Annotated in this window: 54 protein-coding genes and 1 pseudogene (1 of these 55 running past the window's edge); 21 read left to right on the top strand and 34 right to left on the bottom strand. The window is 71.9% G+C overall.

Going from position 1 to position 55,850, the window contains the following annotated elements; all coding sequences use genetic code 11:
- The 4 genes from JKV81_RS23595 to JKV81_RS23580 form a co-directional block, all read right to left on the bottom strand.
- Positions 1 to 321 carry the 5' portion of an electron transfer flavoprotein subunit alpha/FixB family protein gene (locus tag JKV81_RS23595; protein WP_202077657.1) on the bottom strand. Its footprint begins 642 nt before the window's first position, so 321 of the gene's 963 nt are visible here — the first part of the coding sequence; it begins with the start codon at positions 319 to 321; its stop codon lies off the left edge, out of view.
- A 57-nt stretch (positions 322 to 378) separates the two neighbouring features.
- Positions 379 to 1,164 carry an electron transfer flavoprotein subunit beta/FixA family protein gene (locus tag JKV81_RS23590; RefSeq protein WP_147962656.1) on the bottom strand — a complete coding sequence of 262 codons (786 nt, stop codon included), beginning with the start codon at positions 1,162 to 1,164 and terminating at the stop codon, positions 379 to 381.
- A gap of 201 nt (positions 1,165 to 1,365) precedes the next feature.
- Complete coding sequence (locus JKV81_RS23585) at positions 1,366 to 1,872, bottom strand: flavin reductase family protein (protein ID WP_099171890.1); 507 nt, start codon at positions 1,870 to 1,872, stop codon at positions 1,366 to 1,368.
- A gap of 196 nt (positions 1,873 to 2,068) precedes the next feature.
- On the bottom strand, positions 2,069 to 2,395 hold the full coding sequence (locus JKV81_RS23580; RefSeq protein ID WP_099171891.1) for a TlpA family protein disulfide reductase: 327 nt from the start codon (positions 2,393 to 2,395) through the stop codon (positions 2,069 to 2,071).
- A 219-nt stretch (positions 2,396 to 2,614) separates the two neighbouring features.
- Between JKV81_RS23580 and JKV81_RS23575 the strand changes: the two genes are divergently transcribed.
- A complete protein-coding gene (locus JKV81_RS23575) occupies positions 2,615 to 3,337 on the top strand; it encodes a lysophospholipid acyltransferase family protein (RefSeq protein ID WP_099171892.1) in 723 nt (240 codons plus the stop codon).
- 34 nt (positions 3,338 to 3,371) lie between these two features.
- On the opposite strand, the gene JKV81_RS23570 is transcribed toward JKV81_RS23575, so the two are convergent.
- The 5 genes from JKV81_RS23570 to JKV81_RS23555 all read right to left on the bottom strand — a co-directional run bounded on the left by JKV81_RS23570 (position 3,372) and on the right by JKV81_RS23555 (position 7,645).
- Positions 3,372 to 4,064: a B3/B4 domain-containing protein gene (locus JKV81_RS23570; RefSeq protein WP_129260820.1), complete on the bottom strand. Its 693-nt coding sequence runs from the start codon at positions 4,062 to 4,064 to the stop codon at positions 3,372 to 3,374.
- Positions 4,065 to 4,195: 131 nt separating this feature from the next.
- Entirely contained in the window at positions 4,196 to 4,324 is a 129-nt protein-coding gene (locus JKV81_RS36580) for a hypothetical protein (RefSeq protein ID WP_268980790.1), read from the bottom strand.
- A 71-nt stretch (positions 4,325 to 4,395) separates the two neighbouring features.
- Positions 4,396 to 5,478, bottom strand: a complete 1,083-nt coding sequence (locus JKV81_RS23565; RefSeq protein WP_202077655.1) for a threonine aldolase family protein — start codon at positions 5,476 to 5,478, stop codon at positions 4,396 to 4,398.
- Positions 5,457 to 6,221: an SDR family NAD(P)-dependent oxidoreductase gene (locus JKV81_RS23560; RefSeq protein ID WP_129260822.1), complete on the bottom strand. Its 765-nt coding sequence runs from the start codon at positions 6,219 to 6,221 to the stop codon at positions 5,457 to 5,459. Before JKV81_RS23560 ends, JKV81_RS23565 begins: the two co-directional genes overlap by 22 nt.
- Positions 6,222 to 6,247: 26 nt before the next feature.
- Positions 6,248 to 7,645: a DUF6421 family protein gene (locus JKV81_RS23555; RefSeq protein WP_202077653.1), complete on the bottom strand. Its 1,398-nt coding sequence runs from the start codon at positions 7,643 to 7,645 to the stop codon at positions 6,248 to 6,250.
- Between the two features lie 249 nt (positions 7,646 to 7,894).
- Between JKV81_RS23555 and JKV81_RS23550 the strand changes: the two genes are divergently transcribed.
- On the top strand, positions 7,895 to 8,578 hold the full coding sequence (locus JKV81_RS23550) for a glycerophosphodiester phosphodiesterase (protein ID WP_202077651.1): 684 nt from the start codon (positions 7,895 to 7,897) through the stop codon (positions 8,576 to 8,578).
- 30 nt (positions 8,579 to 8,608) lie between these two features.
- Here the strand turns inward: JKV81_RS23550 and JKV81_RS23545 are convergent, their stop codons facing one another.
- The gene (locus JKV81_RS23545) at positions 8,609 to 9,157 is read right to left on the bottom strand and encodes a GNAT family N-acetyltransferase (RefSeq protein ID WP_124278482.1); all 549 of its coding nucleotides are present in this window, start codon (positions 9,155 to 9,157) and stop codon (positions 8,609 to 8,611) included.
- Positions 9,158 to 9,339: 182 nt separating this feature from the next.
- Here JKV81_RS23545 and JKV81_RS23540 point away from each other — a divergent pair, with 182 nt between their 5' ends.
- From JKV81_RS23540 to JKV81_RS23520, 5 genes are all read left to right on the top strand, one after another.
- Positions 9,340 to 9,942, top strand: a complete 603-nt coding sequence (locus JKV81_RS23540; protein WP_202077649.1) for a DUF5134 domain-containing protein — start codon at positions 9,340 to 9,342, stop codon at positions 9,940 to 9,942.
- A gap of 84 nt (positions 9,943 to 10,026) precedes the next feature.
- Positions 10,027 to 10,962, top strand: coding sequence for a M56 family metallopeptidase (locus JKV81_RS23535; RefSeq protein ID WP_202077647.1), 936 nt, complete (start codon positions 10,027 to 10,029; stop codon positions 10,960 to 10,962).
- A 33-nt stretch (positions 10,963 to 10,995) separates the two neighbouring features.
- Positions 10,996 to 11,682: a phosphatase PAP2 family protein gene (locus tag JKV81_RS23530; RefSeq protein ID WP_202077645.1), complete on the top strand. Its 687-nt coding sequence runs from the start codon at positions 10,996 to 10,998 to the stop codon at positions 11,680 to 11,682.
- Positions 11,683 to 11,712: 30 nt separating this feature from the next.
- Positions 11,713 to 12,438, top strand: a complete 726-nt coding sequence (locus tag JKV81_RS23525) for an HAD family hydrolase (RefSeq protein WP_202077643.1) — start codon at positions 11,713 to 11,715, stop codon at positions 12,436 to 12,438.
- Positions 12,439 to 12,518: 80 nt separating this feature from the next.
- Positions 12,519 to 12,698, top strand: a complete 180-nt coding sequence (locus tag JKV81_RS23520; protein ID WP_099172224.1) for a hypothetical protein — start codon at positions 12,519 to 12,521, stop codon at positions 12,696 to 12,698.
- A 164-nt stretch (positions 12,699 to 12,862) separates the two neighbouring features.
- Here the strand turns inward: JKV81_RS23520 and JKV81_RS23515 are convergent, their stop codons facing one another.
- Positions 12,863 to 14,353 (bottom strand): LVIVD repeat-containing protein, encoded by a 1,491-nt coding sequence (locus JKV81_RS23515; RefSeq protein ID WP_099171903.1) that lies wholly within the window; start codon positions 14,351 to 14,353, stop codon positions 12,863 to 12,865.
- A 181-nt stretch (positions 14,354 to 14,534) separates the two neighbouring features.
- On the opposite strand from JKV81_RS23515, the gene JKV81_RS23510 reads away from it, so the two are divergent.
- Together JKV81_RS23510 and JKV81_RS23505 are read left to right on the top strand one after the other, a co-directional pair.
- Positions 14,535 to 15,194, top strand: a complete 660-nt coding sequence (locus JKV81_RS23510; RefSeq protein ID WP_236057517.1) for a DUF305 domain-containing protein — start codon at positions 14,535 to 14,537, stop codon at positions 15,192 to 15,194.
- A gap of 149 nt (positions 15,195 to 15,343) precedes the next feature.
- On the top strand, positions 15,344 to 16,717 hold the full coding sequence (locus JKV81_RS23505; protein WP_202077639.1) for an FAD-dependent oxidoreductase: 1,374 nt from the start codon (positions 15,344 to 15,346) through the stop codon (positions 16,715 to 16,717).
- Here the strand turns inward: JKV81_RS23505 and JKV81_RS23500 are convergent.
- From JKV81_RS23500 to JKV81_RS23450, 11 genes are all read right to left on the bottom strand, one after another.
- A complete protein-coding gene (locus JKV81_RS23500) occupies positions 16,714 to 17,124 on the bottom strand; it encodes an ArsR/SmtB family transcription factor (protein ID WP_202077637.1) in 411 nt (136 codons plus the stop codon). The genes JKV81_RS23505 and JKV81_RS23500 overlap by 4 nt on opposite strands.
- A 21-nt stretch (positions 17,125 to 17,145) precedes the next feature.
- Entirely contained in the window at positions 17,146 to 17,874 is a 729-nt protein-coding gene (locus JKV81_RS23495) for a class I SAM-dependent methyltransferase (RefSeq protein WP_147985827.1), read from the bottom strand.
- 61 nt (positions 17,875 to 17,935) lie between these two features.
- The gene (locus JKV81_RS23490; RefSeq protein WP_202077635.1) at positions 17,936 to 19,018 is read right to left on the bottom strand and encodes an NADH:flavin oxidoreductase/NADH oxidase; all 1,083 of its coding nucleotides are present in this window, start codon (positions 19,016 to 19,018) and stop codon (positions 17,936 to 17,938) included.
- 146 nt (positions 19,019 to 19,164) lie between these two features.
- On the bottom strand, positions 19,165 to 19,560 hold the full coding sequence (locus tag JKV81_RS23485) for a hypothetical protein (protein ID WP_202077633.1): 396 nt from the start codon (positions 19,558 to 19,560) through the stop codon (positions 19,165 to 19,167).
- Between the two features lie 27 nt (positions 19,561 to 19,587).
- Positions 19,588 to 22,803, bottom strand: a complete 3,216-nt coding sequence (locus tag JKV81_RS23480) for a glycosyl hydrolase 115 family protein (protein ID WP_236057505.1) — start codon at positions 22,801 to 22,803, stop codon at positions 19,588 to 19,590.
- Positions 22,804 to 22,874: 71 nt separating this feature from the next.
- On the bottom strand, positions 22,875 to 24,410 hold the full coding sequence (locus tag JKV81_RS23475) for a sodium:solute symporter family protein (RefSeq protein WP_129260833.1): 1,536 nt from the start codon (positions 24,408 to 24,410) through the stop codon (positions 22,875 to 22,877).
- 29 nt (positions 24,411 to 24,439) lie between these two features.
- A complete protein-coding gene (locus JKV81_RS23470; protein WP_202077631.1) occupies positions 24,440 to 25,543 on the bottom strand; it encodes an endo-1,4-beta-xylanase in 1,104 nt (367 codons plus the stop codon).
- A 141-nt stretch (positions 25,544 to 25,684) separates the two neighbouring features.
- On the bottom strand, positions 25,685 to 28,087 hold the full coding sequence (locus JKV81_RS23465; RefSeq protein WP_202077629.1) for a beta-xylosidase/alpha-l-arabinosidase: 2,403 nt from the start codon (positions 28,085 to 28,087) through the stop codon (positions 25,685 to 25,687).
- A 51-nt stretch (positions 28,088 to 28,138) separates the two neighbouring features.
- A complete protein-coding gene (locus JKV81_RS23460; RefSeq protein WP_202077627.1) occupies positions 28,139 to 29,038 on the bottom strand; it encodes a carbohydrate ABC transporter permease in 900 nt (299 codons plus the stop codon).
- 4 nt (positions 29,039 to 29,042) lie between these two features.
- Positions 29,043 to 29,972, bottom strand: a complete 930-nt coding sequence (locus JKV81_RS23455; RefSeq protein WP_099171914.1) for a carbohydrate ABC transporter permease — start codon at positions 29,970 to 29,972, stop codon at positions 29,043 to 29,045.
- Between the two features lie 2 nt (positions 29,973 to 29,974).
- A complete protein-coding gene (locus JKV81_RS23450; RefSeq protein WP_202077696.1) occupies positions 29,975 to 31,222 on the bottom strand; it encodes an extracellular solute-binding protein in 1,248 nt (415 codons plus the stop codon).
- 215 nt (positions 31,223 to 31,437) lie between these two features.
- Here JKV81_RS23450 and JKV81_RS23445 point away from each other — a divergent pair, with 215 nt between their 5' ends.
- The 3 genes from JKV81_RS23445 (at position 31,438) to JKV81_RS23435 (ending at position 34,239) form a co-directional block, all read left to right on the top strand.
- The gene (locus JKV81_RS23445; protein WP_164992656.1) at positions 31,438 to 32,496 is read left to right on the top strand and encodes a LacI family DNA-binding transcriptional regulator; all 1,059 of its coding nucleotides are present in this window, start codon (positions 31,438 to 31,440) and stop codon (positions 32,494 to 32,496) included.
- A gap of 10 nt (positions 32,497 to 32,506) precedes the next feature.
- Entirely contained in the window at positions 32,507 to 33,031 is a 525-nt protein-coding gene (locus JKV81_RS23440) for a GNAT family N-acetyltransferase (protein ID WP_202077625.1), read from the top strand.
- A 122-nt stretch (positions 33,032 to 33,153) separates the two neighbouring features.
- Positions 33,154 to 34,239, top strand: coding sequence for a WD40/YVTN/BNR-like repeat-containing protein (locus JKV81_RS23435; RefSeq protein WP_202077623.1), 1,086 nt, complete (start codon positions 33,154 to 33,156; stop codon positions 34,237 to 34,239).
- Positions 34,240 to 34,281: 42 nt separating this feature from the next.
- Here the strand turns inward: JKV81_RS23435 and JKV81_RS23430 are convergent, their stop codons facing one another.
- The 4 genes from JKV81_RS23430 to JKV81_RS23415 all read right to left on the bottom strand — a co-directional run bounded on the left by JKV81_RS23430 (position 34,282) and on the right by JKV81_RS23415 (position 38,365).
- Entirely contained in the window at positions 34,282 to 34,698 is a 417-nt protein-coding gene (locus tag JKV81_RS23430) for a universal stress protein (RefSeq protein WP_124278464.1), read from the bottom strand.
- 1 nt (position 34,699) lies between these two features.
- Positions 34,700 to 36,193 carry an APC family permease gene (locus JKV81_RS23425; RefSeq protein ID WP_202077621.1) on the bottom strand — a complete coding sequence of 498 codons (1,494 nt, stop codon included), beginning with the start codon at positions 36,191 to 36,193 and terminating at the stop codon, positions 34,700 to 34,702.
- A 119-nt stretch (positions 36,194 to 36,312) separates the two neighbouring features.
- Positions 36,313 to 37,533: a saccharopine dehydrogenase family protein gene (locus JKV81_RS23420; protein WP_129260840.1), complete on the bottom strand. Its 1,221-nt coding sequence runs from the start codon at positions 37,531 to 37,533 to the stop codon at positions 36,313 to 36,315.
- Between the two features lie 154 nt (positions 37,534 to 37,687).
- Entirely contained in the window at positions 37,688 to 38,365 is a 678-nt protein-coding gene (locus JKV81_RS23415) for a uracil-DNA glycosylase (protein ID WP_129260841.1), read from the bottom strand.
- A 219-nt stretch (positions 38,366 to 38,584) separates the two neighbouring features.
- Between JKV81_RS23415 and JKV81_RS23410 the strand changes: the two genes are divergently transcribed.
- Complete coding sequence (locus JKV81_RS23410) at positions 38,585 to 39,577, top strand: N-acetylglucosamine kinase (RefSeq protein WP_202077694.1); 993 nt, start codon at positions 38,585 to 38,587, stop codon at positions 39,575 to 39,577.
- Between the two features lie 138 nt (positions 39,578 to 39,715).
- Entirely contained in the window at positions 39,716 to 40,639 is a 924-nt protein-coding gene (locus JKV81_RS23405) for a sirohydrochlorin chelatase (protein WP_202077618.1), read from the top strand.
- Between the two features lie 114 nt (positions 40,640 to 40,753).
- Here JKV81_RS23405 and JKV81_RS23400 read toward each other — a convergent pair whose 3' ends face one another.
- The 3 genes and pseudogenes from JKV81_RS23400 to JKV81_RS23390 form a co-directional block, all read right to left on the bottom strand.
- On the bottom strand, positions 40,754 to 41,824 hold the full coding sequence (locus JKV81_RS23400; protein WP_129260842.1) for a lactonase family protein: 1,071 nt from the start codon (positions 41,822 to 41,824) through the stop codon (positions 40,754 to 40,756).
- 91 nt (positions 41,825 to 41,915) lie between these two features.
- A complete protein-coding gene (locus JKV81_RS23395) occupies positions 41,916 to 43,427 on the bottom strand; it encodes an FUSC family protein (protein WP_202077616.1) in 1,512 nt (503 codons plus the stop codon).
- A gap of 228 nt (positions 43,428 to 43,655) precedes the next feature.
- A pseudogene (locus tag JKV81_RS23390) lies at positions 43,656 to 44,018 on the bottom strand (MmyB family transcriptional regulator); the annotation flags it as partial.
- Positions 44,019 to 44,116: 98 nt separating this feature from the next.
- Here JKV81_RS23390 and JKV81_RS23385 point away from each other — a divergent pair.
- Complete coding sequence (locus JKV81_RS23385; protein ID WP_129260844.1) at positions 44,117 to 44,467, top strand: hypothetical protein; 351 nt, start codon at positions 44,117 to 44,119, stop codon at positions 44,465 to 44,467.
- Positions 44,468 to 44,560: 93 nt separating this feature from the next.
- Here the strand turns inward: JKV81_RS23385 and JKV81_RS23380 are convergent, their stop codons facing one another.
- Both JKV81_RS23380 and JKV81_RS23375 read right to left on the bottom strand, forming a co-directional pair.
- On the bottom strand, positions 44,561 to 45,013 hold the full coding sequence (locus JKV81_RS23380) for a hypothetical protein (RefSeq protein ID WP_236057504.1): 453 nt from the start codon (positions 45,011 to 45,013) through the stop codon (positions 44,561 to 44,563).
- Positions 45,014 to 45,165: 152 nt separating this feature from the next.
- Positions 45,166 to 45,891 carry an acyl-CoA-like ligand-binding transcription factor gene (locus JKV81_RS23375; RefSeq protein WP_202077614.1) on the bottom strand — a complete coding sequence of 242 codons (726 nt, stop codon included), beginning with the start codon at positions 45,889 to 45,891 and terminating at the stop codon, positions 45,166 to 45,168.
- A gap of 96 nt (positions 45,892 to 45,987) precedes the next feature.
- Here JKV81_RS23375 and JKV81_RS23370 point away from each other — a divergent pair, with 96 nt between their 5' ends.
- The 3 genes from JKV81_RS23370 to JKV81_RS23360 all read left to right on the top strand — a co-directional run bounded on the left by JKV81_RS23370 (position 45,988) and on the right by JKV81_RS23360 (position 50,489).
- On the top strand, positions 45,988 to 46,755 hold the full coding sequence (locus tag JKV81_RS23370; RefSeq protein ID WP_202077612.1) for an SDR family NAD(P)-dependent oxidoreductase: 768 nt from the start codon (positions 45,988 to 45,990) through the stop codon (positions 46,753 to 46,755).
- 246 nt (positions 46,756 to 47,001) lie between these two features.
- Positions 47,002 to 48,825: a flavin-containing monooxygenase gene (locus tag JKV81_RS23365; protein ID WP_202077610.1), complete on the top strand. Its 1,824-nt coding sequence runs from the start codon at positions 47,002 to 47,004 to the stop codon at positions 48,823 to 48,825.
- A gap of 5 nt (positions 48,826 to 48,830) precedes the next feature.
- Complete coding sequence (locus JKV81_RS23360; protein WP_202077608.1) at positions 48,831 to 50,489, top strand: NHL repeat-containing protein; 1,659 nt, start codon at positions 48,831 to 48,833, stop codon at positions 50,487 to 50,489.
- Positions 50,490 to 50,551: 62 nt separating this feature from the next.
- On the opposite strand, the gene JKV81_RS23355 is transcribed toward JKV81_RS23360, so the two are convergent.
- On the bottom strand, positions 50,552 to 51,637 hold the full coding sequence (locus JKV81_RS23355; protein ID WP_129260849.1) for an amidinotransferase: 1,086 nt from the start codon (positions 51,635 to 51,637) through the stop codon (positions 50,552 to 50,554).
- A 178-nt stretch (positions 51,638 to 51,815) separates the two neighbouring features.
- On the opposite strand from JKV81_RS23355, the gene JKV81_RS23350 reads away from it, so the two are divergent.
- From JKV81_RS23350 to JKV81_RS23340, 3 genes are all read left to right on the top strand, one after another.
- A complete protein-coding gene (locus tag JKV81_RS23350) occupies positions 51,816 to 52,295 on the top strand; it encodes an Lrp/AsnC family transcriptional regulator (protein WP_129260850.1) in 480 nt (159 codons plus the stop codon).
- A 24-nt stretch (positions 52,296 to 52,319) separates the two neighbouring features.
- On the top strand, positions 52,320 to 53,009 hold the full coding sequence (locus JKV81_RS23345) for an HAD family hydrolase (RefSeq protein ID WP_129260851.1): 690 nt from the start codon (positions 52,320 to 52,322) through the stop codon (positions 53,007 to 53,009).
- Between the two features lie 190 nt (positions 53,010 to 53,199).
- On the top strand, positions 53,200 to 54,435 hold the full coding sequence (locus JKV81_RS23340; protein WP_202077606.1) for a serine/threonine-protein kinase: 1,236 nt from the start codon (positions 53,200 to 53,202) through the stop codon (positions 54,433 to 54,435).
- 9 nt (positions 54,436 to 54,444) lie between these two features.
- Here the strand turns inward: JKV81_RS23340 and JKV81_RS23335 are convergent, their stop codons facing one another.
- The gene (locus tag JKV81_RS23335; RefSeq protein ID WP_202077604.1) at positions 54,445 to 55,437 is read right to left on the bottom strand and encodes an aldo/keto reductase; all 993 of its coding nucleotides are present in this window, start codon (positions 55,435 to 55,437) and stop codon (positions 54,445 to 54,447) included.
- A gap of 54 nt (positions 55,438 to 55,491) precedes the next feature.
- Positions 55,492 to 55,850: glycoside hydrolase family 16 protein (locus tag JKV81_RS23330; RefSeq protein ID WP_202077602.1), on the bottom strand; the 359-nt coding region annotated here is incomplete at its 5' end.

The raw sequence follows: 55,850 nt of genomic DNA, 5'->3' as shown, positions 1-55,850 counted from the left end.
GATGCGGAGCGCGAGGCGGGCCGCGATCTCCTTGGCCTCGGCCGAGGAGGGCAGCAGCACGGCGGCCGGCGACACGGCGTCGTACGCGGCCTGGAGCGCGTCCACCTTCGGTACGACGAGGTAGTCGGCGAACTCCGGCGCGTCGGCGGTGAGCACCTTGACCGCGCCGTGCTCGGCGAGCGCGGCGGCGGTGTCGGCGGCACCGTTGCCGAGGGCGACGGCGACCGGCTCGCCGACGCGGCGGGCGAGCGTCAGCAGCTCCAGGGTGGGCTTGCGGACGGCACCGTCCACGTGGTCGACATAGACGAGAACTTCAGCCATGGGACTTCAATCTCCTGCGTGCGAGGGAGGGCGGGGCGATGGAGGGAACGGCGGGGCTCAGATGAACTTCTGGCCCGCAAGGAACTCGGCCAGCTGCTTGCCGCCCTCGCCCTCGTCCTTGACGATCGTGCCCGCCGTACGGGCGGGACGCTCGGCCGCGGAGTCCACCGCGGTCCAGGAGCCGCCCAGGCCGACCTCGTCCGCCTCGATCTCCAGGTCCTCCAGGTCCAGGGACTCGACCGGCTTCTTCTTCGCCGCCATGATCCCCTTGAAGGACGGGTAGCGGGCCTCGCCCGACTGGTCGGTCACCGAGACCACGGCCGGCAGGGACGCCTCGAGCTGCTCGCTCGCGGAGTCGCCGTCACGGCGGCCCTTGACCGTGCCGCCCTCGACCGAGACCTCGGAGAGCAGCGTGACCTGCGGGACGCCGAGGCGCTCCGCGAGCAGCGCCGGGAGGACACCCATGGTGCCGTCCGTCGACGCCATGCCGCAGATGACCAGGTCGTAACCGGTCTTCTCCACGGCCTTCGCCAGCACCAGGGAGGTGCCGATGACGTCGGTGCCGTGCAGGTCGTCGTCCTCGACGTGGACAGCCTTGTCCGCACCCATCGACAGCGCCTTGCGCAGCGCGTCCTTGGCGTCCTCGGGACCCACCGTGAGCACGGTGATCTCCGCGTCGTCCGCCTCGTCGGCGATCTGCAGCGCCTGCTCGACCGCGTACTCGTCGAGCTCCGACAGCAGACCGTCGACGTCGTCACGGTCCAGGGTCAGGTCATCGGCGAAGTGCCGGTCGCCGGTGGCGTCGGGCACGTACTTCACACAGACAACGATCCTCAAGCTCACGCCGGCTCTCCTACTGCATCGTCATTTCTGGGCTGCCTTGTTGCACGCAGCATAGGCGCCTTATCGGGCGGTTTCCGGTCGGGGCGACCCGGCTCCCGGTCGAATATTACTCGCCAGTACACCCAGTACGTTACCCATAAGCAAGCGCTTGGAACTGTGACGTAGCCAACGGACTCCGCACCAGCAGCACCCTGCTCGCCCTCAGTCTCGCAGAGCGGTGAAACGCCCTTGGTGGTAGACCAGCGGCCGGCCGCCCCGCGCCGGGTCCCCGGCCACGACCTCGCCGATCACGATGCGGTGGTCCCCCGCCGGGATCCGGGCCACCACACGGCAGACCAGCCAGGCCACCACTCCCCCGAGCAGCGGCACCCCCTCGGGTCCCGTGCGCCAGTCGGTGGACGGGCCGAACCGGTCGGCGCCGCTGCGGGCGAAGGTCGCGGCGAGCTCGTGCTGGTCCTCGCCGAGTATGTGCACGCCCACGTGGTCCGCCTCGGCGACCGTGGGCCAGCTGGAGGACGAGGTGCCCACCCCGAAGGAGATGAGCGGTGGCTCGGCGGCGACGGAGTTGAGCGAGGTCGCGGTGAAGCCGACCGGACCGGCACCGGCGGCCGTGATCACGGCGACGCCGGCCGCGTGCTGCCGGAAGACGGAGCGGAGGAGTTCGGGGGAAGCCGTCCGGGAGGTGCCGAGGTCGGGCGAGGCCGTCATGGGAAAGATCCTTCTGCGAGGGGGCGTTCGGGTCCGTGGGTTCTCAGGCACCCGGACAGCGCGCGCTCGCGTGGCGCACGAGGTCGACATGGACCCGGCCGAAGAGAAGGGGTTCTGGCGGCATAGCGTCAGAGTGACGATGCGTGGTGTGCACAGTCAAGTGCGTCCCGTCATGTGGGAGAAGCGTCACGGCCCGTCACATCGCCTCTCCCAGCGCGGCGACGACGTCCACCGTGCGCGGAAGCCCCGCCGCGCGGCGGACGATGCGGCCGGCCGCGTCGAGGACGAGGACCGTGGGGGTCCGGCTGATGCCGAGGCTGCGTACCAGCGTGAGATGCGCCTCGGCGTCGATCTCGACGTGGGCGACCCCCTCGACCATGCCCGCCACCTCCGCGAGGGTGCGCCTGGTGGCCCGGCACGGCTGGCAGAACGCGGTCGAGAACTGCACCAGCGTGGCCCGATCCCCCAGTTCCGCGCCGAGTTGGGCCGCGTCCAGCGTGCCTGCCGTCGTCCGCCCGTCCATCCCGGCCTCCCTCTCAGAGCTCTGCGCAAAGGGTCAGCACCCCACGGTCTCATTACATTCCCGGAGGATTCACGTGACGAGAATCTCTCGCGCCGGGCCCTTTGGGGCTGGCCACGGCGTCGCACATGGGGCACGATCGCCCCAATGCCGAAAACCTACGGCTGCGTAACTTCCGCCGGGAGAACCCTCCCCAGGCATTGAAGAAGGGTCTTCATCCAGATGGCAGAACTCGTCTATCGGCCGGTCATCGGCGCCGCTCGCACGCTGTTCAAGGCGCTCGACCTGAAGATCGACACCCAGGGTTCGGAGCACATCCCGAAGACCGGTGGCGCGGTTCTGGTCAGCAACCACATCAGCTATCTGGACTTCATCTTCACCGGCCTGGGCGCCCTGCCCCAGAAGCGGCTCGTCCGCTTCATGGCGAAGGAGTCCGTGTTCCGGCACAAGGTGTCCGGTCCGCTGATGCGCGGGATGAAGCACATCCCCGTCGACCGCAACCAGGGCGAGGACGCCTACGCGCACGCGCTCGCGTCCCTGCGCGCGGGCGAGATCGTCGGCGTGTTCCCCGAGGCGACGATCTCCCAGTCGTTCACGCTGAAGAGCTTCAAGTCGGGCGCCGCACGGCTCGCGCAGGAAGCCGGCGTACCGCTGATCCCGATGGCGCTCTGGGGGACCCAGCGGCTGTGGACGAAGGGCCGGCCGCGCAACTTCCGCCGCAGCCACACCCCGATCACCATCCGCGTGGGCGAGGCCGTGGAGGCCCCCACCGACCAGTACGCGGGCGCGATCACCCGCCGGCTGCGCGAGCGCGTCCAGGAGCTCCTGGAGGCCGCCCAGCGCGCCTACCCGGTGCGCCCCAAGGACGCGGCCGACACCTGGTGGGTCCCGGCCCACCTCGGCGGTACGGCTCCGACGCCCGCGGAGGCGCGCGAGCTCGGCTGATCCGTCGCACGCGCCACGGGCACCGGAGGACGCGTCACGCCGGGTCGTGGAGGGTGATCCGTGCTCCGGGGCTGATCTTCTCCAGCGACTCGGCGAGCTCGGTGGCCGCGGCGCCGAGCTCCGCCGCGGTCGCCGGAGTCAGTCCCTCCAGGAGGAAGACGGCGTTGACCGACTCCTCGGTGAGGCGGGTGCGCGTGCCCTGGCGCCAGTTCCAGCGCCTGCACGTGACGGCCTCGTCGTCCCGCCAGACGACCTCCCCCGGCTCGGGGTGCTCCACCGCCTCCTCGCCGCCCGCGACCGTGGGGAAGGGTTCCTGGCCGGTGGAGCGCACGAGCCGCATGGCACCCCGGATGTGGTCGGTGTCCTCGCCGCCGACCGGGATCAGATGCGCGACGCTGATCGCGTTGTAGAGGTCGACCAGGCGGTTGATGCGCGGCAGTCCGGCATCGGTGAGCGCGCGCCGGGCGAGGGCCTCGGCGGAGTTGCGGGTGCGGGAGGGCTTGGCCCCGAATGCCGTGTACACCTCGCGCCATGCGGCGACATGCGGGTCCTCGTGCGGGGCCCGGCCGCCGAGCCGCTCCGTGAGCCGCCGGACCGCGTCGTCCAGCAGCGCCGAACTGTCCTCGTCGCTGGGGCCGTTGACGAGGCCGTGCGCCTCGACGGCGAGATGGGTGAAGCCGGGGGCGAGGGTGCGGACCTCGTCGGAGACCGCGATCGTCAGGGTCATGGGTGCATTGCTCCGGAGGGCGGTTCGGGGGCGGGGTGCTCAGAGCGACGCCGGAAGGTTCCGGGCCGGCTCCTCACCGTCACGTGAGCTCTGCAGCGCGTGCAGGGCCTCTGGGTGCGGTACGCCATAGACTACCGGATAGTCCATTTCATTGAACCCCGGTCGCGGCGCGCAGCCGGCCGCTCCTCGCCGAAGGAGAACCGGGCGTCGATGCCCCCGGCCCGCAGCAGGGCGGCCAGGGCGTGCTGGATCAGCCCCATGCCCGTGGAGCGTAACGATGCGGCCGACCGGAAGCAATGCATTTCCGGTCGACCGCATCTTTATGCACTCGCTACTGCCGGGCCATTTCCTCCTTGAGCGCCAGCACGAAGGCGTCGACGTCGTCCTCACGGGTGTCGAACGCGCACATCCAGCGGACGTCCCCGGCCTTCTCGTCCCAGAAGTAGAACCGGAACCGCTTCTGCAGCCGCTCGGTCACCTCGTGCGGCAGTCGCGCGAACACGGCGTTGGCCTGGACGGGGTGGAGGATCTCCACGCCGTCCACGGTCCGGACCCCGTCCGCGAGCCGCTGGGCCATGGCGTTGGCGTGGCGCGCGTTGCGCAGCCAGAGGTCCTTCGCGAGCAGCGCCTCCAGCTGGACCGAGACGAAGCGCATCTTGGAGGCGAGCTGCATCGACAGCTTGCGCAGATGCCTCATCGCCCGGACCGCGTCCGGGTTCAGGACGACGACGGCCTCGCCGAAGAGCGCGCCGTTCTTGGTGCCGCCGAAGGACAGCACGTCGACCCCGACCGTGTTGGTGAACGTGCGCATGGGCACGTCCAGCGACGCGGCGGCGTTGGCTATCCGGGCGCCGTCGAGATGGACCTTCATCCCGTGCGCGTGGGCGTGCTCGCAGATGGCGCGGATCTCGGCGGGTGTGTAGACGGTGCCGAGCTCGGTGTTCTGGGTGATCGAGACGACCTGCGGCATGGCCCGGTGCTCGTCGTCCCAGCCGTACGCCTCACGGTCGATGAGCTCCGGGGTGAGCTTGCCGTCGGGGGTCGGGACGGTGAGCAGCTTCAGTCCGCCCACCCGCTCCGGCGCCCCGCCCTCGTCCACGTTGATGTGGGCGGACTCGGCGCAGATCACGGCGCCCCAGCGGTCGGCCAGCGCCTGGAGGGCGACGACGTTCGCCCCGGTGCCGTTGAAGACCGGGAAGGCCTCGGCGGTGGGGCCGAAGTGGCTGTGCATGACCCGCTGGAGGTGTCCGGTGTAGTCGTCCTCGCCGTAGGCGACCTGATGGCCGCCGTTGGCGAGGGCGAGGGCCGCCAGGATCTCCGGGTGCGCACCGGCGTAGTTGTCACTGGCGAAACCGCGTACCTGCGGATCGTGATGACGTCGCGCATCGGTCCTTACGGTTGCGGGGTCAGCCACAGACGCTTTCCGTTCACTTCTCCGGCGGGCATGTCCCAGACCCCGGCGATGGCCTCGGCCAGCTCCGTGACGTCCGTGAAGCCCGCGAACTTCGCATTCGGGCGCTCGGCGCGCATCGCGTCGTGCACCAGTGCCTTGACGACCAGGATCGCAGCAGCCGATGTCGGGCCCGCGTCGCCCCCCGCTTTGCGGAAGGAGTCGGCCAGGGCGAGCGTCCACGCCTCTGCGGCCGCCTTGGACGCCGCGTAGGCCGCGTTTCCGGCGGTGGGGCTGCCGGCGCCGGCCGCGCTGACCAGGACGTACCGGCCCAGGTCGCTGCGCTGGAGGACCTCGTGGAAGGCGAGCGACGTCGACTGGACCGTACGGATCAGCAGCTTCTCGAGATAGTCCCAGTCGGCCAGGCTGGTGTCCGCGAAGTTGGCGCCGCCGCGCCAGCCGCCGACGAGGTGGACCAGTCCGTCGACCCGGCCGAACTCCTTCTCGGTCTTGACGGCCCACTCCCGCGCTGCCGCCGGATCGAGGAGGTCGACCGTGTCACCGGTGACGGTCGCTCCCCCGTGGGCGTAGCGCGCGGCGTCGACCGCCTCCACGAGCCGCTCGGGGTTCGCGTCGGAGGCGACCACGGTCGCCCCCGCCTCCGCGAGCCTGAGCAGGGTGGCGCGGCCCGCAGGCCCCGCCGCTCCCGCCACCGCGATCACCGCGCCCTCGAGCACGCCGCTGTCGGCACTGCCTGTTCCGTTCATCGCCACCGCCTCCTCAGAACCCGCGCTCACGCAGCTGCCCGCCCGGCGTCCGCCGCGGTGATCCCCTTGGTGGAGGCGATCACATGCTTCAGCTTCTTCGAGAGCGCCTCATAGAACATGCTCAGGGGAAACTCGTCCGGAAGCACGTCGTCGACGAGTTTCCGAGGGAGCTGATCGAGGTCCAGGGCGTCGGGACCCTTGGCCCAGCGGGATCCGGGGTGGGGTGCGAGATAGGTGGAGACGAGGTCGTACGCCGCGAACCAGTGCACGAGCTTGGGGCGGTCGATGCCGTCGCGGTAGAGCTTCTCGATCTCACCGCAGAGCTGGTTCGTGACCTCCGGGGCGCGGGCCCAGTCGATCTTGAGGGTGTTGTCGGTCCAGCGGACCACGTCGTGCTTGTGCAGGTAGGCGAAGAGGAGCTGACCGCCCAGACCGTCGTAGTTGCGCACGCGCTCACCGGTGACGGGGAAGCGGAACATCCGGTCGAAGAGCACGGCGAACTGGACGTCGCGGCCCTGGCCGAAGCCGTCGGCCTCCAGCTTCACGGCCTCCCGGAAGGCGGTGAGGTCGCAGCGCAGCTCCTCCAGCCCGTACATCCAGAACGGCTGGCGCTGCTTGATCATGAACGGGTCGAAGGGCAGGTCGCCGTGGCTGTGGGTGCGGTCGTGGACCATGTCCCAGAGCACGAAGGCCTGCTCGCAGCGCTTCTGGTCGCCGAGCATCTCGCGGATGTCGTCGGGCAGCTCGACGCTCAGCAGCTCGACGGACGCCTCCGTCACGCGGCGGAAGCGGGCGGCCTCGCGGTCGCAGAAGATGCCGCCCCAGCTGAAGCGCTCCGGCGCCTCGCGTACGGCGATGGTCTCGGGGAAGAGCACGGCGGAGTTGGTGTCGTATCCCGAGGTGAAGTCCTCGAAGGTGATCCCGCAGAACAGCGGGTTGTCGTACCGGGTGGCCTCCAGCTCGGCGAGCCACTCGGGCCAGACCATCCGCAGCACGACGGCTTCGAGATTGCGGTCCGGGTTGCCGTTCTGCGTGTACATCGCGAAGACGACCAGGTGCTGGAGTCCGTCCGCGCGGTTCCTGGCCGGCTGGAAGGCGAGCAGGGAGTCGAGGAAGTCCGGGACGCCGAAGCCGTCGGCGGCCCAGCGGCGCAGATCGGTGACGAGGGCGCGGTGGTAGGCGTCGTCGTGCGGGAGCAGCGGGGAGAGCTGCTCGACTGCGGTGATCACGCGCTCGACGACGGCTCCGGCCGCCTCGGCGGAAGGGGCGCCGTCGGCATCGAAGTCGATGGAGCCGTCCTTGGACTGCCAGGGGCGGAGCTCCTCAACGGCACTCTTGAGCACCGGCCAGGCCGGATGCTCCACAACCCGCTGGGCAGAAGCTATCGCGCCGGTGGCGGCGGCATGCTCAAGAATTTCCGTCATAACACTTCCTTCACGGGAGAACCTCGCGTCAAGTAACCGTATCCATCTCCGGTTCCTTCGGACAAGTGGAGGGCAGAAAATTATCCTGCCGACTCCAATGTTCACCGTTATTTTTCCTGCCACACCTCGATGAGACAACTTCTTCCGCCCGGCTGGCAGGGCAGAGGGCGTCCTGCACGCGAGAACTGGTTCCCTGGGGGGTAGGAGCCGCACGCGGGGCGAACACCACGGACGGAAGCGGGGAGTGCCTTGACTTTTCTCACCATCGGTCATCGCGGGGTCATGGGCGTCGAGCCGGAGAACACGCTGCGCTCGTTCGCGCACGCGGAGCAGGCCGGTATGGACGCCGTCGAACTGGATCTCCATCTGAGCAAGGACGGCGCGCTCGCCGTCATGCACGACGCGGCCGTGGACCGTACGACGGACGGGCGCGGCCTGATCGCCGAGAAGACGCTGGCGGAGCTCCGGGAGCTCGACGCCGGGCAGGGCGAGCGGGTGCCCGTCTTCGAGGAGGTGCTCGACGCGATCGGCTCCCCCGTCCAGGCCGAGATCAAGGACGTGGCGGCGGCGCGGGCGCTGGCCGAGGTGATGCGGCGGCGCGACCTGGCCGGCCGGGTCGAGGTGTCGTCGTTCCACGACGAGGCGGTCGCCGAGATCGCGCAGCTGGTCCCGGGCGTGCGCACGGTGCTCATCGCCAGCCGCTGGGAGGCCGATGTGGTGGACCGGGCGAAGGCGGTGGGCGCGGCGACGCTCGCCCTGAACATCCGCCGCCTCACCCTCGAGGTGGTCGAGCACGCGCACGCGGAGGGCCTGAGGGTGATCGGCTGGGTGGTCAACACCCCCGACCATCTGCGTCTGGTCCGGGCGCTGGGACTGGACGGCGCGACGACCGACTACCCGGAGATCCGGCGCGCGGGCCGCTTCACCGCCTGAGCCCCTGCGGCGTGCTGCGTTCCCCGCGCCCTACAGCTCCTTGACCAGGAGTTCGAACACGAGGTCGTCGCGCTGCGGGATGCCGAAGCGCTCGTCGCCGTACGGGAAGGGCGTGAGCTCTCCCGTACGGCGGTAGCCCCGGCGCTCGTACCAGGCGATCAGCTCCTCGCGGACCGAGATCACCGTCATGTGCATCTCGCCGGCGCCCCAGTCCTCGCGGGCGGTGCGCTCCGCCTCGGCGATGATGACCTTGCCGAGACCCGAGCCCTGGAGCTCCGGCGTGACGGCGAACATGCCGAAGTACGCGGCCTTCCCCCGGTGTTCGAGCTGGCAGCAGGCGACCGGCGCACCGTCCGTCTCGGCGACGAGGATCTTGCCGGAGGGGGTCGCGAGGATCTCGCGCACCCCGTCGGCGTCGGTGCGCTGCCCCTGGAGGATGTCCGCCTCGGTGGTCCAGCCGGCCCGGCTCGCGTCGCCCCGGTAGGCGGACTCGACGAGTCGCACCAGGACCGGCACGTCGTCGCCGGTCGCGTCGCGGAAGGTGAGTTCTGCCCGTGCCGTGGCCGGTGCGCTGTCCATGTGGCTCTTCTCCGGTGGTGTGCTCTGCCAAGGGTGCTCTCCCGAGACTAACCCGGCCCCGGCCGCCCCCCGCAGGCCCCTGGCGCGCTCCCCCAGTACCCCAATGCGCCCCGGTAGCGGCGGCCCGGACGGGGCATCGATGGGACGACACCGGCATGATCCGCCGTAGGGGGAGGTGCACCGTGCACGGACCGGCGCTGTCCGGCTGGCTGCTCATGGTGTTGTGCGCGGCCACAGGGGCGTACTGCCTGCTGAGGACCCGCGACGGCACGCGGCGCGAACGCGGATCGGCGCGCGCCGAGGCACTGATGGGGTTCGGGATGGCCGCGATGGCGGTGCCCGCGGCCCTGCTCACACTCCCGGAGTGGATGTGGGTGGTGTACGTGGTGGTGTTCGGCGCCGCCGCGCTGCACGCGGTCGCGTCCGCCCGGGGCGGCGGCCACCATCTGCACCATCTGGTCGGCTCACTGGCCATGGTCTACATGGCCCTGGCCATGGCGCCGGCGGCCGGTCATGCCGGGGGCGGCGGTCACACCGGTCACGGGGCGGCCGCGGCCGGGTCCGCCGGGGGCATCCCCGTCCTGACGGGGGCGCTGCTGGTCTACTACGCGCTCTACGTCCTGCACGCAGCGGGACGGCTGATACCGGCCCCCGCGCCCGCCGGGGTGCCGGCCGGCGGCAGCGGCGGCGGGTCCGCGCCGGCCTGGGGCGCGCGGCCGGAGCTGGCCCTGGCGTGCAGGCTGACCATGGGGATAGGCATGTTCGCCATGCTGCTCACTCTGTGAGACAGCGGGCCCTCACCCCGTGTCGTACGTCACTTGGCGCGCGCGGCCATACCCGCGGGCAGTCGGCGCTCATAGGCTGACGCCATGTTGGTCTCCCTCGCGCTGCTGCTGCTCGGTGCACTGGCCGCCGTCGTGGCCCCGGGCCTGATGGCGAGGGCCCGGTGGCCGGAGCGCGAGCCGGTCGTGGCCCTGTGGGTCTGGCAGTGCGTGGTCGCCGGTGTGCTGGTGTCGTTCGGGCTCTCCATGACCCTCAGCGCGGCCGCCGCCTGGCAGGCGGTCCGCGGCCATGTCTTCGCGCCCGCTCCGCACGCGGTGGTCGAGGCGTACGCCCTCGCCGCGTACGGGCCGTGGTCGGCGGTCATCGCGGTCCTGCTGGCGTTCGGCGGGCTGTGGTCGGCCACCATGCTCGTACGGGAGATCCTCCGCGCCCGGGCCCGGCGCAGGAGGGGGCGCGCCGAACTGCTGGTCCGTTCCCCGCTGATGCCGGGCGAGGAGCCCGGCGGCGGGCGCCTCGTCGTGCTGGAGGGCGAGCGTGCCGACGCCTGGTGGCTGCCGGGGGCCGCGCCCCAGCTGGTCATCACCACCGCCGCGCTGGGACGGCTGAAGGGGCGTCAGCTCGATGCCGTGCTGGCCCACGAGCAGGGGCACGCCCGGGCCCGTCACGACTGGCTGCTGCACTGCTCGGACGCGCTGGCGACGGGATTTCCGCAGGTGCCGGTGTTCGCCGCGTTCCGCGACGAGATGCACCGCCTGGTCGAACTGGCCGCGGACGACGTGGCGTCACGGCGCTTCGGGCGTCTGACGATCGCCCTGGCCCTGGTCGAACTCAACGAGGACCGCGGTGTGTTCGGCCCCGCCCCGGCCTCCGGCGCCCATCTGCCGCTCAGGGTGAACCGGTTGCTCGCCCCCGTGGAGCGGCTCACCGCGGGGCGCCGGCTGCGGCTGACCGCCGCCGCGGCGCTCGTGCCCGTCGTGCCCCTGCTGGTGGCCTTCGTGCCGGGCCTCAGGGCTCTGGGATAGCTTCACGCACGTCTGGTGGACGAGGATCTCCCCATGTACTCCCCTCCCCGCCCCTCGCGCACCCGGGCTCCCTCCCTGATCACCGGCCTCGTCTGCGCCTCGCTGTCCGTCGTCCTGCTCGTGCTGGTCGCGGTGCGCTGGTCGCCCCTGATGTCCCTGGACACGACGGTGGCCGAGGCGCTGCACCGCGAGGCGGTGACCCGGCCGGGGCTCGTCCGGGTCAGCCGGGTGCTGACGGACTGGGTGTGGGACCCCTGGGCCATGCGCGTACTGACGGCGGTCGTCGTGATCGCCCTGTGGTGGCGCGGCTCCCGGCTGCTGGCGGGGTGGGTCGCGGCGACCTGTCTGCTCGCCGCTCTCGTCCAGCAGGGCCTCAAGGCGGCTGTGGACCGGAACCGCCCGCAGTGGCCCGACCCGGTGGACTCGGCGCATTACGCGGCCTTCCCGTCGGGGCACGCCATGACGGCGGCGGTGACCTGCGCGCTGCTCGTGTGGCTGCTGCGCCTGCACGGCGTGCGGCCGTCCCTGTGGTGGGGCTCACTGGTGCTCGCGGTGGTCTCGGTGGCCGGTGTGGCCTTCACCCGTGTCTATCTGGGCGTGCACTGGCTGAGCGACGTGCTGGGCGGAATCCTGCTGGGAGGCGCCGTGGCCGCGTTCTCCGTGGCCGGGTACACCGCGCGCACGCGGAGGCCGGCCGGCGACGGGGACGTGCCCTTGTAGATCCTCACCGGAGGCGGGGAGGATCGGCCCATGCAGATCAAGGGTGTGCTTTTCGACTTCTCCGGGACCCTCTTCCGGATCGAGTCCGTCGAGGCGTGGCTGCGCGCCGTCCTGGACGCGCGCTCCACGGCCGTGGAGCAGGCCGACTTCGCGGACTGGGCGCGCCGGCTGACCACGGCGGGGGCGCTGCCCGGCGGCCCGGCCCCCGCCCGGATCCCGCCGTCGCTGGCCGCCGCGTGGGCCGCTCGCGACAGCAGCGCGCGGACGCACAGGGAGGCGTTCACCGGGCTGGCCCGCGAGGCGGACCTTCCGGACCCGGGCCTGTACGACGCGCTGTACGACCGCCATATGAACCCCGGCGCCTGGCAGCCGTACCCCGACGCGGAGGAGGTCCTGCACGGCCTGCGCCGGGACGGTGTCGCGGTGGGGGTCGTCAGCAACATCGGCTGGGACCTGCGCCCCGTCTTCCGCGCGCACGGCCTGGACGCGTTCGTCGACGCGTACGTCCTGTCCTACGAACACGGCGTCCAGAAGCCCGATCCGCGTCTGTTCCGTACGGCGTGCGGGCTGCTGGGGCTCGATCCCGCGGACGTGGTCATGGTCGGTGACGACCGCCACGCGGACGCCGGTGCGGCCGCCGTGGGCTGTGAGGTGCGTTTCGTGGACCATCTGCCGGTGGCGGAGCGGCCGGACGCGCTCCGGGCGCTGCGGCTCACGGAACGCGCCGGGGAGACCCGCGACACAGGCGGTTCGTGAAGGATTCCGGGAGACGGTGTGAGGGATATCCCTGCCCCGGAGGGGGTCCGAAGGCCCCGCGGGGGTTTAGTTTGGTGGACATGTCCCCGTATCCGAACCCGTCCGCCGCCGTGCGCCCCGCCTCCGTGGTCAACGAAGAGATCCGCACCCTGTGGCAGCGCTCGGGCGGACTGCTGTCCCCGGCCGACGAGTCGGAGTACCAGCGCCTCCTCGTGGAGTGGGCCGCTGCCGCGGGTACGAGCGTGCGGCCCGCGGCCTGACCGGTCGGGCGCCGCCCCGGCTGATTCCGGCGATCCCCCGCATCGCCGGAATCAGGGGTACAGCATGTCCCCGTGCCGCCCGGCGGTCAATGAGATAAACGTGCCCCGCCGGGCGGAGACCGTCCGGCGGGGCACTCGCGTTCATGTGCGGGGAAGACGGTGGATCAGCGGTCGAAGTAGTCCGGCTGCGTCTGGACGTTGAGCTCCTTCAGCCGCACCTTCTTCGCCGGGTCGGTCCGACGGTCGTCGAGCTTCAGGACGTCGAAGCCCTTCTCGATGTCGTTGGAGTAGATGTAGCCGTTGTAGTAGTACGCCGACCACGGGCCGGCCGTGGTGACCTCGTCCAGGGTGACCGGGCCGCGCTCGAAGTACGCGATCTCCTTGGGCTTCGAGGAGTTGGTGAAGTCCCACACGGAGACCCCGCCCTGGTACCAGGCCTGGACCATCAGGTCGCGGCCCTTGACCGGGATGATCGAGCCGTTGTGCGCGACACAGACCTCGGTGTCGGCCTGCGGGCGGTCGATCTTGAAGTAGGAGCGGAAGACCAGCTTGCGGTGGTCGCCCTTGCCGGTGATGTCGTAGATGCCGTCGGCACCGCGGTCGGGGCCGATCTCGTCGTTGCAGGTGGCCGCGCCGCCGCCGCCGAGCTCATCGGTGAAGACGACCTTGTCGGCCTTCTGGTTGAAGGTGGCGGAGTGCCAGAACGCGAAGTTCACGTTGTCCTGGACACGGTCGATGATCTTGGGGTTCTCCGGGTCCTTGATGGAGAACAGCAGCCCGTCGCCCATGCAAGCCCCGGCCGCCAGGTCCTTCGAGGGCAGCACGGTGATGTCGTGGCATCCGGTGGTCTTGGAGACGCCGGGGTTGGTCGGCGCACCCGGGTTGCCGCCGTCCGGGAAGAGCACCGGGAAGTTCACGATCCGGGACTTCTCGGGCGCGCTGCGCGGCACCTTGATGACGGAGATCCCGTCGTGCGGGGGCTGGCAGTCCGGGAACGTCTCGTTCGGCGAGTACGAGGAGACGTACACGTAGACGTTCTTGCGCTCCGGAATGATCGTGTGGGTGTGCGACCCGCACGCGGTCTCGACGGCGGCGACGTACTTCGGGTGACGCTTGTCGCTGATGTCGAAGACCTTCATGCCCTCCCAGGAGGACTTCTCCGTGGCCGGCTGCGTCGTGCTCGCACAGGAGTTGTCGCTGCGCGAGGAGTCGGTCGACAGGAAGAGCAGGTTCCCCGAGACGGAGATGTCGTTCTGCGAGCCGGGGCAGAGGACCTGCGAGACGGTCCTCGGCTTCTTCGGGTTGCTGATGTCGAAGATGCGGAAGCCGTCGTAGTTGCCGGCGTACGCGTACTTCCCCTGGAAGGCCAGGTCCGTGTTGAGCCCCTTCAGCGCGTCCTTGGGGACGTTGGCGAGGTGCTTGATGTTGGAGCTGTGGACGATCTCGTCCACGCCGGGTATCTCGCCGCTCTCGATGGCGGCTCTGGCTTCGGCCTGTTCGCTCACGGAGACACCGCTGCGGGTGGTGGCGGCGTCACCCGGATCGGGGGTCGCGGCTGCGGGCCCGGCCGTGAACAGCGTGGCAATGAGTCCGGCCGCGGCTGTCACCACACCCAGACGTCTCCTCCGCACGCTGGTGGTGTGCAACGAGGTCACTGCGTCCTCCCTAGTGTCCGTTCGTCGACGAACGGTTCATGGACCCCGGCAGTATGACCCGTATCATGTACACACCAACAGACGGCAACAGAGACGTAATAAAGTTTTTGATCACGGGCCGGGTGTGAGGCGGGAAGACTGTCCGCAACACACTCATGGGGCAATGGAGGTCGTCGTGTTGATGCACCGTCGGAACACCCGCGTGCGCACAGCAGCTCTGGCGGCGGCGCTCGTGGCCGCCGTCCTCTCCCTGGGCGGCTGCGACGACGGCGGCGACGGGGCGAAGGCCGGGGCGGACGAGGGGCCTTCGGTCGTGGCTCCCGGGAAGCCCGGCGAACCGGCCAGGACGCTCTCGGCCGACGAGGCGGTGAAGGCCGCCGGGGACGACACCCCCAACTCCGCCGACTTCCGCTACGCGCGCATGATGATCGCCCATCACGAGCAGGCACTCGTGCTCACCGGCCTCGTCCCCGGGCGGGCCGCCTCCACCTCCGTCGAGCGGCTGGCGAAACGCATATCGGCCGCCCAGAAGCCCGAGATCGGCGCCATGGAGGGCTGGCTGAAGAAGAACGGCGGGGATGACCGCGAGGAGACGCACGAGGACCACGCCGCCATGCCCGGTATGGCGACCGACCAGCAGATCACGCAGCTCCGGGCCGCGCACGGCAAGGCGTTCGACCGGCTGTTCCTGGAGCTGATGATCACCCACCACCAGGGGGCGGTCACCATGGCGACCGAGGCGCTCGCCGACGGCAACAACGTGCTGGTGGAGGAGATGGCCAACGACGTCGTCGCCCAGCAGACCGTGGAGATCGACCGGATGCGCGGACTGATGACCTGAAGGGCCCCGGCGGTGACCTGACAGGCCCCACCGGACCTGAAGGGCCTCGCCGGACCCGACGGGGATCGGCGGGCCGCCGGGTCCGCGAGCCTCCCCCGCTTCCCTCCCGCGGTGCCATGCTGGAGGGAGCCTGCCGGAGGAGGTGCGCCGTGCTCCGTGTCGCCGTCGTGGGTTCGGGACCCAGCGGGGTCTACACGGCCCAGTCCCTGCTGGAGCAGTCGCGGGTGCCGGATGTGCGGGTGCATGTGCTGGACCGGCTGCCCACCCCGTACGGGCTCGTCCGCTACGGCGTGGCGCCCGACCACGAGAAGATCAAGTCGCTCCAGGGCAGTCTCCGGTCGGTCCTGGAGGACGACCGGATCACCTTCGTCGGCCATGTCGGGGTGGGCGGCCCGGGCGGGGTGTCACCCGACCGGCTCAAGGAGCTCTACCACGCGGTGGTCTACTGCGTCGGTGCCGCCGCCGACCGCCCGCTCGGCGTTCCCGGTGAGGAACTGCCGGGGAGTTTCTCGGCCACCGAGTTCGTCTCCTGGTACAGCGCCCACCCGGACGCGGCCGTCGACGGTTCCGCGCTCCGGGCCCGTTCGGCCGTGGTGGTCGGGGTCGGCAACGTGGCGGTGGACGTGGCCCGCATCCTCGCCCGCGGCGCCGCCGAACTGCGGGGCACCGACGTGCCGCCGGCCGCGCTCGACGCGCTGGAGGCGAGCAGGGTGCGTGAGGTCCACGTCGTCGGGAGGCGCGGGCCCTCGCAGGCCAGGTTCACCACCAAGGAGCTGCGCGAGCTCGGCGGGCTCCCCGGGGCGCGGATCGTCGTCGACGGGGCGGAGCTCGCACGTGATCCGGCGTACGCGGCTGCCGGGGACCGGGGCACTCCCCTGCCCGCCGTGGTCCGGCGCAATCTCGACGTGCTGCGCGGATGGGCGGCGGATCCTCCGCCGGCCGCGCCCGACGGGGAGCGCCGCGTCCGGCTGCGGTTCTTCCTGCGGCCGGCCGCCCTGCTGGAGCGGGACGGCCGGGTCGCGGGGGTGCGGTTCGCCCGGACGGCCCCGGACGGGGCCGGAGGTGTCCAGGACACCGGGGCGTACGAGGACATCGAGGCCCAGCTCGTGCTGCGGGCGGTGGGCTACCGGGGGACGCCCCTGCCCGGTCTGCCCTTCGACCCGGTGAGCGGCACCGTGCCGCATCTGGCGGGCCGGGTGGTCAGGGACGGGAAGGCGTCGCCCGGGGAGTACGTCGCCGGGTGGATCAAGCGTGGCCCCACCGGGGTGATCGGCTCGAACAGGTCGTGCGCGAAGGAGACGGTCGCCTCGCTGCTCGACGACGCCCCGCTGCTCCTCGGCCGTGAGGTGCCCGCCGACCCGCTGGGGGTGCTCCGGGACCAGGGGCTGCTGCCGGTGGAGTGGGACGGCTGGCTGTCCATCGAACGCGCCGAGTCCGAGCTCGGCCGCTCGCTCGGACGCGGGCGGGTGAAGATCCCCGACTGGTCCGGGCTGCTCGACGCGGCCCGGGGTGATTCCCGCTAGGCGGGCCCCGCCGCTGCGGGCGCGGAGGCGTCGGCCCGGCCGAGGCGCTCGGCCTGAAGGTCCACACCGGCGAGGACGCTGTCCAGCAGACCGGGGAAGAGGGCGTCCAGGTCCTCGGTCCGTACGCAGCTCAGCTTGGCCGTGCCCCGGTAGAACTGGGCGATGACGCCGTTCTCGCGGAGCACCCTGAAGTGGTGCGTCGTGGTGGACTTGGAGACCGGGAGGTCGAAGCGGGAGCAGGCCTGTTCGTCGGTGGCGCCCGCCAGTTGGCGCACGATCCGCAGTCTGATCGGATCGGACAGCGCGTGGAGCACTCCTTCGACGCGGATCTCCTCGCGCGAGGGGTGGGCGAGCACGCGAGCGGCGTTCGTCGTCACGGTGGCTCCACTTCGTACAGGGGCCTCCATTGTACGAGAGCCGTCGTAGTTTTATCCACGAGCCGCCGTCACGAGGCGGACACGCGGGCTGCCGTCCGGCCGCCTGCCGAACTCCTCCAGGGGCAGCAGCCGCACGGTGAATCCGGTCCGTACGAGGTCGTCCACCACACCGGCGAGCGGGAACGTGCGGTAGTACATGACGAACGGGGGGCGCCACAGGGCGTTGCGCGCCCGCATGGCCAGGTCGAAGCCGAGCAGTGACCAGTAGGCCCGGGAGCCCACCGCCGGGGGCGCGCCCACCGGGAAGACGAACAGTCCGCCCGGCCGGAGCGCCGCGTACACCTGGTCGAACAGCCCGGGGCGTTCCTCCGGCAGGAAGTGGCCGAACGCCCCGAAGCTCAGGGCCAGGTCGAAGGCCCGCTCGAACGGCAGCGCCAGGGCGTCGGCCCGGACCCAGTCCACCGCCGGGCCCCCGGTGGTGCCGGCGTACGCCTCCCGGGCGACGTCGAGCATCCCGGCGCTGAAGTCGACCCCGGTGACCCGCTCCCGGCAGAGCCCCCGCAGCACACCGACGCCCGCTCCGGTGCCGCAGCAGACGTCCAGGCCCCGGTCGAACGGCCCGAGGGGCCGCACCGCGTCGGCGACGGCTTCGAGCACCCGGTCCGGGGTCCGGTAGGGCGTCAGGTCGAACTTCGGGGCGAGCAGGTCGTATCCCCGCATGGTCGAGGAGAGCGCCTGTACGGCCAGCTCGCGCAGCGTGGGGCCCTGGGGAGTGAACATCGCCGCTCAGCGTACCCAGTTCGAGGTGGCCGTGATCCCGGACGCGCCTGCGTGCCCGCTGTCAGACGGAGCGGTGGTACTGGTCCGGGACATGCGGTTCCGCGCCGAGTTCGCGCGCGGCGTGCCGGGCCCACGACGGGTTACGGAGCAGCTCCCGGCCGAGCAGGATCGCGTCGGCCTCGCCGTTCTCCAGGATCTTCTCGGCCTGCTGCGGCTCGGTGATCATGCCGACGGCGGCGACGGGCAGGGTGGTGCCGGTCTTGACACGGGCCGCGAAGGGGACCTGGTAGCCGGGCCCGACGGGGATGCGGACGCCTGCGGCGTTGCCGCCGGTGGAGGTGTCGAGGAGGTCGACACCATGGGCCTCGAGGTCGGTGGCGAAGCGGACGGTGTCGTCGGCGGTCCAGCCCTCGCCGTCCTCGAGCCAGTCGGTGGCGGAGATGCGGAAGAACAGGGGCAGCTCGTCGGGCCACACGGCCCGCACGGCGTCGACGACCTGGAGGGCGAAGCGGGTGCGGTTCTCGTACGAGCCGCCGTACTCGTCGGTGCGCCTGTTGGAGTGCGGGGAAAGGAACTCGCCGATCAGGTAGCCGTGGGCGCCGTGGATCTCCACGATCTGGAAGCCTGCGTCCAGGGAGCGGCGGGCGGCGTCGGCGAACTGCCGGACGACATTCTGGATGTCGTCGACGGTCAGCTCGGTCGGCACGGGGTGGTGCTCGTCGAACGCGATCGCGCTCGGCGCGACGGGCTGCCACCCGTGCGCCTCCGGGCCGACCGGAGCGCCGCCCTTCCAGGGCTGCCCGGTGGAGGCCTTGCGCCCGGCGTGGGCGATCTGGATCGCCGGAACGGTGTTCTGGCTCTTCAGGAAGGTGGTGATGCGGCGGAACGCCTCGACCTGGGTGTCGTTCCAGATGCCGAGGTCCTGCGGGGAGATACGGCCCTCGGGGCTCACCCCCGTCGCCTCGACGATGACGAGGCCGGCCCCGCCGGCCGCGCGGGCGGCGTAGTGCTGGAAGTGCCAGTCCGTCGGGGCGCCGGCCAGCGGGCCGTCGGGAGCGGCGCTGTACTGGCACATCGGGGCCATCCAGACGCGGTTGGGAACGGTCAGCGACCGCAGGGCGTAGGGCTCGAACAGTGCACTCACAGGAGGCTCCGATTCCTCGGGACACGACGGACGGCACGACGGCCCGGGCGCGCCGGGCCGTCGCTTGGTACGAGATTCACCGTACTACGAGATTCACCGTACTACGGCGATTGTCGAAATACCATGCGGCCCGTACGACGCCCCGCTCAGCTCTCCGGCCGCAGCCGGCGCCGGAGGCGGATGGCGGCGTCCGCCCCGTACATCTGGCTCCAGCTGCGCCCTCCTCCCGACACCCAGGTCACCTGGACGTTCGCCCCGTCCGTCCTGACGGCCTCGACCGTCATCAGCCGGTCCCCGTCCCGTACGTCACCGCGTCGCAGCTCGCGTGCCTCGACGGTGACGGGCTCCCCCGTGCCCGCGTGCTCCGCCTCGGTGGCCGCCGCGACGAGCGCCGCGGCCAGTTCCCTGGCCGCGGCCGGCGAGCAGGACCAGGAGGAGGCGCCCTCGATCCGGATCCCGACCTGGAGAGGCCCCTCCGGCGGCCCGGGGGCCACCTCCAGCGCCGTGCCGCGCCCCTCGCTGTCCCGGATCTCGATGCTCATCCCTGCCGCCTCCTCGTCCCGCTCCGGTCAGCTCAGCCGGAGACTCTCCGGCGGACCCAGGTAGCTGGGCCTGAGGCCGCCTGTGTCCACCACGAGGTTCTGGAGTACCACGGTCGGGTCGACCATCCAGAATCGGAGCACATGGGCGCCGGTCCGGCCGATGTGGTGCGTGGTCGCGGTGCGGTTCACGTTGTCGGACGTGTTGCGGGCCCACTGCGTGTTCATGGTGCCGTCGTCGGAGCCGGTGACCTCGGTGATGTTGACGGACTGCGGGGCGTCGTCGTCGAAGGAGACGGCGTACGTCAGTCCGTCGGCGGCCAGCGCGTTGTTGCGGGGTGAGAGATACGCCCAGACGGTCACCGGACCGGTGGTGAAGAGGCTGACCCGGTACTCCAGCCGCGGCCCGGCGCCGCCCGGGGTCTGCCGGGCCGCGGTCACCGGGAAGGGTTCCATGCCCGATCCGGTGCGTCCGATGCCGGGGATGCGGCGCCAGGAGATCCCGCCGCGGCCGACCGCCCGGTGGAAGTGGTCGGCCTCGATCGAGACGTATCCGTTGGCCTCGACGAACCCCTTGAGCTGCGACCGCTCCAGCCGGGGCCGGTCGACCACGGCGCGGACGACGACCTCGCTGCCTCCGGGGCCGGACACGGTGACGGGTACCCGGGTGACACCCTTCGGGGCCCGGGACCAGTCGACGCGGAAGGTGACCCGGGTCTGGGCGTCCACCCGGCCCCGCGTCCGGTCGGCGATCAGCCAGGAGGCGCCCGTACGGATACGGAAGTCGAACGGCACGGTGCCCCGGTTGAACACCTCGACGTACTGCGCGGGCTGGCTCTGGTACGGGCTGAAGACGGGCAGGACCGGCTCCGTGCCGCTGCTGCCGGACGCCGGCCACCAGTCGGGCGAGCCGTCGACGGCCACGCCCATCTCGGCCCTGCGCGGGAGTTCGATGCGCCGGACGGCGGGGAAGATCTCGTCCGCGAGGGCCACGTTGTCCAGCTCGGGCTGCTGCCAGGGGGCGTTGGGACCGTAGCGGTCCACATCGCCGTAACCGATGTGCGGCTGGCTCTGGAACCCCTCCCACTTGCCGTCGGCCACCTCGGTGTCGAAGCGCCGCGCCAGGGCGAAGTCCTCGGCCAGCCCTGCCTCGGCCGTGGCGGCCAGCTGGTTGGTCAGCGCCCGGCCCTGGGGCGCGTAGTGCAGGTTGGTGAACTCCGCCTCGCGCAGGGCGTACAGATTGGCGGTCGCCCGGACCGCGTAGCCGACAAGCTCGTACCAGGCGTCCTGGGCGGACGCGGGCAGGCCCCGCCGGACGCGTTCGGCCGCGGCGTCCAGGCGCTGCCAGTCCTCGGTGACCCGCTCCAGCTCGCGGTAGTCGACGATGCTGAAGGGCGTGGCCCGGTCGTCGTACACGATGGCGGAGGAGTCCGTCGCCGGGTCCTTGGCCGGGTCGAGGGTGATCTTCCGGTTGAGCAGCTCGGGCTTGCGCCGGGACTGCAGCCGGGCGTACGTGCGGAGGATCTCGGCGATCTCCTCGGCCCGGCGCTCGCCGAAGTTCTGGGCGGCGTAGCGCTCCTCCCACTCCGGGAGGGCGTCCAGGGGCCAGCGGTCGGGGTCCCAGGCGTACTCCAGGAAGAACTGGGTGGGCAGTTCGTTGCCCTTGAGGTCGCCCACGTTGGTGACCCAGAGGCCGTGGTTGCCGTAGGCGGCACTCTGGTGGAGCTGGTCCCACATGTTGGGGAGCGAGGTGGTGTCGACCCACTTGTAGTTCCGCCCCACGCCGACGTAGTCGAAGTGGTAGTAGAGGCCGTAACCGCCGCCGCGCGGGTCGTTCTTCAGGTCCGGCAGCTTGCGGACGTTGGCCCAGTTGTCGTCGGTGAGGACGACGGTGATGTCGTCCGGGACCCGCAGCCCGCGGTCCCAGTAGTGCTGGACCTCCTTGTAGAGGGTCCACACCTGGGGGACCCCGTCCTCCGAGCCGAGCTCCTCGGCGAGGATCTCGCGCTGGGTGGCGATGATCTCCGTCATCAGCTCGATGCCGTCGCCGTCCGGCAGGCTGACGTCGCCGTTGCCGCGCATGCCGAGGGTGACCACGCCCTCGAAGTCCTCCCGCTTCATGCGGCGGACGCCCTCCCGCCAGTAGGCCTTGATGGCCTCGGCGTTGCGGCGGAACGACCACTCGCCGGTGCCGCCGTACGGGTCGTGGCCCGGCTGGGTGATGTTTCCGGCGCTGTCGCGGACCGCGGCGACCGCGTGCCGGTTCCACTCCTCGATGCCCCGCATCATGGGCGCCTCGTGCGAGGTGCCCATGACGACCCCGTAGGCCTTCGCGGTGGCGTGGTTCTCCGGGTCGTCCTCGGCGAAGGCACGGCCCCAGACCGCTGGCCAGAGGTAGTTGGCCTTCAGCCGCAGCATCACCTCGAAGATCCTGGCGTAGAAGGCGGCGTTGAACCCGCCCTCGAAGCCGGGTGCCTTGCCGGGGCCGAAGAAGGCGGGTGCCCAGGTGCCGAGCGCCGGGTTCTCGTCGTTGATGAAGAATCCGCGGTACTTCACGGCGGGGGTGCCCTGGCTGTGCCGGCCGGGCAGGACGTACAGCGCGTCGCGGTGGACGGGGGCGACGTCGTCCCACCAGTACCAGGGCGAGACCCCGATGCCCCGGGAGACGTCGTACGCCCCGAAGATCGTGCCGCGCTGGTCGCTGCCGACGATGACGAAGGCGCGGTCCACGCCGGGCAGCGGCTTCTCGACCACCGCCTGCAGGCTGGTCTCCCACCTGCCCACGATGTCCGCGGCCTTGAGCCGGCCCGCGGCGATCAGGCCGTCGATCAGCGGGCTGAGGCCGATGGTGCCGACGAGGACGATCTCGCGGCCACGGGGTGCGGCGTTCCGGGAGAGCGCGGGACGCACGCCGGTGACGCGCTCGATGTCGTCCTGGAGGTCGCCGGCCACCCGGACGACTCCGTCGTGGTCCTTGTCGCTGACCACGATCGGGGCCGCCTTGCCCGCCCTGACCAGCGGGAAGGCGCCCGAGCGAGGCGTGAAGGAGATGTACGCGCCGGGGTCGGTGGGCCGGACCGCCGGGGAGTGGCCCGGGCCGGCGGGGGTCGCCGCGGCCTCACCCGTCAGCCCCATCAGTGATCCGAGCGGCGTCGCCGCCAGCGCCGTGATGCCGAGGCCGGCCCCGAGGACGGCTCTGCGGCTGGTGCGCTTGTCCATGTCGCTCCCCATTTTGTTCACACGCATGACAAATTGAGTGGGCGTGAGCCCTTGGCAGAGGTGCGGTGCGGGCACCGCGGAGGAGAAGCCCCGGTCAGTCAGTCGGTGACGCCGGGTGCGGCGGCCGGCCGCGGGGCCGCAGGGGCCGGTTCGCCGTCCCCGTCCGGGGCGGGCGAGAGCGCGGCGACGATCGCGTCGGCGGTGTCGTCGGGCTCCGGGCTGATCAGGCCGACGACGATGTACACCACCAGCGAGGTGACGAGCGGGGTGACGATCACGAGCGTCTGGTCCGTGCTGTCGAGCACGAACTTCACCAGGAGGTAGCCGAGCAGGCCCAGCGCCCAGGAGGACAGCGCCGCCCGGGGCCCGGACCGGCGGAAGGCGGGCAGCAGTCCGAGCAGCATCGGGATGGATATGGGGCCCATCACGGCCGCGACCAGCCCGACGATGATGCCCAGCACTCCGCCGAAGTGGTCCGCCTCGATCGCCACGATCATGCTGACGCTGATGAAGACGACGGTGCACACCCGGGCGACGAGCAGCCCGGTGGCCGGGGACAGCTCACGGGCGCGGCGTACGACGGCGGGGATGATGTCCCGGGTGACGACCGCGGAGACCGCGTTGGCGTCGGAGGAGGCCATCGCCATGGTGTGGGAGAACATCCCGGCCAGCGTCAGCCCGACGAGCCCCGCGGGCAGGTACGACTCCGCCATCAGCGCGTAGACCTTCTCCGGGTCCGCGATGCCCGGCAGCAGCACGGCCGCGGCGACGGGCGGGAAGAGCAGGACGGCCGGCCAGATCACGTACAGCAGGGCGGAAAGCCCGGCCGAACGGCGGGCGGCCTTCGGGGAGTCCGTGGCCATGTAGCGCTGGGCCAGGTTCCACATGCCGCCGTTGTACTCGAAGAGCTTCACGACGACGTACGCGCCGAGGAAGGTCGCGGTGTACGGACCGACCAGCGGCTGTCCGTGCCCCTCGGGCAGCTTGTCCCAGATGGTGCCCAGGCCCGCGAGGCCGTCGCCGAGCCGGTCCAGGACGACCCAGAGCATGGCGAGCGCGGCGGCTCCCTGGATGATGAACTGCCCGAAGTCCGTGAGCGCGTCGGCCCAGAGGCCGCCCACCGTGCAGTAGAGCAGGGTGACGATGCCGGTGATCAGGATGCCGGTGGTCATCGACATGCCGGTGAACACGTTGAGCAGGACGGCGACGGAGGCCCATTTCGCGGCCACGTCGAACACCTTGAGCAGCGCGCCGCTCCAGGCGAGCGCCTGCTGGGTGGGCACGTCGTAACGCTTGGCGAGGTACTCCAGGGGCGAGGCGACGGCGTAGCGCTTCCTGAGCCGTTGCCAGCGCGGGGCGAACAGCCAGGCGCCGACGGCGGTGCCGAAGGCCAGCGGCAGGAACGCCCAGACGTAGACGGTGATGCCGTAGCTGTAGGCGATGGCGGCGTACGCGACGAACACGGCGGCGCTGTACCCGGACATGTGGTGGGAGATGCCGGAGAGCCACCAGGGCATCCGGCCGCCTCCGGTGAAGTAGTCGCTCACGTTGCCGATGCGGCGGTGCGACCAGAGGCCGATGAGCAGCATCACCAGGAAGTAGCCGCCCAGGGCGGCCCAGTCGAGCGGGGCCATCAGAACTCCTTACCGGCAGGGGTGGGGGGTCAGCGCCGGCCCGCGGCGAGCGTCAGGGTCTGGCGCAGGGTGCTGTAGGCGGGCTTGGGGGCGTAGTTCTCGTCGAAGATGTTGGCCGCGCCCTCGCCCGGGAAGGTGTCCGGGACCCAGGAGTAGGTGTCGGTGAAGCCCCAGACGGTGAAGTCGTCGCAGCCCGGGGTGAGGAGGCAGCCGCGCAGCAGGACGCCGTACCCCTCGGCCTGGGCCTCGTACTCCGTGCTGTCGGCCGGCAGGGGGATCCGGACGTCGGCCTCGGTGATCGCGGTCCCGAGGCCGAGGCGGTCGAAGCGCAGCATGTTGTCGGCGATGTCGTGCGGGGCGCTGTACTGGACGGCCAGGTGGCCCTGGATGCCCACGCCGTGGACGGGCACGTGCTGCTTGCGCAGCGTGCCGACCAGTTCGTACAGGGCCGTGCTCTTCGCGTTGACGCCCTCGATGTTGTAGTCGTTGATGAACAGGCGCGCCTTGGGGTCCGCCTCATGGGCCCAGCGGAAGGCGTCCGCGATGTAGCCGGGGCCGAGCTTCCGCAGCCAGATGCTGTCCCGCAGTGTTCCGTCGTCGTCGAAGGCCTCGTTCACGACGTCCCACTGCCAGATCCTGCCCTTGAAGTGGGCGACCTGGTCGGTGATGTGACGGTGCAGGAGCTTCCGCAGCTCGGCGGGGGTGACGTCGTCCTCGTCCAGCCAGGCGGGCAGCTGGTTGTGCCAGACCAGGGTGTGGCCGCGGACCAGCTGCCCGTTCTTCTTCGCGAAGTCGACGAGCCGGTCGGCGGCGGCCCAGTCGTAGGTGCCGCGCTGCGGCTCGACCGCTTCCCACTTCATGACGTTCTCCGCGGTGACGGAGGAGAACTCCCCCGCGACCCTGGCCCGGTAGGGCGCGTCCTCGGCCAGGGCGGTGGTGTCGACGGCCGTACCGATGCGCACCCCGGCCTTGCGGCCGAGGTCGCCGAGGCTCTGCGGGGTGGCGCTGTGGTCCTTTCCGCCGTGCCGGGCGGTGTCGTTGCCGGCGGCGGAGGCGCCGGGGAGTGTGAACGCGGAGACCAGGAGCACGGCGGCCGCGGAGCCGACCGCGACCGCATGCATTGTCTTGAGCATGACAGGTGCCTTTCCGTAGGGGCGCGGGGACGTGAAGCCGGCGTCCGGGCGCGCGGGAGCCTTCGAAAGTTTCGACATCGTCCCCGCGCACCCCCGGAAGGGTGCGCGGGGCGGGCGCGCGGGGGCCGGGGCCCCCGCGCGTCACTGCTGTGCGATCAGCGCGTCGACCGAGGTGGCGCACACCAGGTGGCGCCGGTGATCGACGGTCCGCTCCGGCCCGGTGAGACGCAGCCGTACGGTGTGCTTGACGTCGGCCGCGTCACTGGAGGTGGCGAACCGCAGCTCCAGGTCGCCGGGTTCGACGATCCGCCGCCCGCCGGTCCCGGTGAAGGAGACCAGGTCGGGGTGGAACCGGAAACTGACCTTCCGGGACTCCCCCGCGGCCAGCGGCACCCGGGCGTAACCGATGAGCCGTGCCTCGGGGCGTGTGGTCTGGGCGACCGGGTCGTGGACGTACAGCTGGACCACCTCGGCCCCGTCCCGGTCACCGGTGTTGCGGACCGTCACCGCGAGATCGGTCTCGCCGTCGGTGGGGAGCTCCGCCGGCACCTCGGGTCCCGCCTCCCAGGCGAAGGAGGTGTACGACAGCCCGTGGCCGAACGGGTAGAGCGGGGTGGGGTCCAGATTGCTGACCCCGTTGACCCGGCCCAGCGGCGGCTGCAGATACGTCCACGGCTGGCCGCCGGGGTCCTTGGGCACGCCCAGGGGCAGGCGCCCGGACGGGTTGACCCGCCCCGAGAGGACACCGGCGAGCGCCGGGCCGCCCTCCTCGCCGGGGAAGAACGCCTGCACACAGCCGGCCAGCCGGTCGGCCCGCCCGCCGAGGGCGTACGTCCGTCCCGTCAGCAGCACCAGGACGACCGGGGTGCCGGTCGCCAGCAGCGCGTCCAGCAGCTCGCCCTGGAGACCGGGCAGCGCCAGGTCGGTCGCGTCGCAGCCCTCACCGGAGGTGCCGCGGCCGAAGAGTCCGGCCCGGTCGCCGAGCACGGCCACGCAGACGTCGGCCCCGGCTGCCAGGGCGGCGGCCTCCTCGATGCCGGAGGCGTCCGTACCGTCCACGTCGCAGCCCTGCGCATGGTCGACGCCCGCGCCGGGGAACTCCTCGCGGAGCGACTCCAGCACGGTCGGTACGTCGATGCCCATGGGCGACCCGGGGTGCTGGACCCCGACGTGGCTGGGGAAGGAGTAGCAGCCGAGCATGGCCAGCGGGTCGTCGGCGCGGGGCCCGACGACCGCGATCCGCCCGGTGCCGGCCAGCGGCAGGGCGCCCTCCGGGTTGGCCAGCAGGACGCAGGACCGCTCGGCGAGCAGCCGGGCCAGGGCGCGGTTCCGGGGCGGGTCGAGGTCCACCGTGCCGCGCGCCTGCTCCGGGTCCACGCCGCTGAGCACGGTGGGCAGGAGCGGCCGGTCCGGGTCGAGCAGGCCGAGCTCGCACTTCTGGAGCAGCACCCTGCGCAGGGCGCGGTCCACCAGCTCCTCGGCCACCAGTCCGTCCCGTACGGCGGCGACCAGCGCGTCCCCGTAGCTGCGCACGGTGGGCAGCTCCACGTCGACGCCCGCGGTGAGGGCGAGGCGGGCGGCGTCACCGCGGCCCTCGGCCACCCTGTGCAGGGTCTCCAGGAAGCCGATGCCGAAGTAGTCGGCGACGACCGTGCCGGCGAACCCCCAGGTGTCCCTGAGGAGTCCGGTGAGCAGGGCCGGGTCGGCGGCCGTCGGCACCCCGTCGATCTCGGCGTACGAGTGCATCACCGAGCGGGCGCCGCCCTCGCGGACCGCCATCTCGAACGGCGGCAGGATCACGTCGGCCATCTCCCGCGCGCCCGCCCGGACCGGGGCGAGGTTACGGGCGCCGGCCGAGGCGGAGTAGCCCGCGAAGTGCTTGAGGGTGGCGACGATCCCGGAGGACTCCAGGCCCCGGACGTACGCGGTGCCGATGGTCGCGACCAGGTAGGGGTCCTCGCCGATGGTCTCCTCGACCCGGCCCCAGCGCAGGTCCCGCACCACGTCCAGGACCGGCGCGAGGCCCTGGTGGACGCCGACCGACCGCATGTCGCTGCCGATCCGGTGCGCCATCTCGGCGACCAGCTCGGGGTCCCAGGCCGCGCCCCAGGCGAGCGGCACCGGGTAGGCGGTGGCGCCCCACGCGGTGAATCCGGCCAGGCACTCCTCGTGGGCGAGCGCCGGGATCCCGAAGCGGCTCGAACCGGCGATCCTGGCCTGGGCGGTGGCCAGCGACACGGCGCCGACGCCCGGGTCCACCGGGGCGGTGCCGAACGGCCGGGTGAGCTGGCCGAGTCCGCGGGTGGTGATCTCCTCGAAGTCGACCGGGTCGACCATGTCGTTCTGGTGCGGCGCGACTCCGTCGCCCTCCGCGTCGGCGCCCACCCAGATTCCGTACAGCTGGGCGGTCTTCTCCTCGATGGTCATCCGGGACGCCAGGTCGGCCACCCTCGCCTCGGGGCTGAGCGAGGGGTCGCGCCACGGGCCGTCGGCGGCGGGGGGCGGATCGGCCTGACGGGCCTGCGGGACGGGGTGGATTGCCATGGCGGCAGGGGTTCCTCTCATGAGTGCGGTGGTCCGGGCGGCGTGGGTGTCCTACTTGCCGCCCACCCCCATCAGTCCGTTGATCAGCGCCCGCCGGGCCACGAGGTACACGGCGAAGATGGGTATGACGGAGAGGACGATGGCCGCCAGTACCGCGGGGATGTTCACTCCGAACTGGCTCATGAAGTTGAACAGCCCGAGCGTCAGGACGCGTTGCTCCTCCGACTGGGTCAGGATCAGCGGGAACAGGAAGCCGTTCCACGCCTGCAGGGCGGAGAAGATCGCCACGGTGCTGATCCCGGCCTTGGAGAGCGGCACCGCCAGCTGCCACAGCATGCGGAACGGCGAGGCGCCGTCGAGGGCCATCGCCTCGTACATCTCCTCGGAGACGTCACGCATCGTGCCGCTGAGCACGAGGACCGCGACGGGCATCGCGAAGGCGGCCGTGGGCAGGATGATCGCCCACAGGGTGTCGTACAGCCCCATCTTGCCGATCATCAGGTACAGGGGCACGATCACTGCCTGCGCCGGGATCGCCACCCCGAGCAGGAACGTCCGGAAGGCGAGCGACGAGAGACGGCTGCGGGTACGCACCGCCACGTACGCCACCGGGACGGAGAGCACCAGCACGAGGGCGACCGTGGCCACCGCGACGATCGCGGTGTTGCCGATCAGCGAGAGGAACCCGCTGTCGAGCACGAAGCTGTAGTTGTCGAGCGTCGGGTCCGAGGGGATCGCCAGCGGGTCGCCGTTCAGCGCCTCGTCCTGGTGCATCAGCGACGCGGAGACCAGGGTGTAGAGCGGCACCAGGACGATGACGAGCCAGATCAGCGAGCCGACGCCGGCCACGGGGTTGCCCAGGGACCTGCGCCGGCGGACCGGGCGGCCGCGGCGCGGCGCGGTGGGCGCCGCGCGGTGCTGCGGCGCGGCGGGGCGGGTGTCGATAGACATCTCGTCACATACCTTCCCGGGTGGACCGCATGGTCCCGAAGCCGCTGAGGCGGACCATGATCAGCGAGATACTGGTGGCCACGACGACGAGAGCCGTGGCGATGGCCGCCGCGTAGCCGAGGTCGTACGTCTGGAAGCCGGTCCGGTACATCAGGTAGGGCAGGATCGTGGTGTCCGTGCCGGGGCCGCCCTTGGTCATGATGAGCACGGTGTCGAAGTACGTCAGCGAGCCGACGATCATCAGGATCGACGAGGTCGTCATCGTGTGGCGCAGCTGCGGCAGGGTGATGTGGAAGAACTGCCGGACCATGCCCGCGCCGTCGATGGAGGCGGCCTGATAGAGGACCTCCGGGATCTGCCGGGCGCCGCCCTGGTAGATCAGCGTGTGGAAGGGCATGAACTGCCAGCCGCCGACGAAGGCCACCACGAGCAGGGCGCCGGTGGACGACCCCATGACGTTGGGGTCGATGCCGAGCCAGGGCCCGATCGTCTGGATCACACCGAAGTTGGGGTCCAGCAGCGCGCGGAACAGCATCGCGATGGCGGTGGTGGAGAGCAGCAGCGGGATGAAGAAGATCGCGGACAGGAAGGCACGGCTGCGCTGGCGGCCGGCGGCCCATACGCCGAGGAGCAGGGCCACCGGGGTCTGGAAGACCCAGCTGATGGTGGTGAGCAGGAGGCTCAGCCAGGCTGCCTGGCCGAACTCGGAGTCCTTGAACAGCCGGGTCCAGTTGTCCAGGCCCGTGAAGGCCGGGGAGTCGAGCCCGTCCCACTCGCAGAAGGAGAGGTAGACGGCGATCGCCAGGGGGACGATCGCGAAGACGGCGAAGAAGAGGATGCCGGGGACGGCCCAGGCGACCGGGGGGCGGCCGACGTTGCCGACGGCCGCCTTCCTGTCTCCGTTGCTCTTCGCGACCGGAGTGTGGTGGGACATCGTTACTTTGCGGCCTTCATTGCTTCGACGAACTGCTCGGGGGTCGACTTGCCGGCGAACAGCTTGCTGATCTCCGTGAGCAGGGGCGTGGCGTACTGGGACTCGAGCGCCTGGTCCCACGAGAGGGTGAAGCTCGGGGCCTTCTGGACCATCTCGTACTGGTCGGTGGCGAACTCCGGGTTGGGTGAACCGCTCAGCATCGAGGCGGCGTTGGAGGTGGTGGGGACGTCACCGTTGTCGACGAGGGCCTGCGCGTACTCCTTGGACGCCATGGTCTTCAGGAAGGCGATCGCGGTGTCCTTGTGCTTGGTCCGGGCGTTGATGGACCAGTAGTTGGTGGGGTTGCCCACCACGTTCGCGGGGTCCCCCGCGCCGCCGGCCACCGTCGGGAAGCCGGTCCAGCCGAGGTCCTTCTTGGCGAACTCGGGGGCCTTGCCCAGCTGCGTCGAGTACTCCCACGAGCCCATCAGGTGCATCGCGGCCTTGCCCTTGCTGAGCAGGGTCGGCGCCGCTCCGCTGCCGTAGTCCACGGAGTTGAAGTTCTTGCCGAACGCGCCCTCGTCGATCAGCTCCTTGACGGTCTGCGCCGTCTTGAGCACCGCCGGGTCGCCCCACGCCTCGGTGTCGCCGTCCTGGATCTTCTTGAAGACCTCCGGGCCGCCGATTCGGTCCAGCAGGTACTCCATCCACATCAGTTCGGGCCACTTGTCGGAGCCGCCGAGGGCGAAGGGGGTGATCCCCGCGGCCTTGAAGGTCTTGATGGCCGCCTGGAGGTCCTCCCAGGTCTTGGGGGGCTCGATCTTGTGCTCGGCGAAGAGGGCCTTGTTGTAGAAGAGCATCACGGGCTGCATGCCGCGCATGGGCACCCCGTAGACCTTCCCTTCGAGACCGCCCGCCGTCATGATCGAGGGGAGGAAGCCGTCCTTGAGGGTGGCGTCGTTCTTGACCGTCGAGGTCAGGTCGACCAGGTCGTCGGAGTCGACGTACGGCTTGATCGAGCCGCCGCCCCAGTTGAAGAAGACGTCCGGAGCGCTGGGCGAACCCATGGCGCTGCGGAGCTTGTTCACGTAGTCGGAGCCGGGGACCGGAACCAGCTTCACCTTGACCTCGGAGGTCTTGTTGAACGTGTCGACCGCCGCCTGCTGGACCTTGACCGCGTCGTCCCCGTAGACGTAGGCGGTGATGGTCCCGCTGCCGCTCCCGCCGCCGCTGCCCGAGCCGCAGCCGGCCAGCAGGCCGGCCATGGCCATCGCCGCGCCCGCCGCGGCCCATCTCGTCGTACGTGTGCCCTGAGTGAATATCCCCGACCGCATGACCGCACCCTCTGTCGAATGTTTCGGCGTGGCTTTCGAATGTTGCCGGAACGGTACGGTCGTGTTTCGGACCCGTCAAGAGGGTAGGAGCAAGGATTTACGAACCTTGCCCGGACGCGGATATGGGGCCGCAGGGGAGCTACGATTCGTGCATGAGCCCTGCAAAGGTCCAGCCCCAACAGGCGAAGGCGTCCGTCGACGAGTCGTCGGAGAGCACCGCCACGCTGGCAGAGATCGCCCGAGCGGCCGGAGTTTCGGCTCCGACAGTTTCGAAAGTGCTGAACGGGCGCGCGGATGTCGCCCCGAGCACGCGTACGAAGGTGGAGGAGCTGTTGCTGCGGCACGGCTACCGCCGCAGGCGCGGCGCCTCCCAGCAGTCCCAGCTCATCGACCTGGTCTTCCACGAGCTGGACAGCGCCTGGGCGATGGAGGTCGTCCGGGGCGTCGAGAACGTCGCGAGGGAGGAGGGCCTGAGCCTGGTCCTCTCGGAGAGCGCCGGCCGGCTCACCCCGGGCCAGACGTGGGTGGACGGCGTTCTGGCCCGCCGCCCGGCCGGGGTGATCCTGGTGCTCTCGGACCTCGACGCGGGACAGCGCGCCCAGCTGACCAGCCGCTCCATCCCGTTCGTCGTCGTCGATCCGGCGGGCGACCCCGGTGACGACATCCCGTCGGTCGGGGCGGCCAACTGGCAGGGCGGCCTTGCCGCCACCCGTCATCTGACGGGCCTGGGCCACCGCCGGATCGGCATCATCGGCGGACCGGCCCGCATGATGTGCAGCCGCGCCAGGCTGGACGGTTACCGCGCCGCCCTGGAGACCTCGGGTGTGCCGATGGACCCCGCGCTCGTCCGGGAGGGCGAGTTCAACCACGAGGACGGCTACACGGCGGCCCTGGAGCTGCTGCGGCTGCCGGAGCCGCCCACCGCCATCTTCGCGGGCAACGACCTCCAGGCACTCGGCGTCTACGAGGCCGCGCGCGAGCTGGGGCTGCGGATCCCGGAGGACCTCAGTGTGGTCGGCTTCGACGACCTGCCGCTCACCCGCTGGATCGGCCCCCCGCTGACCACGGTGCGCCAGCCGCTCATCGAGATGGCCGAGACCGCGGCCCGCCTGGTCCTCGACCTGGGCCGGGGCAGGCAGCCCGCGACCACCCGGGTCGATCTGGCGACGAGCCTGGTGGTGCGCAGCAGCACGGCTCCGCCGGTGCGCTGAGGGGAGCCCCGTGACTCCCGAGGTGCGGACGGCCCGCCTCCTGCTGACCCCGTACACCCCGGGCGACGAGGAGTCGTTCGTCGCCCTGTTCCAGGATGTGCGGGTCTCCCGGTGGATGGGCGACGGCCCCTCCCCGGAGGCGGAGGACCGCGCCCTGTTCGGGCGGGTCTTCACCAAGGTGTACGCGCGTGGCCTCTTCGACGTGTGGGCGGTCCGTGAAGGCGGCAGGACGGTGGGGCACGCCGAGATCAAACCCACCCCGGAGTCCGGCGGGCACGAGATCGTCTACGCGCTCGCCCCGGACGTCTGGGGGCGCGGGCTCGGCACGGAGCTGGCCGGGGCGCTCGTCGCCGAGGGCTTCGGCCGGCTCGGACTGCGCGAGGTGTACGCCACGGTCGCGGCGGAGAACGGCGCGTCCCTGGCTCTGCTGGGGCGGATCGGTTTCCGGCATGTCCGGGACGTCGAGGAGGAGGACGGCAGCACGACCCGGCTGCTGGTCCGCGCCCGCGAGGGGACCGGAACCGACTCGCGGTGAGGGCCGTCCGCCCTGCACGGCAGCAGCGTTGACCTGCGACGTCATCGCGCCTCCCGGCCGCTGTCAGTGCCCGGGTGCAGACTTGGCCTCACCGGCACAACGGCGTTTCGGGAGGTCCTGGCATGTCCGAAGTACTGCTCACCGTAGGCACCCGCAAAGGGCTCTTCCTCGGCCGCAGACGCGGCGGGGCATGGGAGTTCGGCGATCCGCACTTCAACGCCCAGGCGATCTACTCGATCGCGATCGACACCCGGGGGAAGACGCCCCGGCTCCTCGTCGGCGGCGACAGCGCCCACTGGGGCCCTTCGGTCTTCCACTCCGACGACATGGGCGCCAGCTGGGTGGAGCCGAAGCAACCCGCCGTGAAGTTCCCGCAGTTCACCGATGCCTCGCTGGAGCGGGTCTGGCAGCTGCACCCCGCCGGCCCCGAGGCCCCCGACGTCGTCTACGCGGGCACCGAACCGGCCGCGCTGTTCCGTTCGGACGACCGCGGCGAGTCCTTCGAGCTGGTCCGCCCGCTCTGGGAGCACCCGACCCGGTCCCGGTGGGTGCCCGGCGGGGGCGGCGAGGGCCTGCACACCATCCTGACCGACCCCCGGGACGCCCGGGCGGTGACCGTCGCCGTGTCCACCGCGGGCGTGTTCCGCACCGAGGACGGCGGTGAGCGCTGGGCTCCCTCCAACCAGGGGGTGTCGGCCGTCTTCCTGCCGGACCCCGACCCCGAGTTCGGCCAGTGCGTGCACAAGGTCACCCGGGACGCGGTGGATCCGGACCGGCTGTACCTGCAGAACCACTGGGGCGTCTTCCGCAGCGACGACGGCGGGAGGCGCTGGAAGGACATCGGCGCCGGGCTGCCCTCGGACTTCGGCTTCGCGGCGGCCGCGCACCCGCACCGCGCGGACACGTTCTACGTCTTCCCGATCAACGCCGACGCCGACCGGGTCCCCGCCGGCCACCGCTGCCGGGTGTACCGCACCCGGGACGCGGGCGAGACGTGGGAGCCCCTCACCCGGGGCCTCCCGGACGGCGATCACTACGGCACGGTGCTGCGTGACGCCCTCTGCACGGACGACGCGGACCCCGCGGGCATCTACTTCGGCAACCGCAACGGCGAGGTGTACGCGAGCGCGGACGACGGCGACAGCTGGCGGCAGCTCGTCTCGCATCTGCCGGACGTCCTGTGCGTACGGGCGGCGGTGATCGGCTGACCGCCCGCCTCCGCCTACCAGGAGGCCCACTCGGTCATCGGCTCAGTTGTCGGTGGGCACGCAGAGCACCGGCACGGTCGACAGGTGCAGCAGCTTGTGCGGGGTGGAGCCCAGCAGCGCCCCCCGCATCGGGCTCTCGCCCCAGCTGCCCACCACGATGACGCGCGCCCCATGACGCGAGGCCGCCTCGATCAGGGCCTCCGCCGGCTTCAGGTCGATGACCTCGACCGTGGTCGGTACGCCCGCCTTCTCCGCCTCGGCGACCGCGTGCTCCAGCCCCGCACGCCCGGCCTGGCGGATGGCATCGTAGTGGGCGCGGTACTCCTCGCCGGTGGGGCCGGGCGGCGCCGCCCCGTAGACCAGCACGAGCTGCTCGCCGAACGCCCCGGCCACCTCGATCGCGGCCCGCAGGGCACGGGCGGCGCCCGGTGACTCGTCGTATCCGAGGACCACGGACATCTCAGCGCTCCTTGCCCGGTACGAGGCCGGGGTCGACCACGCCCCGTCGTTCGGCCCAGAAGGACGGCGACACGAACCTCAGCACCACCATGAGCACCACGCCGATCAGGGAGATGCAGATGCCGATGACGAGCGGGGGCCCGAGACCGAACCAGGAGGTGCCGCTGTAGGAGTTCGCCGGGTCGGACATATCCATGACCGACCGGACGAGCAGCCAGGTCAGGAGACCGGCTCCGACCACGGGGCCGAGGCCGATGAGGAGGAAGTTGCGCACGCTCTCGGTCAGATGGCGGCGGTAGTAGATCGCGCAGGCCACGCCGGTGAGCGCGTAGTAGAAGGCGATGAGCAGGGACAGGGCCGTCAGCGAGTCGAAGAGGGCGTTCTCGCTGATCTGGCTGACGACGAGATACCAGGCGATGGCGATGGCGGCCACCCACCACGTGCTCACGTCGGGGGTCCGGAAGCGCGGGCTGATATGGGCGAAGTGGGCGGGCAACGCCTTCCGCCGGGCCATGGACAGCGCGGTGCGCGACGCCGGGATGATGGTGGTCTGGGTGGAGGCGAGCGCCGACGTCGCGACCGCGAGCAGCACGATCCAGTCCCAGCTCCCCATGACGTCTCCGGCGAGCAGGGCGAAGATGAACTCTTCCTCCTCCGCGTTGTCGGCCAGGTAGGCCGGTCCGGCGAAGGCGACGACCGCGAAGCCGACGGACAGGTAGGTCACCAGCAGGAGGACGGTCGACCACACACCGGCCTTGCCGGGGGCGCTCGCGGAGTCCTCGACCTCCTCGGTGAGGTTGACCGCCGATTCCCAGCCCCAGTAGATGAACACGCCCAGCAGCAGGCCGCCCGTGAGCGCCGCACCGCCCTCCCCGAAGGGGTTGAGCCACTCGGCCGAGGGTCTGATGGAGTTGAAGGACGTCGTGCCCGCGTAGACGCGGTAGAGCGCGACGATCACGAACACCAGGAGGAAGGCGACCTGAGCCAGGATCAGGACGTTCTGCACCTTGGCCGAGAGTTCGGTCCCGATGACGCACAGCCCCGTCATCACGATGATGAGGAGCACGGTGAGCAGCTGGCGGACGAAGGTGTTGTCGGCCCAGCTGTCGAGGCCGACGGCGAGCAGGCCGAAGCTGACGGCGACATCGGCCAGCGATCCGACCACGAGCACACCGGTCATCGCGATGGCCCAGCCCCCGAGCCAGCCGGTCCAGGGGCCCATGGCGCGCGTCACCCAGGAGAACGTCGTCCCGCAGTCCTGGTCGACCTTGTTCAGGTAGTAGAAGGCCGACGCGATGAGGAGCATCGGCACGAAGGACGCGAAGAGCACGCCGGGCGCGTAGACGCCGACGAGCGCCACGATCGGGCCGATGACGGCCGCCACCGAGTAGGCCGGGGACGTGGCGTTCAGTCCGATGACCAGCGCGTCGACGAAACCGATCGCGTTCGGTTTCAAGCTTGCCGGCGGTGCTGATCCGGCGGTGTCCTCTGCCATGCTCCCTCACTCGGGTCACAGGCCTGAAGGGAAGGCGGAATATGTCGTTCCACATGTTATGGAGCCGTACCCGGGTCCGCATGTCAGGTGAGGCGTCCGCCAGGACCGCACCTCGGCGGTCACTCCTCGCGCATGCCCCACGGTGCGCCGTACTCGCCCAGCAGATCGAGGAACGGCCGGGGCGGCATGGCCTCGGGTCCCAGCACTCCGCTGCCGCCCCAGACGCCGTTCGCGACGAGTTCGAGAGCCGCGACGGGGTTGATCGCGGTCTGCCAGACCACGGCCTGTGAGCCGTACTCGCGCATCGACCACTGGTTGTCGACCACGTGGTAGAGGTAGACCTCCCTGGGCCGCCCGTCCTTGGTGCCCTTCACCCAGGTGCCCGCGCACGTCTTGCCGTGCATACGGTCGCCGAGACCGGCCGGATCGGGCAGACAGGCGGCGACCACGTCGCGGGGCGAGACCTTGACGGTGCCCGCGTCGCTCTTCACGGACACGGGGTCCGTCCGGTCGAGGCCCAGCGTGTGGAGGGCGCGGAGCACCCCGATGAACTCGTCGCCCAGGCCGTACTTGAACGTGACGCGGCGGGCCTTGATCCGGCGCGGGACGAGCAGCACCTCCTCGTGCTCGACGTTGACGCACTCGACGGGCCCGATGCCCTCGGGGAAGTCGAAGACCTCCGGCTCGCTGAAGGGGGCGGTGGTGAACCAGCCCCGGTCCTCCTCGTAGACGACCGGCGGGTTCAGGCACTCCTCGATGGTCGTCCAGATGCTGAAGGACGGGGCGAAGTCGTAGCCCTCCACCGTCAGGTCGGCGCCGTCACGGATCCCGATCTCCTCGATCTCGTCGAACAGTTCGTCGGAGGCGTACCGGGCGAACACGTCCGAGAGCCCGGGTTCCACGCCCATCCCGACCAGTGCGAGACGTCCGGAGGCCTCCCACTCGGCCGCCCGCTCGAACTGGGCGTCGCCGAGCTTGACCCCGCACTTCTCGTACGGGCGGGTCGGGTGCGGCTGCGACAGGGACATCGCCATGTCGAGGTAGTGCGCGCCGTGGGCGAGCGCCGCCTCGAACAGGGGCATCACGAAACGCGGGTCGGTGGCGTTGAGCAGGACGTCGCAGCGGTGCTCGGCGAGGGCCGCCCGCACCGCCGCCGGGTCCGAGGCGTCGAGCCGGGCCGCGCCGAAACGGGCCCCGCTCTCCCCGAGGGCCGCGACGGCGCTCTCCGCCCGGGCGAGGTCGCGGTCGGCGACCGCCATGTGCTCGAAGAAGGGCCGACGGGCCGCGATCCTGGTGATCGCCGTGCCCACGCCACCCGCGCCGACCAGGAGAACACGCATGGGACACCACTCCTCCGCCGCTGGACCGGACCGGCCTGGCCCGGCGGAGTGGGACGCTAACAGCCGCACCGCCCGGCGGCGGGCAGCCGCCCGCGTGGCGTCCCGCGTCCGGCCCATCGGGGCCGGCGGGCACCACCCGGCCGGTCCCCCGGCGTCAGGGCAGACGCCAGTCCACCGGCTGTTCCCCCGCGCGTTCGAGGAACTCGTTGGTACGGCTGAACGGGCGCGAGCCGAAGAAGCCGCGGTCCGCCGACATCGGGGAAGGGTGGGCCGACTCGATCGCGGGCAGGTCGCCGAGGAGCGGCCGCACGTTGCGCGCGTCGCGTCCCCACAGGACCGAGACCATGGGCTTGCCCCGCGCGGCCAGGGCGCGGATCGCCTGCTCGGTGACCTCTTCCCAGCCCTTGCCGCGGTGGGCGGCGGGTTTCCCGGGTGCCGTGGTCAGCGCCTTGTTGAGGAGGAGGACCCCCTGCCGCGTCCAGGGCGTCAGGTCCCCGTTGGAGGGCCGGGGATGACCGAGGTCGGAGTGCAGTTCCCGGAAGATGTTCTCCAGGCTGCCCGGCAGACGCCGTACGTCGGGCGCCACCGCGAAACTGAGCCCGATCGCCATGCCCGGTGTCGGGTAGGGGTCCTGGCCCACGATCAGGACCCGTACGTCGGCGAACGGCTGCTGGAAGGCGCGCAGCACGTTCTGTCCGGCCGGCAGATAGGTGCGGCCCGCGCCGATCTCCGCGCGGAGGAAGTCCCCCATCGCGGCGACCCGGCCGGCCACGGGGGCCAACGCCTCGGCCCAGCCGGGCTCCACAAGTTCACTCAAAGGTCGCGCTGCCACGCCCGTCACTCTACCGGCCTACAGGGCCCCGGGTGATCATGCGGTCTCCCACGGGACGGAGTGGAGCGGTAGGGTGCCGGTCGTCCTCCGTCCTCCACTCTTCCGGGGTCCCGCCATGAGGCGTTCAGGTGTTCGCCCACGGGCAGCCGTGCCCGTGGACTCCGGTGACGGGACCGGCCGGTGACCGGCAGGACGGGTGACGGCTCGACGGGTGCCGGCATGACGGGTGACGCGTTCGTCCTGGGCGTCGATTCCGGCGGGTCGGGCCTGCGCGTGGCACTCGGTCCGCCGGACGCGGGGCGCCCGGCGTTCACCACGGTCTGCGCCGAGCCCGTACGGACGGGTGCCGACGGCATCGACGCCGGCCATCTCCTGGAGCAGCTGCTGCCCGCCGTCCGCCGGCTGCTGGAGCAGGCGGGGACCGGCGCGGCCGTCGGCGCCGTGGCGATCGGGGCGGCCGGCATGGCGACACTCGGCGACCAGCTGCGCGCCCGGCTGCCCGGCGCCCTCGCGGACGCGCTGGGTGTACGGCGGCTGGCGCTGGCCGCCGACGCGGTGACCGCGTACGCCGGGGCGCTGGGACAGCGGCCCGGGGCGGTCGTCGCGGGCGGCACCGGCATGATCGCGCTCGGCACCGACCTCACGACGTGGCGCAGGGCGGACGGCTGGGGTCATCTGCTGGGCGACAGCGGCGGCGGTGCCTGGATCGGCCGGGCGGGGCTGGACGCGGCGATGCGGGCCCATGACGGCCGCCGTGGCGGTTCGCCCGCGCTGCTGGAGAGGGCCGAGGCGGTCTTCGGGCCGGCCGCCGGTCTTCCGGGCCTGCTCTATCCGCGTACGGACCGTCCCGCGCTGCTCGCCTCCTTCGCGCCCGAGGTCGGAGCCTGCGCACCCGGGGACGAGGTCGCGGCGGGGATCCTGCGGGACGCGGCGGCGCACATCGCCGAGGCGGCGGCAGCGGTCTGCCCCGGTCCGGCGGACTCACGCCCCGAGGGCTGCGAAGTCGCTCTGACCGGTGGGCTGTTCCGCATGGGCGAGCCTCTTCTCGGGCCGTTGCGCGGGGAGCTGGCCCAGCAGGTCCCGCAGGCCCGGGTGGTCCCGGCGGAGGGCGATCCGCTGCACGGCGCGCTGAGGATCGCCCGGGCCCTCGCCGAAGGGCGGCTGCGGCTGCCACCCCATCCGGCCCTGCTGTTCGTACCGGGAGTAACGTAGGCAATCCGAGCAACCGTCAGCCCGGACAGAGCAGGTCAGCCGCCCTCTATGCCGCTCAACAGACATATACGGACAGATAACGCCTGACGGCCCCCTCCCCGAACAGAGGGGCACCCAAAACCAGTAGCATGCGGCGCCATGAGCACCCCCACTGGGCCCGCTTCCGGCCTGCCTGTACGAATGCCGCGACCTCGCCAGTCCGGACGGCACCGCCGCCCGGAGCCCGTGGTCGCACCTGAGGGCGCTGCCGCGCTCGTTCTTGCCCTTCCCGGTACCCCTTCCCCGGCCTCGCGCAGCCTGGCCGAGGAAGTGATCAGCATCGCCCGTTCCGAGCTGCCCGGTCTGAACGCGCAGATCGGTTATCTCGACGGCGACGACGCCGAATATCCGACGCTCACCTCCGTACTCACCCATGCCGCCGCCGAGCGCACCGCGCGCTACGAGCAGGCCACCGCCGCGGGCCGCGAGGTCGCCGAGCCCTCGGGCCCGTCGGCTGTCGTGGTGCCGCTGCTCGCGGGCCCTGACAGCGCCCTGATCCGGCGTATACGGCAGGCGGTCATGGACAGCGGGACGCAGGCCGAGCTGACCGACGTACTGGGTCCGCACCCGCTGCTCGCCGAGGCGCTGCACGTGCGTCTCTCGGAGGCCGGTCTGGCGCGCGCGGACCGCGCCCGGCTGTTCACCGTGGCGACGGCGGCCGACGGCATCGTGCTGGCCACGGTGGGCGGCGAGGAGGCCGTGCAGGCCGCCGGGATCACCGGCATGCTGCTGGCCGCCCGTCTCGCCGTGCCGGTGATGGCCGCGGCCCTGGACATGGAGGGCTCGGTCGCCTCGATCGCCGCGCAGCTGCAGAACTCCGGTTCCGCCCAGCTCGCGCTGGCGCCGTACCTGGTGGGCCCGGAGATCGACGCCGGGCTGCTGGACGCCGCCGCGAAGGAGGCCGGCTGCTCGACCGCCGAGCCGCTCGGCGCGTACCCGGCCATCGGGAAGCTCGTGCTCTCCCTCTACGCGACGACGCTGGGCATCACCCCGGCGACCCCGCAGGGCGCCCAGGCGCACTGATCGGCCGAGCACCGGTCCCGCGCAGGGCGGCACGGCGCGGGACGGCAGGAACGACACGGCGCGGACCAGGTTCTCCCCGGTCCGCGCCGTTTCCCGTCGCCGGGCCGGGCGGCGTCAGCCGAAGACCACGCAGGAGGCGGCCGGGACCTCGAGGGAGCCCGCGTGTGCCGGGATCCCCGTCTCCGCGTCCACGGCGAACCAGCTGACGTTCCCGGAGTGCTCGTTGGCGGCGTACAGCCACTGCCCGGTGGGGTCGAGGGTCAGGTCGCGGGGCCAGCGTCCTCCGCAGCCCACGGCGGCGGCCAGGACGGGCTTCTCGCCGGTCTCGTCGAGGGTGAGGACCGAGATGCTGTCGTGCCCGCGGTTGGCGGTCCACAGGAAGCGGCCGTCACGCGAGACCACCACCTCCGAGGGGTACGTGCGCACGCCGGCGGCCTCGTCGTGGTCGTACGGCAGCACCTGCGTCTCCCCGAGCGGTTCGAGCAGGCCGGCTGCCGCGTCCCAGCGGCACACGGTGACCGTGGGCTCCAGCTCGTTCAGTACGTACGCCTGTCCCCCGGACGGGTGAAAGGCGAGGTGGCGCGGGCCGGTCCCGGGCCGCAGCGCGGTCTCGGCGTGCAGCCGCAGGGAGCCGGTGTCCGGGTCGAGTGCGCAGACACGTACGGAGTCCGTCCCGAGGTCCACGCTCAGCACCCAGTTCCCGGAGGGGTCGGCCAGCACCTGGTGGGCGTGCGGGCCCGCCTGGCGGCCTTCGTCGGGGCCCCGGCCCTCGTGCCGCAGCACGCCGGCCGCCGGGCCGGGTGAGCCGTCGTCCCCGAGGGGCAGCGCGGTGACGCTGCCGGAGCCGTAGTTGGCGGTCAGGAGGTGACCCGCGGCCAGGGCCAGATGAGTGGGGCTGCTCCCGTCGACCGGCCGCACCTCGCCGATCGGCCGGAGTGTGCCGTCGTCGTCGGTGGAGAAGGCCGCCACGGCCCCGTCGGTGGCCTCGCTGACCGCGTACAGCACGGGGGCGCCCGTCCCGGGAGCGTGGCCGACCGCGAGGAAGGACGGGTCGGCCAGGACGTCCGTGGACCCCAGCACGGTCGGCGCACCGGTGTCCCGGTCGACGGCGGCGACGCTGATGCCATGGCCGCCCGCCGACGTGAACGACCCTATGAATGCCCGCTGTGCGTGGTCGGCGCCCATCGCGCTACCCCTCTTCACGTCCGTCCCGATCTTCCCGGGCGACGGTAGCAGGCAGCGTTTTCCGGTCCGGACCGGAAAGGGGGGCGCGCCGTCAGGCGCCGGCCGGAACGCGGCCGGCCCTGCGCAGCGGCACGGCGAGTTCGAGCAGGGCACGCTCCAGCGCGTGGAGGTGGGCGAGCACCTGCTCGGCGCCCGTCGGCTCGGTGGCCGGCGCGTCCGCGGGCCGGACGCTCCGCCCGACGGCCGGGGCGTCGGTGAGGGCCTCCACGGCCGCCTCCACCCGCCAGCAGGCCGCGGCGAGCCGTACGTCGTGCGAGGCCTCCGGGTCGGCGGCGACGGAGGCCAGGCCGCGTACCTCGCGTACGCAGTCGTCGAGCAGGGCGAGCACCTGGCGCGCCCTGCGCTTGCGGGCCTTCAGCGGGTTGAGCGGGTGCACCAGCGGCGCGAGCGACAGCCGCACCCGGCCCAGGATCGCCTCCAGCTCGGCGACGCGTGCGGGCGCGTCGGCGTCCTCGCTCCCGGCGAGCCGGGCGGCGGCCTCCGCCGTGCAGGTGTGCACGCAGCGCAGCGCCCGCTCCACCCAGGCCTCGGTCACCGAGTGCGTGGTGACCGGCAGCACGAACAGCACCGCCAGTACGGCGCCCAGCGCCCCGGTCGCCGTCTCGGTCACCCGCAGCAGGAGCAGGTCCGTGTCGAGGACGCCGAGCAGTCCGTACAGCATGCTCGCCATGACGGTCACGGCCAGCATCATCCAGGTGTAGGAGACGGCGGCGGTGTAGAAGATCCCGAACACACCGACCGCCACGACCACGGCGGCCACGACCGGCTCGTGGTGCAGCGGCACGGCCACGGCGAAGCCCAGCCCGATCCCGAGCACCGTCCCCAGGAACCGCCGGAAGCCGCGTACGACGGTCTCGCCGCGCGAGGTCGTGGCCACGAACACCCACCAGGTGGCGCCGACCGCCCAGTACCAGCGCTGGTCGGAGAGCACCTGTCCCACCGCGAGCGCGAAGGCGGCTCCCGAGGTCGCCTGCACGGCCTGTCGCGTCGTGATCCGCGCGAGCCCTGACGCCTCGGCGGGGAGGGCGACCGCCACGGGGGCGGCGAACCGTCGCTCGTAGCACCACAGCCCGAACCGCACCAGCGACGAGGCGGCGAGCGACAGCAGCACGGCCGCGTACAGCTCGGGCAGCTGGCCGGGCACGGTGTGCAGGAACTGGGCGGAGAAGTAGGACATGAAGCCGAAGACGCCCAGGGAGTGCCCGCGAGGTCCCCAGCGCCTCGCGTACACCCCCGCTCCGACGACGGCGAGGAACGCCAGGTCGCGGGCGACGGGCAGGTCGTGCAGCACCGCGGCGAGCGTGAGCACCGGGAGACCGGCCACGGGGAGCAGCGCGGTCGTGACCGCCTGCCCGCGCACGGTCGGGTCGGTGACCGTGAACAGGGCGAGAAGCGCGGCCAGACCGCCGGTGATGGCAGCCGTCAGCGAGTGTCCGGCCGCCCCGCACAGCGCGACGGCGAACCCGATGCCGAGCACGGCCCGGGACGCGAACCGCAGCCGCATCCGCCCCGGATCCGGTGCGACGAACGCCCTCTTCAGCAAGTTGCCCCGCCCCTTTCACCGGTCGGACCGGCGCAGACATGAGAAAGGCGCCGCGAGGATCCCAGGGGGACCCGCAGCGCCATTGACAGGTCTATCTCAGCAGCTGGTGGGCTGGTGGTTCAAACGGGACCCGTTCCATTGGGCCATTGGCACAGTACGGCTCCACCCTGCCGGGCCGCGGGAGAGCCAACGGACCACCCTCCTGGGGCTCCCCTCCGTACGGGCCCGTCACGGCCCCTGCGTGACACCGGCCGCCCGGGGGGCGGCGGCCAGGTCGAGCAGCAGCATGGCGTCGTGGTCGGGGGTGCCGGGTTGTGCGGTGCAGACGCCCATGCGCTGGCCCGGGGTGCCCTCCAGGGCCATGCCCTGGAAGGCGAGGGTGATCCGGCCGACCTCGGGGTGCTGGAACGTCTTGGTGGCGGCCTTGCGGCCGGTGACCTCGTAGCGCTCCCAGAGTCCGGCGAAGTCCGGGCTCTTCAGGAGCAGCTCGCCCACCAGCCGGGTGAGGTCGGGGGCGTCCGGGTCGATGCCGGCCAGGGCGCGAAGCCGGGAGACGCAGTGGCGGATCTGGTTGTCCCAGTCGGGAAGGAGCTGAGGACCTGCCTTTCACGGCCGGGACGCCGGAGCGGCTCACGGGCCGGATCGTCGCCGGCCCGGCCGTCGACGGAACCCGCACCGCGCGCATCGAGGTGGCCCACGACGGCACCACCGCCCGTGCCGACCTCGGCCAGGCCCTGCGGGGCCACCGCTTCGCCCACCGCGAGGAGCCCACCGAGGGGACTCCGCCCCCGCCGGCCGCCGGCGCCGCCCGGACCGCCGACGTACGAGCCGTACTGGACGCCCCGGGACTGGTCTGGACGCAGGACGGCGAGGTCGCCGTGGAGGCCACCGGCCAGGACGACCTCGCCGTCCTGGCCCTGCTCGGCCGGCTCTACCCGGAGAACGTCGTCCTGCGCCCCGCCGGACCGGCGGCCGTGAGCAGCGGTGGGCCCGGCCGTCTCGTCGTCCACGTGACGGACCCCGGAGGCGACGAAGGGTAGGAGGCACCGCTGAACAATGACGCGGCGGGGCCTGGCGCGTGACGTGCCGTCAGCGGTCGCAGGTCGTACGACACACGGATTCACAGCACCCGGTCAGCGCCCGTACGTCGTACGGCACAGGTCCATGATGTCGGCCGACGCGACACCCCGGCCGGTCGCGCAGACGGTACGCATGTCGTACGTCTGCCGCGGCTGCGCCCTGCGGGGCGTGGCCGCACGGCGCGGAGGCTGCGGGCGGACCGGCACGGACACGCGCGGCGGCTGGTTCCGCGCCTCCTGGCGCGCCGGCGGCGCACCGGCGGCCGCACGGGACGGCGCACGCGCCCCCTTCTCCTTCTCGCGCTTCCCGTCCTTCGCACGATCGGTCCCCTCCTCGGCCTTCCCCAGGGCGTCGTGGACGGCCGGGGGTGCGGCGGGCGCCCTGGACGCCTGCGCGGCGGGGGCGTTCCCGGGACGTACGGAGGCGGAGGGCGCGGGCCTCTCCGCCTTCGCCGGGACGGAGACACAGCCGGCCGCGCCCAGCAGGGCGACGAGCACGAGGGACATGGGCCGCAGGTTCATGCCCTGGTCAACGACCGGCCGCGCGAGCGGACACGTCCCGGATCACCCGCCCGGGAACGGAACAGCCGGGACGACCCGGCCCCGAGGACCACCGGTCAACGGAACAGCCGGGACCACCGGGATCCGAGGGCCACCGGTCAGTCGGAGAGGCCCGACCGCGCGATGGCCAGCGCACGGTGGATGGTGCGGGACAGCGGAAGCGGCTGGGGGTCCTCGCCCCACGCCCATTGCTCGACCGCGACGCGGAGCGCGCCGTTGAGCAGGGTCGCCTGCACCCGCGGCTCAAGGTCGTCCGGCCCGTGGCCGGCGCGCTCGGCGAGCACCTCGGCGAAGGCGGGCTCCGCGTCGTGGTGGACCTGGAGCCATACCGCGCGCAGCCCCGGTTCGGTCCGGGTGAGCCGGACCAGGTCCCGCAGCGCCTCCGCGTCGGAGTCCCGCGCCCCGTCCGCCTCCGGGGTGGAGGTCCCCACGACGGCCTCCGCCAGTGGCCGGTCGCGTGGCCACGACCGCATGAGCGCGATGACGAAGTCGAGCGCGTACGTCAGCAGGGGGCGGACGCACAGTTCCTTGGAGGAGGTGTAGCGCCACAGGGTCCGCTGCGAGATCCCGGCGGCGGCCGCGATCTCCTCGGCGGTGGTCGCCGCCACCCCCCGGTCGGCGAAGAGACGTACGGCCTCGCGGGCGATCTCCAGCCGTGTCGCCGCTTTGCGGCGCTCGGTCAGCGGCGGGCGCCCGAGACGGGCTCCGCCGTCTGCGGCACCTGCTCCGGCCCCGGATCCTGCGGCGGTCGGAGCGATGTCGTGCACCCCGTCGACGTGCGCGGTCTCCACGGTTTCGGCCACCTTCCCTCCGGCTGCGCCCATCGTAGCGATATCTTTTCTGGCACACCTCGCCATTTTGGCACTGCACGCCATTAAAGGTAGCGTGCCTCTCCCGTCACCGGACACCAGGAGCATCACGTGAGCGTCACCGCGAGCAGCCAGGGCCGCAGCGTCATCGTCACCGGCGCCGGATCGGGCATCGGCAGGGCCACCGCCCTGCTGTTCGCGGAGGAAGGCGCGCGCATCGTGGTCGCCGATGTCGACAACGCGGCCGCCCGCGCCGTCGCCGAGGAGGTGGAGCGGGCCGGCGGGACCGCGGTGACCGTGATCGGCGACCTGCGCGAGCAGACGGTCGTGGACCGGGTCGCGGCGACGGCGGTGGAGGAGTTCGGCGGCATAGACGTCCTGGTCAACAACGCCGGGGTCATGGACAGCATGTCGGCGGCGGCGGACACCGGCGACGACGAGTGGGACCGCGTCATCGGCATCAACCTCACAGCCCCGTTCCGCCTCACGCGGGCCGCGCTGCCGCACATGCTCGCCGCCGGGAAGGGCGCCGTCGTCTTCACCGCCTCCGAGGCCTCCCTGCGGGGCAGCGCGGCGGGCGCCGCCTACACGGCGTCCAAGCACGGCATCGCCGGCCTGACCAAGTCCTTGGCGGTCATGTACCGCGACAAGGGCATCCGCTCCAACGCCATCGCCCCCGGCGGCACCCTCACCAACATCCGGGTCGACGCGGACCGCGGCGCCCACGGACCGGCCGCCCTCGCCCCCTACATGGGCAACGTCGGATCGCCCGCGCGGGCGGAGGAGCAGGCGGCGGCGATCGCCTTCCTCGCGTCCGACGCGGCGAGCAACATCAACGGGGCGGTCCTTCCCGTCGACAACGGCTGGTCCGCGGTCTGAGCACCCCTCACCCCACACACGGGCAGACCACAATATGTATCTGCCACATGATGTGTACTATGCACTTCGTAAGAGCGCACACCGCAAGTCCCCTGCGGAACGGGGGCAGTTACGCGCGGGCGCCCACCGGACGCGGACGACCGCGTCCGCCTACGGCCGCCACCCGGACACCCGGCACACCGGCAGCCGCACGACGACACCAGCCATGACCCGCCCCCTGATCCGCCCAGAGGAACGAGGCCCTGCATGCCCTCCCCCCACACCTCACCCGCCGGCCCCGACACGCAGCCGGACTTCGACCCGGAGGAGCTGCGCCTGAAGTACCGCGCGGAGCGCGACCGCCGCATCCGCCCCGACGGCAGCGCCCAGTACCGCAGCGCCGCCGGTGAGTTCGGCTACTACGACGCCGACCCGCACGCCGACCCCGACCTCAGCCGGGAGCCCCTGCTGGACCGGGTCGACGCGGTGATCGTCGGCGGCGGGTTCGGCGGCCTGCTCGCCGCCGCACGGCTCCGGCAGGCGGGCGTACGGTCGATCCGGGTGATCGAGAAGGGCGGGGACTTCGGCGGCACCTGGTACTGGAACCGGTACCCGGGCATCCACTGCGACATCGACGCCTACACCTACATGCCCCTGCTGGAGGAGGTCGGCTACGTCCCGAAGTGGAAGTACGCGCCGGGCGAGGAGATCCGCGAGCACGCGCAGGCCGTCGCACGGCACTTCGGCCTCTACGACGACGCCTGCTTCCAGACCGAGGCCACCGAGCTGCGCTGGGACGACGCCGCGTCGGAGTGGACGGTGAGCACCGACCGCGGGGACCGCGTCAGGGCGCGTTACGTCGTGGTGTCCAGCGGCACGCTCAGCCGGGCGAAGCTGCCCGGCATACCGGGCATCGAGACCTTCGCGGGCCACACCTTCCACACCAGCCGCTGGGACTACGCGTACACCGGAGGCGACCAGGACGGCGGCCTGACGGGCCTCGCCGACAAGCGGGTGGCCCTCATCGGTACGGGAGCCACGGCCATCCAGGTCGTCCCGCACCTCGGAGCCGACGCGCGGCAGGTGTACGTCTTCCAGCGCACGCCCTCCTCGGTCGACGTCCGGGACAACCGGCCCACCGACCCGGAGTGGGCCGAGTCGCTCCGGCCGGGCTGGCAGCGGCGCCGGATGGAGAACTTCCTCCAGGTCGTCACCGGCAGGAAGGTCGCCGAGGACCTGGTGGACGACGCCTGGACCAGCACGGCCCGCCTGCAGGAGAAGCTCATCCCGACCGACACGTACGCGGACGTGCCCGCCGAGGAGCGTGAACGGGCGTACGAGCTCGCCGACTTCCAGAAGATGAACGAGATCCGCGCCCGCGTGGACGCCCTGGTGGAGGACGAGGAGACCGCGGAGAAGCTCAAGCCCTGGTACCGCTACATGTGCAAGCGGCCCACGTTCAGCGACCACTACCTGCAGACCTTCAACCGCCCCAACGTCACGCTCGTGGACACCGCGGACACCCACGGTGTCGAGCGGATCACCAAGGACGCGGTGGTGGTCGGCGGTGTCGAGTACGAGGTCGACTGCATCATCTTCGCGACCGGGTTCGAGGTGGGTGTCTCCGGTGTGATGTCGGGGAGGCTCCCCGTGTACGGGCGGGACGGCGTGAGCCTGCTGGAGTCCTGGGCGGCCGAGGGCCCGAAGACGCTCCACGGGTTCTACAGCCACGGCTTCCCGAACTTCTTCCAGCTCGGCCCCCTGCAGAACGCCAGCTCCGTCAACTACGTCCACATCCTCGACGAGCAGGCCACGCATGTCGCCGAGGTCGTCGCCGAGTCGGAGAGGCGCAGGGCGCGGCGCGTCGAGCCGACCGTCGAGGCGCAGGAGGAGTGGGTCGCCACGATCCGCCGGAAGGCGCCGAGTCTGCACGCCTTCCAGGCGGAGTGCACCCCCGGGTACTACAACAACGAGGGCAGGCCACGGGCGCGCAGCGAGTCCTTCGGTGACGGGCCGGTCGCCTTCCACGAGTTGCTCAGGGAGTGGCGCGAGAGCGACGGCATGGACGACGTCCTGGTCGAGGCGGAGTGACGGGCGTGCGCGGGACGGAGAAGCGGGCGGCCGGATACCCCAGCAGGTTCGACGGAACAGGGCCGCCGAACCCCCACCCGACCGCGGCGAGGCTCAATCCCGCGAACCCGCTGTGGGGGTCGAACGGCATCGCGTTCGGCCCGGACGGACGGCTGTACGTCGCCGAGTTCCTGGGCGGCCGGATCAGCGCGGTCGACCTGGCAAGGGGTGAACTCGACGTCGTCGTACCGGCGGGCGGTCCGGTCCGGTCGCCGGACGACCTCGCGTTCGGTGCGGACGGCTCGATGTACATCGCGGACCTGGTCCCGGGGCGCGTCTGGCGGCGTACTCCCGGGGGCGAGTACTCCCTGGTCTGCGACGAGGTGAAGAACCCCAACGGCATCACGTGCGTCGGGGACCGGCTGTTCGTCAACGAGATGAAGCCGGACGGCCGTCTGCTGGAGCTCTTCCCCGACGGGGGCGAGCCGGCCGTGCTCACCGAGGGGCTCGCCATGGGCAACGCGATGCAGCGCGGGCCCGACGGGTACCTCTACTACCCGCACATGATCAGCGGTCAGGTCTGGCGCATCCCGCCGGACGGAGGCGAACCGGAGATGGTCGCGGACGAGGTGGACCGCCCGGTCGCGGTGCGGTTCGACCAGGGCGGCGTCCTGCACGTCCTGTCGCTCGGACCGGAGGGCAGGGTGACGCGCATCGATCTGCACGGCACCGGGTCGAGGACCCTGATCACCAGCGGCGTGGCGGGGCTGGACAACGCGGCGTTCGACGCCGAGAACCGGATGTTCGTCTCCAGCTACGCCAGTGGCGGCATCACCGAGATGCGCCCCGACGGGCGGACCCGGGTGATCGTGCCCCGCGGCTTCGACGGCCCCTACGGCGTCACCGTCGGCCGGGGCGGCACGGTGTACGCGGCCGACCACTACGGGGTGGCGAGCCCGCCGGCCACCACGGCGGGCAGCCGGGCCGACGACGCCCCCGAACCGGCGGTCCAGGTCCTGGCGCCGTTCGTCCACGGCATCGTGGCGGACGGCGATCTCCTGCACCTCACCTCGCAGTTCGGGGACGTACGGACCTATGACCCCGGGCAGGGGTCGATGCGGGCCCGGGCGGGCGGGCTGGACCGGCCCATGGGCATCGCGGTGGGCCCGTCCGGCTCGCTGGTGGTCGCCGAGTCGGGCGGCGGCAGGGTGCTGGCCGTCGACGGCGACGACCAGGTCACCGTGCTCGCGGAGGGGCTCGGCCGCCCCGTCGACGTGGCCTTCGACGCGGCGGGCCGGTGCTACGTCAGCGACGAGCGGGCGGGCGCCGTGCTCAGGCTGGAGGAGGACGGTGCGGCGGCCGTCGTCGCCGACGGGCTCGGCGCGCCCCAGGGGCTGACGGTCCTGGGCGACACGCTGTACACGGTGGAGACCGGGTACCGCAGGGTGCGCGCGGTGTCGCTCGCCACGTCGGCGAGCTGGACCGAGGCCGAGGACCTGCCGGTCGGCCCGGCACCGGACGCGGTCCCCCTGCCTCCGGAGGCCGAACCCGCGCTGTTCGCCCACGGACTGCCGGGCCTCGCCCGCCGCTTCGCCGGGATCGCCGCCGCACCGGACGGCTCGCTCGTCCTGTCCGCCGACGGCGAGGGCACCCTGCTGCGGCTGACCCCGTCCGGACCCCGGTAACGGCACCAGGCGCCGGCCGCCGCTCCGTCCCGGCTCACACGCCGGGGCGGGGCGGCGGCCTGTCAGTCGACGTACGACTCGAGCGTTCCGCGCCGCCGGACGTCGAGCGTCGCGCAGTGGAACGAGCCGCCGAACGGCGCGTAGTGCAGCAGATCGCAGGGGATCGGCTCGAAGCCCCACTTCTCCAGCGCGCGCAGCATGCCGGTGTGACGCCGCTCCGCGATCACCCGCTTCTCGTCGACCATGAGGATGTTCATGCTGAGCCACTTGCCGCAGAGCGAGGTGACCTTGAGCAGCCGGTCGTCGATGCGGTCGGGCTCCGGGGCGACCAGGATGTCCCACGAGCTCAGCACGTCGGGCAGCCGGTCGACGTCGATGTACTCGGGGTTCACCAGCGCCTTGCCGGGAGCGAGCACGAGGAACGTCGTGTCGATGTGCATGGGCGTCCGGCAGCGGCTCTCGATCTCGTGGACGCGGTAGCCGGGCCCGAGATGGCGGCGTACCCACTCGATGCCCATCCGGTTGGTCACGTTGCTCCGCGTGACGAACAGGTCGCGTCCGGCCCGTACGAAGTCCGCCGCGTCGAACACCGGCTCGAACTCGGTGAGGATGTAGCGCATCGGGTCCCCGTCCCCGGGCGTACGGAATTCCGGGTCGAACAGCTCGTCGGTGAGCTGGGGTTTCGGTGCCGCCGTCCAGCGCGCGCCGCGCCGGAAGTAGTCCTTGAGGAGCGTGCGGTAGGAGTGGGTCTCGAAGTACCGGCACGGCCAGGCCATCGGGGTCTCGATGATCTCGTCGCCGATCACGAGCATGCTGTCGCGCGGGCAGGTGTTGCAGAATCCGCGGGACGACCAGCCTGGGGTGGCGAAGCGCTGTCTGTGGTCGACCGGGTCCGGGCGGGTGACCGTGATCCCGAGGGACCGCAGCAGCTCGACGAACTGGTCGAGCTCGTGCTGGGCCGACTCGACCAGCCGGCGGGGATAGCGGAAGCCCGCGGCGAGGCCCTGCAGCCGGGCCGCCCAGGGCGGGATGTTGCACGCCACGACCGGGTGACCGGAGGGGATCGTCGCGCCGTCGAGGCGCCCGACGATGATCTCCTCCAGCGGATCCCACTCGTTGTGCGAGTTGACCGGCGATGTGAGAGCCATGGTGAACCGCTTTCGGTCACAGACCGGTATAACCCTTTACTTCCTGTTTGCCATTCCACGCAATCACGCCCGTACGGTCCCGTCAAACGATCCGCCGGGTCACCGGTGCCGTCCGCCGCCGTCGGCCGTGGGTACAGTCGGGCGACCGGTCACCGAGCCAGGAGGAGTACAGCCCGACATGGCGGTGGACGCCCTCGACACCCGCATCCTCCGGCTGCTCATCGAGCAGCCGCGCACCAGCGTGCGTGAGTACGCGCGCATCCTCGGCGTGGCCCGCGGCACCCTCCAGGCCAGGATGGACCGCCTGGAGCGGGACGGAGTGATCACGGGCACCGGCCCCGCCCTCTCCCCCGCGGCCCTCGGCCACCCGGTGCTCGCCTTCGTCCACCTGGAGGTCACCCAGGGTCATCTGGACGAGGTGGGTGACGCGCTCGCCGCCGTCCCGGAGATCATCGAGGCGTTCTCGACGACCGGGGGCGGCGACCTCCTGACCCGCGTCGTGGCCCGTGACAACGGGCACCTGGAGGACGTGATCCAGCAGCTGATCCAGCTCCCCGGAGTGGTCAGGACCCGGACCGACGTCGCACTGCGCGAGCGGGTGGCGCACCGCGTCCTGCCGCTGGTCGAGGCGGTGGGGCGGGCAGCGGGCCCCGGCTGACCGGCGTCGGGCATGCTGGAGGCCATGAACACCCCGCGCCGCCCCGTACCGCCCGTCCTCTTCGATCTCGACGGCACCCTCGTCGACAGCGAGCCGAACTACTACGAGGCGGGGCGCCGGCTCCTCGCCCGGTACGGCGTGCGGGACTTCGGCTGGGAGCAGCACGCGCGCTTCATCGGGATCGGCACCCGTGAGACCCTCACCGCCCTGCGGGAGGAGTACGGGATCGAGGCACCGGTCGACGAGCTGCTGGCCGGCAAGAACGCCCTGTATCTGGAGCTGGCCGGGGCGTCCACGACCGCCTTCCCCGAGATGCGGGCGCTCGTCGTACGGCTGCACGGGGACGGGGTGCCGATGGCCGTGGCGTCGGGGTCGTCCAGGGCCGCGATCGCGGCGACGCTCGCGGTCACGGGCCTGGACGCGTACCTCCCCCTGTACGTGTCCGCCGAGGAGGTCGCGCACGGCAAGCCGGAGCCCGACGTCTTCCTGGAGGCGGCCCGGCGGCTGGGGGTCGCGCCGGACTCGTGCGTGGTCCTGGAGGACGCGGTCCCGGGGGTCCGGGCCGCTCACGCGGCGGGGATGCGCTGTGTCGCGGTCCCCGAGACCCGGGCGCCGGTGGACGCCGCGGAGTTCGGGAAGGCGGAACTCCTGTTCCCGGGCGGGCAGGCGGAGTTCACGGCGGCCGCGGTGCTCGACTGGCTCGGCACGGGGTGAGAACAGGCCGGTCGGGCCTGCCGATTGGCCGGATCCGGCGTCCCGGGCTCCGGCCGGGCGAAGGGAGGTCCGGGGGACGGATATCCTGATCAGGCCGCGCATCCCGACGCACCGTACCGAGGCGATGAGCCCGAAAAGGTCGCCGCCGCGGCAGTCGGAGCGGGCCATAATTCGAGATTGGTGTGCACAGGTGCTGGTTGCTGGACGGTACCGGCTGATATCCCCCATCGGCCGTGGCGGTATGGGCGAGGTGTGGCGCGCCGAGGACGAGGTCCTGGGGCGGGCCGTGGCGGTGAAGCTGCTGCTGGGCGACCAGGCCGACGCCTCGTCGACCGCGCGTTTCCGCCTGGAGGCGCAGACGGCCGCGCGTCTGAGCCACCCTCACCTGGTGGCGGTGTTCGACTTCGGTTCCTGGGAGGACCGCTTCTATCTGGTGATGGAGCTGGTCGAGGGCCGGAGCCTCGGGGACCTGCTGGAGGCTCAGGAGACGGTCCATCCCGAGCAGGTGGCCCGTATCGCCGGTCAGGCCGCCGCCGGTCTGGCCGCGGCGCACCGGCAGGGCATCGTTCACCGGGACATCAAGCCGGGCAACCTGATGCTGGACGCCGACGGGTCCGTGAAGATCGGGGACTTCGGCATCGCCCAGTTCGTCGACGACCCCTCGACGGCACTGACCACGGCCGGCCACATCGTCGGTACGAGCCTGTATCTGGCGCCCGAGCGGGCCCTGGGCCGTACGGCGGACTCCGCGTCGGACATGTACTCCCTGGGCTGTGTCATCTACCAACTGCTGGTCGGGCAGCCCCCGTTCCGCTCGGACACGGCGACCGCGACGCTCTATCAGCACGTGGACACGCCGCCGGTGCCGGTCAGGCAGCGGGGGGTGGACGTCTCCCCCGCCTTCGACTCGTTTCTGCTGGGCCTGCTGGCGAAGAAGCCGGAGGACCGGCCGAGCGCACAGCAGGTCTCCGACTGGTTCCGTACGGACGCCTGGCGCGGGCGGCCCGAGCCGCTGCCGCATCACTCGGCCGCCGCTCCGCGGGCCGCCGCCCCGGCCGCTCCCGCACCGGCGCAGACTCCCGGGGCCCCGGCGGGCGGGGGCCCGTCGACGTACCGGCTGCCGCAGGCCACCGGTCGCAGACGGGCGGCTCCCGCGCCCCGGGCCTCCAGATCGGCGGCCAGGTCGGCGACGACCCGCCGGATCAGCACGAGTGAGGCCATCCGCCGGCGTCCACGCGTGGCGAGCGCCGTGGCGGGGACGGTCGCGTTCCTGGCGGCGGTGTATCTGGGAACGATCCTCTTCGCGCCGGACACCGGGGCGGCGGACACCCCGGATCCCGGTTCCACGCCGACGGCCGGGATCGAGTCGCCGGCGCCGGCCGGGGCGGCGGTGGACCCGGCCGGTGACGGTGACGGTGACGACTGAGCGGGTGGCTCACCAGCGCCCGTGGACCTCCGCGCGGATCCGCCGGTCGTACAGGTCGCGCACCGCGTCGAGGGTGCTCTGCGGCAGGGGCGGGAGGGCGGCGGCCGACGCGTTGGCGCGGGCCTGGTCCACCGACCGTGCGCCGGGGATGACGCTGGTGACACCGGGCTGCTGGATGATCCAGCGCAGCGCGGTCTGTGCCGCGGTGGCGCCCTCGGGGGCGAGCGCGGCGAACTCGGCCGCGGCGGCCACCCCGGTCGCGTAGTCGATGCCGGAGAACGTCTCGCCCTGGTCGAACGCCTCGCCGTGGCGGTTGTAGGTGCGGTGGTCCTCGGGCGCGAACACGGTGTCGGCGGTGTACTTGCCGGACAGCAGTCCGGAGGCGAGCGGCACCCGCGCGACGATGCCGACCCCGGCCTCCACGGCGGCCGGGAGGACCTCGTCGAGGGGCTTCAGGCGGAACGGGTTGAGGATGATCTGGACGCTCGCGACTCCGGGCCTGGCGATGGCCGTGAGCGCCTCGGCGCAGGTTTCGACGCTCACCGCGTACGCGGCGATCCGCTGCTCGGCGACGAGCGTGTCCAGGGCGTCGTACACGGCGTCCGAGGAGTAGACGGCCGTCGGCGGGCAGTGCAGCTGTACGAGGTCGAGGGTGTCGACGCCGAGGTTGGTACGCGAACGGTCGTTCCAGGTGCGGAAGTTGTCCAGGACGTAGTTCTCCGGAAGCTGTTCCGCGCGCCTGCCCATCTTGGTGGCGACGAAGACGTCCGCGTCCGGGCGGTCCTTCAGATAGCGGCCGATGAGCTGTTCGCTGCGGCCGTCGCCGTAGACGTCGGCGGTGTCGAAGAAGGTGACACCGGACTCGACGGCGGCGTCCAGGACGCCGAAGGCATCGGCCTCCCGCACCTCGCCCCAGTCCCCGCCCAGCTGCCAGGTGCCCTGTCCTACGACCGATACGTCACGGCCGGTCCTGCCGAGTGTGCGCTGCTCCATACGGATCATGCTACGTCGGTGCGCGGACCGGCGGGGGTCTCCGCCGCCGGTCCGCGTCCGCGCTCAGTCGCCCGTGGTCACACGGACGTAGTCGACGACGAGCTCCTGCGGGAAGCTGGTGCTGCCGTCCGGGTCGCCCGGCCAGTAGCCGCCGACGGCGAGGTTGAGGATGAGGAAGAACGGCTTGTCGAACACCCAGTCGTTGCCGTTGAGGTCGGCGGGGGTCCTCTGCTGGTAGACGGTGCCGTCGACGGACCAGGTGATGGAGTCGGGGGCCCAGTCCACGGCGAAGGTGTGGAAGTCGTCGGCGAACGCGGCCCCGCCCGGGAGGGTGTAGCCGGCTCCGATACCGCCGCTGCCGGAGTAGCCGGGGCCGTGCAGCGTGCCGTGGACGGTGCCGGGTTCGAAGCCGACGTTCTCCA

This window comes from Streptomyces silvae (assembly GCF_016745505.1).
Taxonomy (GTDB): Bacteria; Actinomycetota; Actinomycetes; order Streptomycetales; family Streptomycetaceae; genus Streptomyces; species Streptomyces silvae.
Note: the sequence above shows the minus strand (reverse complement) of the source record. Positions and strands in the feature narration are given on the sequence as shown.

Bases quoted from the DNA above. Each gene is read 5' to 3' on its own strand.
- JKV81_RS23560 (WP_129260822.1), bottom strand. From the start codon at position 6,221: ATGAACGGAACAGGCAGTGCCGACAGCGGCGTGCTCGAGGGCGCGGTG.
- JKV81_RS23500 (WP_202077637.1), bottom strand. From the start codon at position 17,124: ATGGAGGCCCCTGTACGAAGTGGAGCCACCGTGACGACGAACGCCGCT.
- JKV81_RS23535 (WP_202077647.1), top strand. From the start codon at position 10,027: ATGTTGGTCTCCCTCGCGCTGCTGCTGCTCGGTGCACTGGCCGCCGTC.
- JKV81_RS23495 (WP_147985827.1), bottom strand. From the start codon at position 17,874: ATGTTCACTCCCCAGGGCCCCACGCTGCGCGAGCTGGCCGTACAGGCG.
- JKV81_RS23525 (WP_202077643.1), top strand. From the start codon at position 11,713: ATGCAGATCAAGGGTGTGCTTTTCGACTTCTCCGGGACCCTCTTCCGG.
- JKV81_RS23405 (WP_202077618.1), top strand. From the start codon at position 39,716: ATGAGCACCCCCACTGGGCCCGCTTCCGGCCTGCCTGTACGAATGCCG.
- JKV81_RS23470 (WP_202077631.1), bottom strand. From the start codon at position 25,543: ATGCTCAAGACAATGCATGCGGTCGCGGTCGGCTCCGCGGCCGCCGTG.
- JKV81_RS23520 (WP_099172224.1), top strand. From the start codon at position 12,519: ATGTCCCCGTATCCGAACCCGTCCGCCGCCGTGCGCCCCGCCTCCGTG.
- JKV81_RS23455 (WP_099171914.1), bottom strand. From the start codon at position 29,972: ATGTCCCACCACACTCCGGTCGCGAAGAGCAACGGAGACAGGAAGGCG.
- JKV81_RS23355 (WP_129260849.1), bottom strand. From the start codon at position 51,637: ATGGCTCTCACATCGCCGGTCAACTCGCACAACGAGTGGGATCCGCTG.
- JKV81_RS36580 (WP_268980790.1), bottom strand. From the start codon at position 4,324: ATGGGGCTGATCCAGCACGCCCTGGCCGCCCTGCTGCGGGCCGGGGGC.
- JKV81_RS23575 (WP_099171892.1), top strand. From the start codon at position 2,615: ATGGCAGAACTCGTCTATCGGCCGGTCATCGGCGCCGCTCGCACGCTG.
- JKV81_RS23420 (WP_129260840.1), bottom strand. From the start codon at position 37,533: ATGCGTGTTCTCCTGGTCGGCGCGGGTGGCGTGGGCACGGCGATCACC.
- JKV81_RS23365 (WP_202077610.1), top strand. From the start codon at position 47,002: ATGCCCTCCCCCCACACCTCACCCGCCGGCCCCGACACGCAGCCGGAC.
- JKV81_RS23445 (WP_164992656.1), top strand. From the start codon at position 31,438: ATGAGCCCTGCAAAGGTCCAGCCCCAACAGGCGAAGGCGTCCGTCGAC.
- JKV81_RS23485 (WP_202077633.1), bottom strand. From the start codon at position 19,560: ATGAGCATCGAGATCCGGGACAGCGAGGGGCGCGGCACGGCGCTGGAG.
- JKV81_RS23465 (WP_202077629.1), bottom strand. From the start codon at position 28,087: ATGGCAATCCACCCCGTCCCGCAGGCCCGTCAGGCCGATCCGCCCCCC.
- JKV81_RS23335 (WP_202077604.1), bottom strand. From the start codon at position 55,437: ATGATCCGTATGGAGCAGCGCACACTCGGCAGGACCGGCCGTGACGTA.
- JKV81_RS23425 (WP_202077621.1), bottom strand. From the start codon at position 36,193: ATGGCAGAGGACACCGCCGGATCAGCACCGCCGGCAAGCTTGAAACCG.
- JKV81_RS23580 (WP_099171891.1), bottom strand. From the start codon at position 2,395: ATGGACGGGCGGACGACGGCAGGCACGCTGGACGCGGCCCAACTCGGC.
- JKV81_RS23350 (WP_129260850.1), top strand. From the start codon at position 51,816: ATGGCGGTGGACGCCCTCGACACCCGCATCCTCCGGCTGCTCATCGAG.
- JKV81_RS23510 (WP_236057517.1), top strand. From the start codon at position 14,535: ATGCACCGTCGGAACACCCGCGTGCGCACAGCAGCTCTGGCGGCGGCG.
- JKV81_RS23475 (WP_129260833.1), bottom strand. From the start codon at position 24,410: ATGGCCCCGCTCGACTGGGCCGCCCTGGGCGGCTACTTCCTGGTGATG.
- JKV81_RS23555 (WP_202077653.1), bottom strand. From the start codon at position 7,645: ATGACGGAAATTCTTGAGCATGCCGCCGCCACCGGCGCGATAGCTTCT.
- JKV81_RS23380 (WP_236057504.1), bottom strand. From the start codon at position 45,013: ATGTCCCTCGTGCTCGTCGCCCTGCTGGGCGCGGCCGGCTGTGTCTCC.
- JKV81_RS23570 (WP_129260820.1), bottom strand. From the start codon at position 4,064: ATGACCCTGACGATCGCGGTCTCCGACGAGGTCCGCACCCTCGCCCCC.
- JKV81_RS23410 (WP_202077694.1), top strand. From the start codon at position 38,585: ATGACGGGTGACGCGTTCGTCCTGGGCGTCGATTCCGGCGGGTCGGGC.
- JKV81_RS23375 (WP_202077614.1), bottom strand. From the start codon at position 45,891: ATGGGCGCAGCCGGAGGGAAGGTGGCCGAAACCGTGGAGACCGCGCAC.
- JKV81_RS23530 (WP_202077645.1), top strand. From the start codon at position 10,996: ATGTACTCCCCTCCCCGCCCCTCGCGCACCCGGGCTCCCTCCCTGATC.
- JKV81_RS23480 (WP_236057505.1), bottom strand. From the start codon at position 22,803: ATGCGTGTGAACAAAATGGGGAGCGACATGGACAAGCGCACCAGCCGC.
- JKV81_RS23430 (WP_124278464.1), bottom strand. From the start codon at position 34,698: ATGTCCGTGGTCCTCGGATACGACGAGTCACCGGGCGCCGCCCGTGCC.
- JKV81_RS23545 (WP_124278482.1), bottom strand. From the start codon at position 9,157: ATGGACAGCGCACCGGCCACGGCACGGGCAGAACTCACCTTCCGCGAC.
- JKV81_RS23460 (WP_202077627.1), bottom strand. From the start codon at position 29,038: ATGTCTATCGACACCCGCCCCGCCGCGCCGCAGCACCGCGCGGCGCCC.
- JKV81_RS23585 (WP_099171890.1), bottom strand. From the start codon at position 1,872: ATGACGGCCTCGCCCGACCTCGGCACCTCCCGGACGGCTTCCCCCGAA.
- JKV81_RS23450 (WP_202077696.1), bottom strand. From the start codon at position 31,222: ATGGCCATGGCCGGCCTGCTGGCCGGCTGCGGCTCGGGCAGCGGCGGC.
- JKV81_RS23400 (WP_129260842.1), bottom strand. From the start codon at position 41,824: ATGGGCGCCGACCACGCACAGCGGGCATTCATAGGGTCGTTCACGTCG.
- JKV81_RS23435 (WP_202077623.1), top strand. From the start codon at position 33,154: ATGTCCGAAGTACTGCTCACCGTAGGCACCCGCAAAGGGCTCTTCCTC.
- JKV81_RS23345 (WP_129260851.1), top strand. From the start codon at position 52,320: ATGAACACCCCGCGCCGCCCCGTACCGCCCGTCCTCTTCGATCTCGAC.